At 46.2% G+C, this 57,671-nt stretch carries 53 protein-coding genes, 1 tRNA gene and 1 riboswitch (2 of these 55 running past the window's edge); of the genes, 32 read left to right on the top strand and 22 right to left on the bottom strand.

Translation table 11 applies throughout. The features are described from left to right. Positions 1 to 8, bottom strand: partial view of a TonB-dependent receptor gene (locus OI18_RS18885; RefSeq protein ID WP_039142632.1) — the beginning only. It extends 2,344 nt beyond the left edge of the window; the window shows 8 of its 2,352 coding nt (coding positions 1-8); the start codon lies at positions 6 to 8; its stop codon lies off the left edge, out of view. Between the two features lie 64 nt (positions 9 to 72). Beyond that, positions 73 to 188, bottom strand: a riboswitch (TPP riboswitch). 135 nt (positions 189 to 323) lie between these two features. Here OI18_RS18885 and OI18_RS18880 point away from each other — a divergent pair. From OI18_RS18880 to OI18_RS18870, 3 genes are all read left to right on the top strand, one after another. Next, positions 324 to 1,040 carry a head GIN domain-containing protein gene (locus OI18_RS18880; protein WP_039142630.1) on the top strand — a complete coding sequence of 239 codons (717 nt, stop codon included), beginning with the start codon at positions 324 to 326 and terminating at the stop codon, positions 1,038 to 1,040. A gap of 23 nt (positions 1,041 to 1,063) precedes the next feature. Further along, positions 1,064 to 1,783: a head GIN domain-containing protein gene (locus OI18_RS18875; RefSeq protein ID WP_160290261.1), complete on the top strand. Its 720-nt coding sequence runs from the start codon at positions 1,064 to 1,066 to the stop codon at positions 1,781 to 1,783. Positions 1,784 to 1,908: 125 nt separating this feature from the next. Then, positions 1,909 to 1,980 (top strand) — tRNA-Met (locus OI18_RS18870). A 44-nt stretch (positions 1,981 to 2,024) separates the two neighbouring features. Here the strand turns inward: OI18_RS18870 and OI18_RS23970 are convergent. Further along, on the bottom strand, positions 2,025 to 2,486 hold the full coding sequence (locus OI18_RS23970; RefSeq protein WP_052273384.1) for a cupin domain-containing protein: 462 nt from the start codon (positions 2,484 to 2,486) through the stop codon (positions 2,025 to 2,027). A 318-nt stretch (positions 2,487 to 2,804) separates the two neighbouring features. On the opposite strand from OI18_RS23970, the gene era reads away from it, so the two are divergent. The 4 genes from era (at position 2,805) to OI18_RS18845 (ending at position 7,558) form a co-directional block, all read left to right on the top strand. Beyond that, entirely contained in the window at positions 2,805 to 3,674 is an 870-nt protein-coding gene (gene era, locus OI18_RS18860; RefSeq protein ID WP_039142627.1) for a GTPase Era, read from the top strand. A gap of 38 nt (positions 3,675 to 3,712) precedes the next feature. Then, on the top strand, positions 3,713 to 5,026 hold the full coding sequence (gene der, locus OI18_RS18855) for a ribosome biogenesis GTPase Der (RefSeq protein ID WP_039142626.1): 1,314 nt from the start codon (positions 3,713 to 3,715) through the stop codon (positions 5,024 to 5,026). 88 nt (positions 5,027 to 5,114) lie between these two features. Continuing rightward, complete coding sequence (locus OI18_RS18850; RefSeq protein ID WP_152616883.1) at positions 5,115 to 5,318, top strand: hypothetical protein; 204 nt, start codon at positions 5,115 to 5,117, stop codon at positions 5,316 to 5,318. Between the two features lie 167 nt (positions 5,319 to 5,485). Further along, positions 5,486 to 7,558, top strand: a complete 2,073-nt coding sequence (locus OI18_RS18845; RefSeq protein ID WP_039142622.1) for a hypothetical protein — start codon at positions 5,486 to 5,488, stop codon at positions 7,556 to 7,558. On the opposite strand, the gene OI18_RS18840 is transcribed toward OI18_RS18845, so the two are convergent. From OI18_RS18840 to mgtE, 4 genes are read right to left on the bottom strand one after another with little or no spacing between them, the layout of a single operon-like run. Then, a complete protein-coding gene (locus OI18_RS18840) occupies positions 7,547 to 9,742 on the bottom strand; it encodes a DUF4954 family protein (protein ID WP_039142620.1) in 2,196 nt (731 codons plus the stop codon). The two genes, OI18_RS18845 and OI18_RS18840, sit on opposite strands and share 12 nt — an antisense overlap. 24 nt (positions 9,743 to 9,766) lie before the next feature. Beyond that, positions 9,767 to 11,602: a glutamine--fructose-6-phosphate transaminase (isomerizing) gene (glmS, locus tag OI18_RS18835; RefSeq protein WP_039142617.1), complete on the bottom strand. Its 1,836-nt coding sequence runs from the start codon at positions 11,600 to 11,602 to the stop codon at positions 9,767 to 9,769. 57 nt (positions 11,603 to 11,659) lie between these two features. Then, on the bottom strand, positions 11,660 to 14,032 hold the full coding sequence (locus OI18_RS18830) for a S9 family peptidase (protein WP_039142616.1): 2,373 nt from the start codon (positions 14,030 to 14,032) through the stop codon (positions 11,660 to 11,662). A 30-nt stretch (positions 14,033 to 14,062) separates the two neighbouring features. Then, positions 14,063 to 15,454: a magnesium transporter gene (mgtE, locus tag OI18_RS18825; protein ID WP_205410073.1), complete on the bottom strand. Its 1,392-nt coding sequence runs from the start codon at positions 15,452 to 15,454 to the stop codon at positions 14,063 to 14,065. A gap of 37 nt (positions 15,455 to 15,491) precedes the next feature. On the opposite strand from mgtE, the gene OI18_RS18820 reads away from it, so the two are divergent. Then, the gene (locus tag OI18_RS18820) at positions 15,492 to 15,875 is read left to right on the top strand and encodes an SET domain-containing protein (RefSeq protein ID WP_052273389.1); all 384 of its coding nucleotides are present in this window, start codon (positions 15,492 to 15,494) and stop codon (positions 15,873 to 15,875) included. Positions 15,876 to 15,877: 2 nt separating this feature from the next. Here the strand turns inward: OI18_RS18820 and OI18_RS18815 are convergent, their stop codons facing one another. From OI18_RS18815 to OI18_RS18800, 4 genes are read right to left on the bottom strand one after another with little or no spacing between them, the layout of a single operon-like run. Then, positions 15,878 to 17,290 (bottom strand): DUF4403 family protein, encoded by a 1,413-nt coding sequence (locus OI18_RS18815; protein WP_039142614.1) that lies wholly within the window; start codon positions 17,288 to 17,290, stop codon positions 15,878 to 15,880. Between the two features lie 10 nt (positions 17,291 to 17,300). Beyond that, a complete protein-coding gene (locus tag OI18_RS18810; protein ID WP_039142612.1) occupies positions 17,301 to 18,179 on the bottom strand; it encodes a bestrophin family protein in 879 nt (292 codons plus the stop codon). Continuing rightward, positions 18,176 to 19,126: a methionyl-tRNA formyltransferase gene (gene fmt, locus OI18_RS18805; protein WP_039142611.1), complete on the bottom strand. Its 951-nt coding sequence runs from the start codon at positions 19,124 to 19,126 to the stop codon at positions 18,176 to 18,178. Before fmt ends, OI18_RS18810 begins: the two co-directional genes overlap by 4 nt. A 19-nt stretch (positions 19,127 to 19,145) precedes the next feature. Continuing rightward, on the bottom strand, positions 19,146 to 20,363 hold the full coding sequence (locus OI18_RS18800; RefSeq protein ID WP_039142609.1) for an exo-beta-N-acetylmuramidase NamZ family protein: 1,218 nt from the start codon (positions 20,361 to 20,363) through the stop codon (positions 19,146 to 19,148). A gap of 88 nt (positions 20,364 to 20,451) precedes the next feature. Here OI18_RS18800 and OI18_RS18795 point away from each other — a divergent pair, with 88 nt between their 5' ends. Further along, complete coding sequence (locus OI18_RS18795) at positions 20,452 to 20,907, top strand: FKBP-type peptidyl-prolyl cis-trans isomerase (protein WP_039142607.1); 456 nt, start codon at positions 20,452 to 20,454, stop codon at positions 20,905 to 20,907. 105 nt (positions 20,908 to 21,012) lie between these two features. After that, on the top strand, positions 21,013 to 21,576 hold the full coding sequence (locus tag OI18_RS18790; protein ID WP_039142606.1) for a hypothetical protein: 564 nt from the start codon (positions 21,013 to 21,015) through the stop codon (positions 21,574 to 21,576). A gap of 5 nt (positions 21,577 to 21,581) precedes the next feature. Here OI18_RS18790 and OI18_RS23965 read toward each other — a convergent pair whose 3' ends face one another. Further along, positions 21,582 to 22,388 carry a CPBP family intramembrane glutamic endopeptidase gene (locus tag OI18_RS23965; RefSeq protein WP_052273383.1) on the bottom strand — a complete coding sequence of 269 codons (807 nt, stop codon included), beginning with the start codon at positions 22,386 to 22,388 and terminating at the stop codon, positions 21,582 to 21,584. A 34-nt stretch (positions 22,389 to 22,422) separates the two neighbouring features. Between OI18_RS23965 and pepT the strand changes: the two genes are divergently transcribed. From pepT to OI18_RS18765, 4 genes are all read left to right on the top strand, one after another. After that, on the top strand, positions 22,423 to 23,670 hold the full coding sequence (gene pepT / locus OI18_RS18780) for a peptidase T (RefSeq protein ID WP_039142604.1): 1,248 nt from the start codon (positions 22,423 to 22,425) through the stop codon (positions 23,668 to 23,670). Positions 23,671 to 23,721: 51 nt separating this feature from the next. Further along, positions 23,722 to 24,651 (top strand): SPFH domain-containing protein, encoded by a 930-nt coding sequence (locus tag OI18_RS18775; RefSeq protein ID WP_039142602.1) that lies wholly within the window; start codon positions 23,722 to 23,724, stop codon positions 24,649 to 24,651. Between the two features lie 105 nt (positions 24,652 to 24,756). Then, positions 24,757 to 25,464: a MotA/TolQ/ExbB proton channel family protein gene (locus OI18_RS18770; RefSeq protein WP_039142601.1), complete on the top strand. Its 708-nt coding sequence runs from the start codon at positions 24,757 to 24,759 to the stop codon at positions 25,462 to 25,464. A 55-nt stretch (positions 25,465 to 25,519) separates the two neighbouring features. Further along, positions 25,520 to 25,921 carry an ExbD/TolR family protein gene (locus OI18_RS18765; RefSeq protein ID WP_039142599.1) on the top strand — a complete coding sequence of 134 codons (402 nt, stop codon included), beginning with the start codon at positions 25,520 to 25,522 and terminating at the stop codon, positions 25,919 to 25,921. 2 nt (positions 25,922 to 25,923) lie between these two features. Here the strand turns inward: OI18_RS18765 and prmC are convergent, their stop codons facing one another. Continuing rightward, positions 25,924 to 26,778 carry a peptide chain release factor N(5)-glutamine methyltransferase gene (gene prmC / locus OI18_RS18760; protein ID WP_052273382.1) on the bottom strand — a complete coding sequence of 285 codons (855 nt, stop codon included), beginning with the start codon at positions 26,776 to 26,778 and terminating at the stop codon, positions 25,924 to 25,926. Between the two features lie 63 nt (positions 26,779 to 26,841). On the opposite strand from prmC, the gene OI18_RS18755 reads away from it, so the two are divergent. The 5 genes from OI18_RS18755 to OI18_RS18735 all read left to right on the top strand — a co-directional run bounded on the left by OI18_RS18755 (position 26,842) and on the right by OI18_RS18735 (position 32,547). Next, entirely contained in the window at positions 26,842 to 27,198 is a 357-nt protein-coding gene (locus tag OI18_RS18755) for a beta/gamma crystallin-related protein (RefSeq protein WP_160290260.1), read from the top strand. 51 nt (positions 27,199 to 27,249) lie between these two features. After that, positions 27,250 to 28,005 carry a Bax inhibitor-1/YccA family protein gene (locus OI18_RS18750; protein ID WP_039142595.1) on the top strand — a complete coding sequence of 252 codons (756 nt, stop codon included), beginning with the start codon at positions 27,250 to 27,252 and terminating at the stop codon, positions 28,003 to 28,005. Positions 28,006 to 28,102: 97 nt separating this feature from the next. Continuing rightward, positions 28,103 to 28,885, top strand: a complete 783-nt coding sequence (locus tag OI18_RS18745; RefSeq protein WP_039142593.1) for an RMD1 family protein — start codon at positions 28,103 to 28,105, stop codon at positions 28,883 to 28,885. Positions 28,886 to 28,981: 96 nt separating this feature from the next. Then, entirely contained in the window at positions 28,982 to 31,375 is a 2,394-nt protein-coding gene (locus tag OI18_RS18740; protein ID WP_039142591.1) for a TonB-dependent receptor, read from the top strand. Positions 31,376 to 31,404: 29 nt separating this feature from the next. Next, the gene (locus OI18_RS18735) at positions 31,405 to 32,547 is read left to right on the top strand and encodes a PepSY-associated TM helix domain-containing protein (protein WP_039142590.1); all 1,143 of its coding nucleotides are present in this window, start codon (positions 31,405 to 31,407) and stop codon (positions 32,545 to 32,547) included. Between the two features lie 7 nt (positions 32,548 to 32,554). Here the strand turns inward: OI18_RS18735 and OI18_RS18730 are convergent, their stop codons facing one another. The 3 genes from OI18_RS18730 to OI18_RS18720 are packed head-to-tail and all read right to left on the bottom strand — an operon-like array spanning position 32,555 to position 37,102. After that, positions 32,555 to 33,688 (bottom strand): acyloxyacyl hydrolase, encoded by a 1,134-nt coding sequence (locus tag OI18_RS18730; RefSeq protein ID WP_039142588.1) that lies wholly within the window; start codon positions 33,686 to 33,688, stop codon positions 32,555 to 32,557. Positions 33,689 to 33,711: 23 nt separating this feature from the next. Beyond that, positions 33,712 to 35,922 carry a B12-binding domain-containing radical SAM protein gene (locus OI18_RS18725; protein ID WP_039142587.1) on the bottom strand — a complete coding sequence of 737 codons (2,211 nt, stop codon included), beginning with the start codon at positions 35,920 to 35,922 and terminating at the stop codon, positions 33,712 to 33,714. 43 nt (positions 35,923 to 35,965) lie between these two features. After that, on the bottom strand, positions 35,966 to 37,102 hold the full coding sequence (locus tag OI18_RS18720) for a redoxin domain-containing protein (RefSeq protein WP_039142586.1): 1,137 nt from the start codon (positions 37,100 to 37,102) through the stop codon (positions 35,966 to 35,968). A gap of 109 nt (positions 37,103 to 37,211) precedes the next feature. Between OI18_RS18720 and OI18_RS18715 the strand changes: the two genes are divergently transcribed. The 3 genes from OI18_RS18715 to OI18_RS18705 are packed head-to-tail and all read left to right on the top strand — an operon-like array spanning position 37,212 to position 39,619. Beyond that, positions 37,212 to 37,931, top strand: coding sequence for an EcsC family protein (locus tag OI18_RS18715; RefSeq protein WP_039142584.1), 720 nt, complete (start codon positions 37,212 to 37,214; stop codon positions 37,929 to 37,931). A 20-nt stretch (positions 37,932 to 37,951) separates the two neighbouring features. Further along, the gene (ribD, locus tag OI18_RS18710; RefSeq protein ID WP_039142583.1) at positions 37,952 to 38,995 is read left to right on the top strand and encodes a bifunctional diaminohydroxyphosphoribosylaminopyrimidine deaminase/5-amino-6-(5-phosphoribosylamino)uracil reductase RibD; all 1,044 of its coding nucleotides are present in this window, start codon (positions 37,952 to 37,954) and stop codon (positions 38,993 to 38,995) included. An 18-nt stretch (positions 38,996 to 39,013) separates the two neighbouring features. Then, positions 39,014 to 39,619 carry an IMPACT family protein gene (locus OI18_RS18705; RefSeq protein ID WP_039142581.1) on the top strand — a complete coding sequence of 202 codons (606 nt, stop codon included), beginning with the start codon at positions 39,014 to 39,016 and terminating at the stop codon, positions 39,617 to 39,619. A gap of 351 nt (positions 39,620 to 39,970) precedes the next feature. Here OI18_RS18705 and OI18_RS23960 read toward each other — a convergent pair whose 3' ends face one another. Continuing rightward, the gene (locus tag OI18_RS23960; RefSeq protein ID WP_052273381.1) at positions 39,971 to 40,855 is read right to left on the bottom strand and encodes a YdcF family protein; all 885 of its coding nucleotides are present in this window, start codon (positions 40,853 to 40,855) and stop codon (positions 39,971 to 39,973) included. Positions 40,856 to 40,957: 102 nt separating this feature from the next. Here OI18_RS23960 and OI18_RS18695 point away from each other — a divergent pair, with 102 nt between their 5' ends. Genes OI18_RS18695 through OI18_RS18680 form a run of 4 tightly spaced genes read left to right on the top strand, consistent with a single transcriptional unit; the run spans position 40,958 to position 44,088 of the window. After that, positions 40,958 to 42,088 (top strand): hypothetical protein, encoded by a 1,131-nt coding sequence (locus tag OI18_RS18695; protein ID WP_039142579.1) that lies wholly within the window; start codon positions 40,958 to 40,960, stop codon positions 42,086 to 42,088. Positions 42,089 to 42,098: 10 nt separating this feature from the next. Then, on the top strand, positions 42,099 to 42,881 hold the full coding sequence (locus tag OI18_RS18690) for a hypothetical protein (protein WP_039142578.1): 783 nt from the start codon (positions 42,099 to 42,101) through the stop codon (positions 42,879 to 42,881). An 8-nt stretch (positions 42,882 to 42,889) separates the two neighbouring features. Then, positions 42,890 to 43,429, top strand: coding sequence for an RNA polymerase sigma factor (locus OI18_RS18685; RefSeq protein WP_240312797.1), 540 nt, complete (start codon positions 42,890 to 42,892; stop codon positions 43,427 to 43,429). Then, positions 43,426 to 44,088 (top strand): hypothetical protein, encoded by a 663-nt coding sequence (locus OI18_RS18680; RefSeq protein ID WP_039142575.1) that lies wholly within the window; start codon positions 43,426 to 43,428, stop codon positions 44,086 to 44,088. Before OI18_RS18685 ends, OI18_RS18680 begins: the two co-directional genes overlap by 4 nt. An 18-nt stretch (positions 44,089 to 44,106) precedes the next feature. Here the strand turns inward: OI18_RS18680 and OI18_RS18675 are convergent, their stop codons facing one another. The 5 genes from OI18_RS18675 to OI18_RS18655 all read right to left on the bottom strand — a co-directional run bounded on the left by OI18_RS18675 (position 44,107) and on the right by OI18_RS18655 (position 50,079). Beyond that, positions 44,107 to 44,871, bottom strand: coding sequence for a LytR/AlgR family response regulator transcription factor (locus OI18_RS18675; RefSeq protein ID WP_039142574.1), 765 nt, complete (start codon positions 44,869 to 44,871; stop codon positions 44,107 to 44,109). Then, a complete protein-coding gene (locus OI18_RS18670) occupies positions 44,868 to 47,897 on the bottom strand; it encodes a ligand-binding sensor domain-containing protein (protein ID WP_039142572.1) in 3,030 nt (1,009 codons plus the stop codon). The genes OI18_RS18675 and OI18_RS18670 overlap by 4 nt, the downstream gene beginning before the upstream one ends. Positions 47,898 to 47,920: 23 nt before the next feature. Further along, a complete protein-coding gene (locus OI18_RS18665) occupies positions 47,921 to 48,376 on the bottom strand; it encodes a globin domain-containing protein (protein WP_152616881.1) in 456 nt (151 codons plus the stop codon). Between the two features lie 136 nt (positions 48,377 to 48,512). Then, entirely contained in the window at positions 48,513 to 49,409 is an 897-nt protein-coding gene (locus tag OI18_RS18660; RefSeq protein WP_039142568.1) for a 3-hydroxyacyl-CoA dehydrogenase family protein, read from the bottom strand. A gap of 28 nt (positions 49,410 to 49,437) precedes the next feature. Beyond that, positions 49,438 to 50,079 carry a carboxypeptidase-like regulatory domain-containing protein gene (locus OI18_RS18655; RefSeq protein ID WP_039142566.1) on the bottom strand — a complete coding sequence of 214 codons (642 nt, stop codon included), beginning with the start codon at positions 50,077 to 50,079 and terminating at the stop codon, positions 49,438 to 49,440. A gap of 97 nt (positions 50,080 to 50,176) precedes the next feature. Here OI18_RS18655 and OI18_RS18650 point away from each other — a divergent pair, with 97 nt between their 5' ends. Further along, positions 50,177 to 51,271: an Mrp/NBP35 family ATP-binding protein gene (locus OI18_RS18650; RefSeq protein WP_039142565.1), complete on the top strand. Its 1,095-nt coding sequence runs from the start codon at positions 50,177 to 50,179 to the stop codon at positions 51,269 to 51,271. A gap of 3 nt (positions 51,272 to 51,274) precedes the next feature. On the opposite strand, the gene OI18_RS18645 is transcribed toward OI18_RS18650, so the two are convergent. Continuing rightward, entirely contained in the window at positions 51,275 to 53,266 is a 1,992-nt protein-coding gene (locus OI18_RS18645; protein ID WP_039142563.1) for an amidohydrolase family protein, read from the bottom strand. 59 nt (positions 53,267 to 53,325) lie between these two features. On the opposite strand from OI18_RS18645, the gene OI18_RS18640 reads away from it, so the two are divergent. The 5 genes in view from OI18_RS18640 to pyrF are tightly spaced (at most 32 nt apart) and all read left to right on the top strand, a layout consistent with a single transcriptional unit that may run on beyond the window. Further along, the gene (locus tag OI18_RS18640) at positions 53,326 to 53,976 is read left to right on the top strand and encodes an FMN-binding negative transcriptional regulator (RefSeq protein WP_039142561.1); all 651 of its coding nucleotides are present in this window, start codon (positions 53,326 to 53,328) and stop codon (positions 53,974 to 53,976) included. Between the two features lie 32 nt (positions 53,977 to 54,008). After that, positions 54,009 to 54,851, top strand: a complete 843-nt coding sequence (locus OI18_RS18635) for a glycerophosphodiester phosphodiesterase family protein (protein ID WP_052273380.1) — start codon at positions 54,009 to 54,011, stop codon at positions 54,849 to 54,851. A gap of 5 nt (positions 54,852 to 54,856) precedes the next feature. Further along, positions 54,857 to 55,642: an SDR family oxidoreductase gene (locus OI18_RS18630; RefSeq protein WP_039142559.1), complete on the top strand. Its 786-nt coding sequence runs from the start codon at positions 54,857 to 54,859 to the stop codon at positions 55,640 to 55,642. Positions 55,643 to 55,660: 18 nt separating this feature from the next. Next, on the top strand, positions 55,661 to 56,947 hold the full coding sequence (gene kynU / locus OI18_RS18625; RefSeq protein WP_039142558.1) for a kynureninase: 1,287 nt from the start codon (positions 55,661 to 55,663) through the stop codon (positions 56,945 to 56,947). Between the two features lie 16 nt (positions 56,948 to 56,963). Next, positions 56,964 to 57,671, top strand: the 5' portion of a protein-coding gene (gene pyrF / locus OI18_RS18620) for an orotidine-5'-phosphate decarboxylase (RefSeq protein ID WP_039142556.1). Its footprint extends 96 nt past the window's final position; only the first 708 of its 804 coding nucleotides appear in the window; the start codon lies at positions 56,964 to 56,966; its stop codon lies off the right edge, out of view.

Raw genomic sequence — 57,671 nt, 5'->3', positions numbered from 1 at the left:
TTTTTCATGATTTTTAATTGGTTTGAAAAAATGATTTGAGAGAAATGCTGCGAAAGCAAAAGGAGGAAATACAGAATTTAGAACCACCTTCCCTGCGCAGGCATTACCCTGTTCAGGTTCTACGGGTATTATCTCAGCATCCGGGTCGGTTTCGGAAAACCAGGCCGGGAGCACCCCGAGGAATCTGATTGATTACAGCCGTAATCGACTGCAAATGTAAATGCATTTTTTTTCAAAATGTTGTAACATTTCGATTTCGGTATCCGTCTCACCTAAAATCACTGGACCAGCATCAACCATAGCATTAACTGAAAACATTAATTATGAAACGAATCTTGTTTTTTCTATTCGCGCTGATCACATCAGCTGCTTTATTTGCCCAGACCACTGTTACTGACAATAACGCCCGCATAAGGCAGGTGGGTGCATTTACAGGTGTGAAAGTTTCATCCGGAATTGAGTTGCTCCTTCAACAGGGAGATAAAGATGCGGTTGCAGTGAGCAGCAGCAAGCCCGAGTACCAGGAGAGAATAAAGACGGAAGTGGATGGAGGTGTTCTCAAAATTTATATTGACAATGAGGGCATTAGCGGAAACTGGCGCAAGAACGTGAAATTCAAGGCTTATGTGTCTGTCCGGACACTTGAAAAACTTGCTGCTTCATCAGGGGCGATTGTAAAAACAGGTAATCTGATCACCGTGAATAACCTGGATCTCGATGCAAGCTCGGGAGCAATTATTGAAGCTGAATTCAAAGCCCAGAGCATCGTTTCTGATAACAGCAGTGGCTCCATTGCTAAAATAAAGGGAACAACCGGAAGCCTTACTGTAGAGGCAAGCAGCGGATCGGTGTTCAAGTCATATGATCTGTCCTGTACCAACGCATCTGCAGACGTAAGCAGTGGAGGCCAGATTGACATCACTGTAACAAAAGAACTCAACGCAGAAGCCAGTAGCGGTGGCGCCATCAACTATAAAGGGGGAGCCGTAATCCGCAACCTGCGTACAAGTAGTGGAGGTAGTGTACGGTCTAACAGCTGAAACAACATCAAAAAATGAAACTTATGAAAAGAATAGCAGTATTACTATTTATGTTGACAGCGGCTCTGGTTACGAAAGCCCAGAAATTCATCATCAATGATGCCAACGCTGTAATCCGGAATGTGCCGTCTTTTACCGGCGTGAAAGTGTCAAGCGCCATCGATCTGTATATTTCCCAGGGTGACCAGACAGGTGTGGCCGTAAGTGCAAGTGATGCGAAAGTGAAAGATCGCATTCGTACAGAAGTGAAAGATGGCATTTTGCATATCTGGTTCGATGGAAAAGGTTGGAATGACTGGCGTGGAAATAAACACATGAAAGCTTATGTATCAGTGAAGGAAGTAACGATGATCAAGGCTGATGGTGCGTGTGATGTGGAACTGATGGGTAGAATAAAGGCGGATAAACTGGCAATAGACCTGGGAGGCGCCAGTGATATTTCAGGTGAGCTGGAATGCAACACTCTTGATATGGACGTTTCAGGTGCAAGCGATACAAAGTTGAAAGGCAATGTCGGAAGCATTTCAGTAAAACTAAGCGGGGCAAGTTCAATTAAAGGATGGGACCTGGTGTCTGATTATGTCGATATCGATGCAAGCGGAGCTTCTTCTGCAAACGTAATAGTAAATAAAGAAATGAAAGTGAATGCGAGCGGTGCCAGTGATATTAATTATCGCGGTACCGGTGTTATCCGCGAAATGAAAACAAGTGGGGCAAGCAGCATCAGCAAAAAAGATGGGTAACAATCGAATGTATTTTATTTTTCTCCTGAAACCCGCTGCTGAAGCGGGTTTCATATTTTAACAGAAAGAATGTTGCATTTTTATTTGGTTCGGAAGGTGCTCACCGTTAATTTTGCACTCCACATCGCGAAGTAGAGCAGCGGTAGCTCGTCGGGCTCATAACCCGAAGGTCGGAGGTTCGATCCCTCCCTTCGCAACAAGAAACAGCAATCAGGTTACCTGGTTGCTGTTTTAGTTTGTATCAGATACATTGCAGTTCATAATTTTCTGTGACATCTATGAAATGCCTGACCTGCTCTTTGGTTGGGGGCACAAATTCGGGGATGTCGTATCCTTCATACGGAATGGAAAGTTCCCTGAAAAAATCCTCTGATTTTCCAGGCACCAGAATCAGGGTCCCTGTTACCTTATCAGAAGTAATCCTGAAATGGTGCGGCACATTAATGGGCAGATAAATTGTATCGCCCGGACCAGCTTCAATGATTTCATCGGCTACGAAAAAAGTGACAGTTCCTTCTTTGATCATAAACACCTCGTCTTCAACGGTATGAGTATGGCGTGGAGGTTCGAAACCGGGTATTGCCTCGAAATCAGCGACCACAATGGGATTCTCACTTTCGCGCGAGGAAACGCGAAAATTAAACATGCAGCCAGGGGAAGCTCGCCGGTTGCCCGCTTCCCGATGATCCACTTTCCTGTTCATATTAATAAGTTTTGTAATTGTCTGTTGACAAATGTGCGCCTGAAATGGGTTCCAGGGCAAGGCGCTAATGAATGAATTGTCGTTTTTTTACTTTCAATTGGGTGGTCCCTGAATAGGAGAACAAATGCCTGAAAAACAAGATTAATTTATAAACTGTTAATTTTAAACTTATTGTCGACTATATCCGGCATTGTTTTCGTGTTGTGGAGGTATTCAGTTACCTTTGTGCCCTTTTTTATTCTCATGCGGCAACATTACGCAGCAGAATCTGATTACCTCCTAGTTCTTCAGCGTTAATTGTTGCCTTAAAAGCTGAAGATGAAAGCAGGATTTGTAAATATTTTCGGGAAACCTAATGCCGGCAAAAGCACTTTGCTGAACGCCTTTATCGGCGAGAAACTGGCTATTGTTTCCCCAAAAGTTCAGACCACACGTCACCGCATCAAGGGCATTCTTACTGAACCAGGCTACCAGATTATTTTTTCGGATACCCCGGGCATTATCGAGCCGAAATATAGACTGCATGAAAAGATGATGCAGGCAGTAAAAAGTGCGCTTGAAGATGCAGACCTTGCTTTGCTGCTGGTTGACCTTCACGACGACTGGACTGAAAGCGATGCTATCTTCTCAGCCCTGAGGCTCAAAGTGCCTGCTTTGCTTGTGTTGAATAAAATGGACGGGATAACGTCGGAAAAGCTGGAGGAAGCCCGGAATTATTTCCTTGGCAAAAGTTACGTAAGGGAAGTGGCGACAGTCTCGGCGCTGACTCATACTGGTGTCAGTGAGCTGCTCCAGAAGATTCTTGAAATGCTGCCGGACGGTGAACCTTTCTTTGATGAGGATAACCTGACGGACATGCCCACCCGTTTTTTTGTGGGCGAACTTATACGCGAACAGGTATACCAATTGTACCAGGATGAAATTCCTTATCATACTGCGGTTCTCGTACAGGAGTTCAAGGAAAAGACCACACTGGTTAAGATCATGGCCGATGTGATTGTGCAGCGTGATACACAAAAAGGAATTGTGCTGGGGGAAAAAGGCCGGATGATCAGGGAACTGGGCACGCGTTCAAGGCAGGAGATCGAAAAATTCCTCGGCCGGAAAGTATTCCTGGAGTTGTTTGTGAAAGTGAGACCCAAGTGGCGGGATAATGACCTGCATCTCCGGGAATATGGATATAAATAACTGTTAACAACAAACGAAAACGTTCTAAAGATTTTTTTATGGCCGGATATACTGTTGCCATTGTTGGAAGGCCCAATGTTGGTAAAAGCACTTTTTTCAATCGCCTGTTGGAACAACGCAAGGCTATTGTTGATGACGTAAGCGGGGTAACCCGTGATCGTCAATATGGAATTGCCGAATGGAATGGAAAAACATTCAATGTAATAGACACAGGTGGATTTGTTCCGCGCAGCGATGATGTTTTTGAACAGGAAATCAAGAAGCAGGTGCTCATCGCACTCGATGAAGCCGACGCATTAGTGTTCATGACAGATACTGCAACCGGCATCACCGATTTGGATGAATCCATGGCCGATGTATTACGAAGAACGACAAAGCCCGTGTACCTGACGGTAAATAAGGTCGATAATCACGCACGCCTTCTTGAAGCAGCCGAATTTTATAGCCTTGGTTTCGATAATGTGTTCTTTGTATCAGCGATTTCCGGTAGTGGTACCGGAGAATTGCTTGATGCGGTAACAGAGAATATAACTGAAGACCGCGTTGCCGGCGAAGGTGATACAACTGTTCCTAAGTTTGCGATCATCGGACAGCCGAACGTGGGTAAGTCTTCGTTACTTAATGCGCTGGTAGGGCAGGAGCGTACGATCGTAAGTGATGTGGCTGGAACAACTCGCGATACCATTCACACTTATTATAACCTGTTTCAGAAAGAATTCATCCTGATTGATACGGCAGGAATCCGGCGCAAGCAGAAAGTGCATGAAGACCTGGAATTTTATTCCGTGATTCGTGCGATCAAAGCTATGGATGAAGCGGATGTATGTATGCTTGTTCTGGATGCAGAAAAGGGCATCACGGCGCAGGATCTGAGTATATTTAGTCTTGCAGCCAGAAAAGGGAAAGGGGTTGTTATTCTCGTTAACAAGTGGGATCTTGTTGAGAAAGCAACAAACACCGCCCGTGATTATGAAAAAACATTGAAGGAGCGCCTCGCACCTTTTACTGATGTGCCTGTCCTGTTCATTTCCGCGAAAGAAAAAACCAGGATTTTCAAAGCGATTGAAATCGGATTGGATGTAGTTGAAAACAGGCAACGTAAAATACCGACATCACAACTTAATGACACTATGCTGAAGGCAATTGCGTCTTACCATCCTCCCGTTGTAAGAGGAAATCCGGTAAGCATCAAGTATGTGACACAGTTGCCAACAGCAGTTCCTTCGTTTGCTTTTTTCTGTAATTATCCGGACGATATTAAGACACCATACCGCAACTACCTGGAGAACAAGCTGCGTGAATCATTTGACTTTAAAGGAGTTCCGGTTAGGATCTTTTTCAGAAAAAAATAAACAATTCAAAACCGCGCGAAAGTTGCGAATGTGAAGAATTTGTATAATTTTGCGCCTGTTTAAAAGAAAACACACTAAAAAACTCAAAATGAAAAAGGTATTTGCCGTACTCGCCATCGCTGCTGCTTTTGCTGCTTGTAACAATGCTGCTGAAACAACTGAAGCTACAACTGTAGCTGCTGATACTGCTGCTGCTAGCGCAATCGTTGACTCTGCAAACGTTGCAATCGATTCAACTGTTAAAGCTGCTACTGACTCTATCGGTGCAAAAGTTGATAGCGTAAAGAAATAATCTGACCTTATTTCAATATTGCTTCTGCAAAAAGAAAAGCCCCTTCCCAGGAAGGGGCTTTTCTTTTTGCACATATTTTGCATCACCACCCGTAAAAACACCTGATGTGCCTTGGACTCTTGCGGCTGGCTGTCACAGTTAGTACTTTGGTTCTCTAAATGAAGCGTATGGCGAAGTGTGTTTGGGTCCTGGGGCTGCTGTTTGCAGTGCTCGCAGCGAACGGGCAGAAAAGGTGGACTGGTATTGCAGGAAACGGATCATGGATAGATCCATTGAACTGGCAGGATGGCATTTTACCTGGCCCTGATGATGACGTTGCGCTCGATAATTTATATGTGCCGTTTAGCTATATCGTACGGTTGCCTGATTTTGCTGTGAAAGTACGGACACTGAGCTTGAACGCGATAGGCGTGAACACAATAACGCTTGAGCTGCCCATCAGCAATACAATATCAAGCCCTTCGTCAAGCTTGGTTGAACGTGGATTCACAACTATCGGTCCCGGATATTCGTTGTCAATAGGGAAAGGTGGCGTATTTGTAAACGCTTCCGGCAGCGGAAGTGGTTATTCTCTCCGGATCAATGACTCGATCCGGATTCTGAATGGCGGCAAATATGTACACCGCACGCGAACTGGTCACGCAGAAATTGTGCAACAACTCTCCAGGGCGGGTGGAACCGGAAGCGGTGTTTTCCGGTTCGAGAATACGGATGGCTCCTCAATAATTTCAATAAGCGGTCGCGTATTCGGAACGCTGGAGCTTTCAGCTGCAGGTAGTGCCTCCGGAGTTACTTCGTACATGGCTGCTGGCATTAACAAGGTGTCCATCAGGGGTGACTTTATAGTTGAGCCCGGAGTAAATTTTTCCCTGAATTTTTCCGATACCATAACTATTTCCGGTCACGTGAAGTTGACAAATGCGATAGTAAACCTCGCAAATGGAAACAGGTCTTCCTGCCTTTGGCTGGAAGGCAACCTGTACCAGCAGGGCGGGACTATCTTTGAGAGCAGTCAGCTTCAGATGACAGGCTCCCTTGTTGCGGGAGGAAGTGATGCACAGGTCATCAATTGTACTGGCAGGCTAGAAGACAGTGTTGTTTTAGTCATTAATAATGATTCGGGAGTGGAGTTTGGGAGCACAATTGATTTGCCGTATCAACTCCACCTGAAAAAAGGAAGAGTCGTTGCCCCTGCTGGGAGGCATGTTATAATAGGTAGAAACGCTGTTATTCGGGTTGATAGCTCCGACGATGCTTCTTATATTGATGGGAAGGTTACAAAACTCGGATTGCAATCATCGGATTTTCTGTTTCCGGTGGGTAAATCAGGTCGGCTAAGGTGGATGTCCCTGCATGGCATTACTGGAGATATCTCGGTTGAGTATTTCCGTGAAAGCGCATATACAGTAGGGGGTGTCATAGGCCAGGGACTTGATCATATATCTGCGACCGAATTCTGGAAAGTCGAAGGAGTGGGGGCAAGTAGTTTTTTGTCTGAGCTTTCTTTCGGTAATAGTGCCAGCGGCGGAGTTTCAGATCTTGCTACGCTGAGGGTTGCTGCTTTCAATGGGGCTCAATGGATGGATGCAGGGAACGATTTAACTTACGGTAATGTGAACAGAGGGTCAGTTCGAAGCACAGCTTTAGGCGGGATGTCCTTGAACCCCCTCTTCCTGACTATCGCAAGCTCAAGTGCACTGGCGAACCTGCTGCCTGTATTACTAGACAGGCAATGGATGACGGAAAGTGGTGGTCAATGGTTTCATAATTGGAAGAAGAGCGACGTCTTGAATATTAAGACCTTTTCCCTGGAATATGCAAAGGATGGAATATCGTATGAATCAATTGCAATATTGCCAGTTACACGAGACCAAACTCATTATAAACAAGCTCTTCCTGGTGCATACAAATCTGGTTTCTGCCGGATCAGGATCTGCTATGTCAATGGATATTGTGAAATAGCGCCTGAATTAAAATTTGGCAGGAATGAATCAGGCGACGATCTGGAGTTGAGGCATGTTCCAGGAGACAGATGGTTGACAATCCGCGCAGACAGAAACCAGGATATGATTTATAGGATTTCAGATTGTATGGGGGCAACAATTGAGCAACAAAGGATCAGGGTGAGCGCCGGACTTCACCGCTATCCATTGAGGTTATTACATGTCAGGCAGGGTATTTATTTTCTCTCCTTGTTTGATTTTAAGGGGCAACGGAAAATTTTGCCATTAGTCTTCTAGAAGAGCGGTAACCTGTTTTTGGTATTTACGGAATGCTTTCTGGTTTTCCTGGATAAAAGTATTCGAACGCAAATCGCCTACTACTTTAATTAGTTCATCATCACTTCCATAAACCATTGCCCTGAATGGATTCTGGTAGTCTTTGGCTCGTGATTCATGAATACGGTCTGCCAGTTCTTTTCTAAACGTCACGCTTTTTTCCAGTAATTGCCTGACAGCTTTTATATCTGAGGAGAGATTAACTCCGGATGTTGACTTATAGATCGAAAGCGCATGGGCCAGTTTTTGATCGGCATATAAACTACTCTGGCTTCGATATATGTTATGCAATTCTTTCCAGGACCTGAGTTGCCCTTTTTTTATTTGCTGCAGGATAGCCCTGACAGTATCTTTCTCCATTAACTGTCCGCCGATATTGTCCCATTCCCTTGGTTTGGCAGCCTCAGGAAGCTTCCTGGCAATTCTTGAAAGGTTAAGGTCCGGGAATCGCTCACAAAATGCAAGAATTTCGCGGGCTGCATAATACTCAAGCAGATCAACATACCACCTGTAGGCCATTGCCGCTTTTAAGACAACCACCGGGCGTTGACTGTTTTCAGCATTTTCAAGCCGGATCTCGAGGCCTTCAATAACCGGGTCCTGCTGGCGAAGCAAAACCTTCCCTTTTTTCCGTGCAACTGCTTCCGACACAGGCTTTCCTTCCTTGCGGTAAAATGCTTCACCGGTAATTTTTTCCAGTATAGCTATTCCCTTGAGGATTTCGTTTGCAGTATCCGGTGCGAGATATTCGTATTCAATCTGCTGTGCTTTATCTATCCGATTATCCCGGTCAACATATTTCCATGAATTACGGGCAAGCGCATACATATTATATTGGAACCAGTATGCAGGCATTACATGAAGCTCATCTTTTGAAACGTCATTGCTGACGAGTGAAAAGGGAAGTTCTATATTAAGTTCTGCGGGATAGTCACCTTTCGCAAGTATTGTGAATGAGGCAAACCTGGAGTTATGTTTCAAACTGACACATAATCCTGGCCAGAAGCCACGTCCGGCAATAAGTTCTCCATCAGCACTCCTGGAATTGTGATTTGATCCGATTGTTGCGCCCGCTGCCATATTGCTTTGCCCCATTACGAGGGCAGCGCAGAGAAATGAGTTGTTGTGATGTTGTTCATGTGCCGGATAGATAAGGGAATTCAATACTTCGCAGCACGAAATTGTCGCATTATTTCCCAGGTAGGAGTTAATGAGTCGTGCGCCATATTTCAATTGTGAATGTGAGGCCATGACGAACCTGACAGCCTTGACGCCATAGAAAATACGACAGCCAACTCCTATAATGCCATTAACAAGCTCACAACCTTCGCCCACCTGGGTGTGTGCATCCGATGAGGAGTTGATTGTGACATTCTTGATCTTATTTGCGCCTTTAATATAAGCATCCTCTCCGATTTGGACATCTTTTAAAATCCGGCTGTTCTTGATAACAGTGCGGTCTCCAATCATTCCATAATAACCTCGCAATTCATCATACCGGCGATCCGTAAATTCAACAAACTTCTTCTGGAGCGCAATATCGTCCCGGTAACGACTCCACAAATACGCATCACCTGGTAACATTCCGTCAAACGGCAAAATCCGCCTGCCGCCGTTCTCATTACAAACCTCCAGCCATATGCGCACTTTCTCGTCTTCCCCTTCTTTGATAATCCCGTTTCCGAATTTGGAATGGTTGGTCGTGGCCAGCTCATTGATATTAACCAGCATCACTTCATTGCCGATGATGTAATGAGACAGGTAGTTCACGTTATCTACCACCACATTGTTGCCAAAATCGGAACTTATTATTGTACTGTTGTATAATCCGACCGGCATTCGGAGGTTGTTGAATTCAAGGCAGTATGGTTCCAGTTTGCCAATCCTTACAAGTCCGAAGAACTTGCAATTTTTTACCAGTTCCGGATTGAATGCGTCGGACACGAGGAGTTTATTCCAGTCGTCACTCTGGTTTCTGTTGCGTACCAGAACTTCAATTTCATAGGCACTGAGATGCCGGTAAGTAATCCCACTTTTATTCTGCTGATCACGCAGGTAATATTCATTTTTGCCTGCAGGAAGGTTAGGCTCCGGGATAAAACCATATCCCAGGGCCTCTATAGGACTTTTCCTAATGAGATTCATAATCCGAAATTGGGTTGATGATCCTTATTCTACAGTTACGCTTTTCGCCAGGTTCCGCGGCTTGTCAACGTCATAACCTTTAGACACACCTATATAATAGGCAAGCAACTGCATAGGAATAACGTTGATCATGGGAGCAATGAGTTCGTCCGCGTAAGGAACCGTTATAGTGTCGTCCGCAAGCGCAGAGGCTGCATCATCACCTTCGCTCACTACGGCAATTACTTTTCCCTTTCTTGCCTTGATTTCCTGCATATTGCTCAGTACTTTCTCATGGAAACTATCTTTTGTCGCAACAAAAAATACAGGAAGTTTTTCATCCACCAGGGCGATCGGCCCATGCTTCATTTCAGCAGCAGGATATCCTTCTGCGTGTATGTAGGAGATCTCTTTTAGTTTAAGTGCACCTTCCAGGGCAACGGGGAAATTATACCCACGCCCAAGGTAAAGCGAATCCGAGGCATTCTTATATTTAGAAGCAATCTCCCGGATTTTATCTTTTTGCATCAGGGCTGTTGCCACTTTTTCCGGAACATCGTTAAGTTCATTCAGCAGGTGCATATAACGTTTCTCGGTCAGTGTACCCTTTATATAGCCGATCTTCAGCGCAATCATTGTAAGCACTGCAAGTTGAGCAGTAAATGCCTTGGTGCTGGCCACTCCAATCTCAGGGCCAGCATGCGTATATGCACCGCCGTGTGAAGCCCTTGCGATTGACGATCCAACTACGTTGACCACGCCAAGTATGATGGCGCCCTTTTCCTTGGCAGTTTCTATTGCAACCAGGGTGTCGGCCGTTTCCCCGCTTTGTGAAATAGCAATGATAACATCACCCTTGTTTATGATCGGGTTACGGTAGCGAAATTCCGACGCATATTCAACTTCAACCGGAATCCTTGTTACCTCCTCAAAGATGTACTCTGCCACCAGTCCGGCGTGCCAGCTGGTTCCGCAGGCAATCATGATGATGCGGTTGGCGGTTGTCAGCTGATCAGCGTATTTCTGTATACCGCTCATCGTGATAGTGCCACCTGTTGCATCAAGACGTCCACGCAGACAGTCAAAAATGGTATTGGGTTGTTCAAAGATTTCTTTCAGCATGAAATGATCATATCCGCCCTTTTCAATGGCGGCCATTTCCATGTCAAGCTTGGTAATAAAGGGACTTACTTTTTCATTACCGAGGTTCTTTAATATAAGTTCATCAGCTTTAATGATGGCCAGTTCATAGTCATTAACATAAACCACCTCCTTTGTATACTCGATAATTGGTGAAGCATCGCTGGCAAGAAAATGCTCACCCTTGCCTATTCCAATTACAAGAGGCGAGCCCTTGCGTGCTGCAATCAAAGTATCCGGATTGTCGGCGTCAAGCAGTACTATCACGTATGCGCCCACCACCCGTTTCAGTGCAATACGCACAGCTTCTTCCAATGCGCCACCATTGTTTGTATGAATGTCATCGATGAAGTTGAGTAAAACTTCTGTGTCTGTATCGCTGGTGAAATTGTACCCTTTTTTGATCAGTTCGCTTTTAATCTGGGCATAATTTTCAATAATACCATTGTGAATCATACTCAGCTTTCCATTCCGGGAAGTATGAGGGTGAGCATTGCGGTCGCAAGGTTCACCATGGGTGGCCCAACGCGTATGGCCGATTCCAATATTGGCATGAAGGTCTTTTCCTACGAGGGTGTCTTCCAGGTCCGCGACTTTCCCTTGTTTTTTATACACTTTAAGGCCGCTGTTCAGCAGGGCTACGCCCGCACTGTCATAACCACGGTATTCGAGTCGTTTCAGTCCCTTTAAGATGACAGGGTAGGCCTCCCTGTGGCCTATGTACGCTACAATTCCACACATAAGGTCAATGGTGCTTTTTGTTAGTTGTTAAGGTACTTTCAGTAACAATATTATGGATTATTGTTTTAATGTTTGCTCGAATAGTTTCAGGATACGCTTGTATTCGTCGGTCCAGCTGCTGGGTTCCACGAAGCCATGGTCTTCCACGGGATAAGACGCAATTTCCCAGTTTTCCTTTCCCAGTTCGATCAGTCGCTGTCCCAACCTTACCACGTCCTCATAGTGAACATTTACATCCACCATACCGTGGCAAATCAGCAGGTTGCCTTTAAAACCCTCTGCATGGTAAATGGGGGAACTCCGCCTGTAAGCAATACTGTCTGTTACGGGCTCATTCAGGATATTCGAGGTATAACCATGATTGTAATGTGCCCAGTCGGTAACTGGCCGCAAAGCCGCCCCCGAGGCAAAAACGCCAGGTGTTGTAAACATTGCCATAAGGGTTATGAAGCCACCATACGACCCACCATAAATTCCGATGTTTCGGGCATTCACCCCCTGGTTATTAACCAGCCAGCCTGCGCCGTCAATGTGATCAGTAAGGTCTTTCCCACCCATAAAACGATAGATTCCGGTCCGCCAGTCCCGGCCATATCCTGAACTTGCACGATAATCGATATCCAGAACCGTATAACCTTTGTCCGCCAGCAGGTTATGGAACATATATTCACGGAAATAGCTGCTCCACCATTTATGTACATTTTGCAGATACCCTGCGCCATGAACAAAGATCACCGCAGGGCGGGAGGGGTGTGGATTTGAAGGCTTATATAAACGTGCATACACAGTTGCACCGTCGCGGGCTTTGAATGTGACAAGCTCAGGATCGCGCCATGGGTAGCCGGCGAATGCTTCACTCACTGCTTTATTTGTTACCTGTACCGCTTTGCTTCCAGGCTTGTTGTCCTGCAGGTACAATTCCCATGGCTTATTGCTGTAAGAGTACAGGATGGCAACCTTTTTCTCATCAGGTGAAATCGTGACCTGGTTGGCTCCCGTCATTGAAGTGATCCTTTCCATAGTTCCGCCGTTTACTGGGAGGCGGTAAAAATGCTGTTCGCCCGGGTGCACTTCGTTACTCGTGAGATAGAAAAACTGCCGGTTCGCTGACAGCCGGGCATTCTGGATCTCAAATTTTCCGGATGTCAGTGGCCTGATCTCCGCCGTACTAACGGAAACCCGGTAAAGGTGACTAAAGCCGGTTTTTTCAGATTGAAACCAGAAATGTTCCGCGTCCAGCCAGCCGTAATTCCCCCCGCCATAAGAACCTCCGATCCCGGGTCCGCCGATCCAGGCAGAATCATGCTGGTGGTCGAGAACTGAATATTTACCGGTTAAGCCATTCACCAATACCAGCCAGCGGTCTTTGTTATCTGTAGAGCGAATGTCCGCAACAGCGCGGTAACCTGAGGGCGACCAGGTCAATGCGGTGAAATTTGAGGTTCGGGGTGCATTCTTCTTTTGCTGGTCAGCCTGCTGGCCCGGATAGTCTTTGAAGTATTCAGGTGCATTACGGATTCCCGGCAGGGAGTCAGTTGTGACCTGGAAAATAGTATCAAGCCTGGTATCAAAGATGAAGAGTTCCTGGCTTGTACTGGGAGCGCCGACCTTTGTCCGGGCGGGGATGTCTTCCGTGAAGCCACTTTCAGTTACATAATTCGGCACGATAGTGGAACGGGCGCTAACTGCCGGTTTTGTCAGCCGGTAACTTATAAACCGTCCATCCGCGCTTATTGACACCATACCAACATTCTTTTCTTCCAGGTAAATTGCCCGAAGAGGTTTGCCTGAAAATTGCTTTTGCAGTGAATCACCAACTTCCCTTTTGTTTTTTCGTAAGCGAAGGACTTCGAAATATTTAAGCTGATCATCTTTCAGCCATTTTTCCTGTATGCCGTCTTTTTTTGCATCCTTTGCAGGCGCAGCGCCTTTCTGGAAATTCGTCAACTGGACAGTTTCCCCTGTTTTCAAATCCCAGGAAAACAGGTTTTGGGAGCGGAGGAAAACCAGTTTCATATCATTGAAGGCAAAATGGCTCATGGTTTCCGGTTCCAAAGTCTGGGTCACTTTCAATTGGCGGAATGGTTTCAGTGTCACGTAAAAGACATCTCCGTTTTTCACATAGGTGTAAGCGTTACCCGCCTTATTGTATTCGCAATCGGCGTGATCAACAAGCGCCTGCCTGTCCGCCCAGCTTGCCTTTACAGGGCTTGCACCGGGCATAGCGAAATATAGAGAATCGCTGAGTGCCTTTTCTGGGTTCCAGCTGAAATACAACCTGCCTTCATTAGACCAGAAAGGATTCGAAGGAGATGTTCCGATCCATTTGGGGTCGCGCATGATCATGTCGACAGTTAATTCTGGTGCCGGCTGCTGAGTTTGTCCGGCTAAAGAAAACATCAACAGCAGGGGTAATACCATTCTTTTCATGTGAAAATTGATGCAGTTTTTCTAAATATATTAAAGCAACAGGCCTCTGAGAAAAAAATATGCCACAGAAAAATAAATGATCAGGCCCGTAACATCAACCATAGTTGCTACAAAAGGAGCGGAGGAAACGGCAGGGTCTGCTCCGGCGCGCTTGAGAACCAGCGGAAGCATGGAACCGCTTAATGTACCCCAAAGCACAACACCGACCAGGGAAACTCCCACCGCAATGGCGATGAATAAATAATAGGGACCATATACATCCGGAAAAAACTGTGACCATACCAGAACCCGCAGGAACCCGATAATACCCAGCACACTACCCAGCAACAGCCCGGAAAGCAATTCACGGCGAAGAACGCGCCACCAGTCACCAACGTGTATTTCGCCCACAGCCATTGCCTGGATAATAAGCGTGGAAGCCTGTGAACCGCTGTTTCCACCGCTTGAAATAATTAATGGCACAAACAGAGCCAGCACCACTGCCTTGGTGATCTCATCCTCAAAATATCCCATGGCGGTCGCAGTTAGCATTTCTCCGAGAAAAAGGACAACCAGCCAGACGATTCTTTTCTGGAATAGTTTCAGCAATGGCATTTCCAGGTATGGCTCGTCAAGGGCTTCTGTACCACCAATTTTCTGAATATCCTCACTGAATTCTTCATTCGCCACCCACAGCACGTCATCAATGGTTACAATTCCGAGGAGAATATGGTTCTCGTCGAGTACCGGCAAGGCCATCCGGTTATTCATTTTGAAAATCTGGTTGGCGACTTCCTGGTCGTCTGTAACTTTTAAAAACACATACCGGTTATCGATCAGGTCGCTGACGATTTTATCCGGACTGGCCAGGATCACTTCCCTGATCCGCATGTCATCAACGAATTGACCCATTTCATTCAATACATAGATCACGTCAATGGTTTCACTATCCTTCCCCACCGTCCGGATATGCTCGAGTACACGCGCCATTGTCCAGTTGTTCCGGACCGCAATGTAGTCCGGTGTCATCAACCTGCCCACGCTGCCCTCGGGGTAACCAAGCAGCGAAAGGGTTATTTTTCTTTCCTCGGGATTAAGTGTTTTGATGAGTTCTTTCACCACTTCACTGGGTAATTCCTCCAGGAAGCTGGTCCGGTCATCGGCAGCCAGTTCATTCAGCAGTTCGGCGGACTTATACGCAGGAAGCTCTTTGATGATTTGTTTCTGAAACGAAATGTCAAGAATCTTAAACACACTGACGGCACGATGCATGCTCATGTTGCTGATGATCTGGCTGGCAAATTCATCATATTCGCTAATCAGTACTGCAACGTCACTGATATTCTGATTATTCAGAAATTCCCTTATACGCAGCTTATCCTCCGTCTGAATGACCGACTCAAACTGTTCCTGTATAGATATTGCTTCCAGTTCTTCAGACATGCACCAAATTTACAAGCTTACGGCTTTATATTGCAGCATGATTTTGCCTTGCTTACTGGTAGCTCCAACCGATACAATGGGCCGGGGCGTTTTTACCAGTGAATCTATACCTGCCAATACTTTGGTGGAGATCAGTCCGGTGATCGTTTTATCCGACGGGGACCGGAAACTTCTTGACCAGACAAAACTTCACGATTATATTTTCGAATGGGGAGAAGACCTTCAGGACTGTTGCATGGCTCTTGGCTATATACCCCTTTATAACCATAGCTATTCCAGCAATTGCGAATATGAAATGGATTTTGATGCCCACCTTATCAGTGTAAAAACAGTTCGCGATATTGAAGCGGGCGAAGAACTGTTCATCAATTATAACGGCGATTGGGATAATAATGCCCCACTGTGGTTCGACGCACTTTAGACTTACGGGATATTTGAAATGACCAGGCCGGCGTTCCCCTTCAGGTTTGCCTGCACCTGAACATTGTCGCGATTGATGACCAATCCGGTCAATTTCAGTCCTTGTGTACTGCCCTGTAAAGTTACTCCGTCTGTAATGATGCGGTTGAACTGGCTGTCAATCCGGGATTTGTTCTTTGTGTACAGTTCTGTCACATTTATCCTTGCCTGGTTACGCAGGTTTTCGAGGATCTTTCGTGAAAAGAATGTTTTACCGAGCTGTAATGCAAGGCTCGACGAATTCAGGTCGTATTCAAGGTCGGGAACTGAAAGAACCTGCAGTGCAGTATCCAGCTCGGGTGTACCCTTCAGGAAGAGAGTACCCCTTTTTGTTCCGGTAAACTGGATCCGGAATTCCACCTTGTAGCCGTCAAGTCCACGCACGTTAACGGAAACTATCCTGATCTTCTCACCTTTAACTTCAAATTCCCGGTTCCGAAGCGTTTTGGTAAGCAGTGTGTCGATCGTGGTATAGTCATATTTTGCATTAGCCGTTAGATTGAAGCCATTACCTGAGGTAGTTCCGGTAAGTGGCGGCAGGTGGCGGGTAACAGAATAATTGATGCTGTCTGAACTGACTTCCGGATAACAGGAAACACCTGCCGTAAAGCGGAGTGTGTCACCCGAATAATTGACTGCACCCAGTCTGACGGCGCTGGCATTAAGTTTCATGTAACCATATGTGCTGAGAGGGATTTTCTTGCCAGCCTTTTCGGCTATTGGTTGCAGGTAGTTATCGAAATTGATGCCACTGACCATAGCATCGACAGATTTACCAAAAGCATTTATCGATGCCGCTATACTGTCGAGTACCTGTTGTGTTACATCTGTCTTAAACAACGTAACCAGGCAGCGGTCTACGGCTTGCACTTTCTCCGCCCGTGTAACAGTCCGCAGCCGGTAATCTGGAGTGAATTGAAGATCGGACCGCAGCGTAATATTGACCTTTCGCATTGGTTCATTACCAAATCCACAGCTGCCGCCTACCCAGGGATACACTGGCTGCCCCATTGCGCACACCGTTTTGCTGCCGGCTATCTGGTAAACACCACTCATGTTTACCTGGACCCTGTTATTTACGCAGGTAAACTGGAATGCAGATCGGATGAACCGGTATTTGTACCTGAAGTCGCAGCCGGTCTGGAAATATTCCGGCCAGCCCGTGGAGGTGAGTTCCCTGGGAGCCAGGCTTTCTGCATGCTTCAGAAATGGCTTTATTACCACCTTAACCGGCAGGTAAAGTTCCGACTCAGGCAGCGTCGGAAGAACGCGAACAGGCGCTGCCGCAGAAGGTGAAGCTTTTTTCTTTGATGCCGAACAGCTGCTGAGGCTGCAGGCGACCAGAAAGGCCAGGACAAAATAAATTCGGTTGTTCATTTGAGTCATGTCAGTGGATGATCTCATTTACATGGATCCTGATATTGGCAGCGATTTTTTCAGTAGGGACATCGTTCGCATCGCCCCCAAAAGGGTCTTCGATTTCTTCGGCAATAAGTTCAAGGCTGGCCAGCACATAAAAAATGAATGCAACTACCGGTATCACCAGGTAGCCAAGGTTGAATACAAATCCAAGTGGCAGCGTAATAATATATAGAAAGATGAATTTTTTTATGAACACACTGTAGGAATATGGTATCGGTGTGTTTTTGATCCGTTCACATGCCCCGCAAATGTCAGTGTATGACAACAGTTCGGCGTTCAGGGTAATGAGCTGGTCGCCTGTGATCACCATGTTCCTGTAAAGCTCCTGAACACGCCTGTTCATGAGCAGCGCTACCTGGTTAGGCAGGTGCCGGTTATGATCGAAATCAAGTTCGGGGTGGTCCACCTCATCAAGAGCGAGCCGGGTGGTCTCTGTCCTGAGATGATCCCTGAGCATTGCCGCGTATAATGGAATGGTCTTGCGAAAAAACGCGCGGTTTACTTTGTCATCAACCGGCAGCATAGCCTCAATTTTCATTGCCAGGTTTCGACTGTTGTTGGTAAGCGCGCCCCAAAGTTTGCGACCTTCCCACCACCTGTCATAGGCCGTATTCGTGCGGAATACAAGCAACATGGAAATTGCAAAGCCGAGAAGGTTATGCATCACTGATATGTTCTTCAGGAAGCGGTTATCAGAAATTTTAAGTACTTCAACCTCCACGTATGCGACCAGGCCGGAATATGCGGAAATAATTAAAATTAACGGAAACAGCTTTCTTACCGTATCCGTTTTATGAAGGCGGAAAAGGACAGTAAGCCAGTCCTTCGGATTATAACTGATCATTTATTTTGGGTGTTTTGACCGAAACGATAGCCACGTAAGAAGTCAGCCACTGTCATTTTCTTCTTCCCTTCCAATTGGATTTCGGAGAGAAGGAGGTAACCGTCAGCCGCAGCGAATTTGATATACGATTTTTGATCGGTATGCATGGTACCTGGCGGTTCCGATGGGCTTGTATGTTCTTTTTCTGAACTGAACACCTTCAATTTTTTCCCCTCCAGTTCCGTAAATGCGGCTGGATAAGGTGAAAGTCCGCGCACCAAATTATATATCTGGTCAATCGGTGAATTCCAGTTTATGCGACATGTTTCTGTAAAGATTTTGGGCGCATGCTGCAATGAAGCCGGATCTGCATTGTCCTGCGGAACCTCTTTCAGGGTGCCCGTTGCAAGACCCTTGACTGTGTTTACCAGCAAGTCTGCACCGAGTTCTTTCATCCTGTCATGTACAGACCCTGCCGTTTCATCGGATGCGATTGGTAATGAGGCCCTCATTAATATATTACCGGTATCGATTTCATGCTGGAGTTTGAAGGTCGTTACTCCGGTTTCCTTTTCGCCATTAATAACGGCCCAGTTGATTGGAGCTGCGCCACGATATTTGGGTAGCAGGGAACCATGTACATTGATCGTCCCCATTTGAGGCATATTCCAAACGACCTCTGGCAACATGCGGAATGCCACCACTACCTGCAGGTCAGGGTTTAGTTCACGGAGTTCTTTGTGAAAGTCCGCGTCTTTCAACCTGGCAGGCTGTAATACTCGAATGCCGTTTTCAACTGCGTATTGTTTTACTGCACTTTGCTGAAGTTGCATACCTCTGCCTGCTGGTTTATCCGGTGCTGTTACAGTAGCAATAACATTGCAACCAGCCTTTATCAGTGCGTCAAGTGATGCAACAGCAAATTCCGGTGTGCCCATAAAAATTATCCTGATCTTTTGATAGTCCATCTGCAAGTTTGTTTAAACCTTATTCAAAGTCTTCATACATCAGGTACTTCTTCCTGATGGTCTTGAACCTGTTAATTCCCGGTTGCCACGACTTACGGATGGCAGACTCGGTCTGCTGCGACCTGATCTGCGCCATTAACTCGGCGTTTCCCGCCAGCTTGTTGAAAAAATATGCAGTTGGCGCAGCGTTTGGTTTTCCAAGGAAGAAACTGTCTTTCTGGGGAAAAAGCCGGTAAGCATCCTGAAGGAACTTTAACTGCAACATGCCATTAACTTTTTTCAGCACCTGCTCAGGTGCTTCTGCAACCGTCCACCCATAGCAGACTTTGTCTTTCAACTTTGGTTCTTTGGCTCCTTCCCGCGAAACCGGCGTGAACTTGTACAGGTTTTTGGGCAGATCAGGATGGCCGAATATCTGAAAAGGATGTTCTGTTCCCCGTCCTTCGCTCAATACCGTTCCCTCAAAAAAACAGGTGGAAGGATACCAGTAAATGGCAGCCATATCAGGCAGGTTCGGGGAGGGATTGACCGGCAGGGAGTAAAGGCTTTTGTGGGTGTAATTATCGCACGGGATGACAGTCATCTTAAACGCTGCCAGCTTGCTGTGAAGAGAGCTGTCGATCCATTTTTCACCCACCAGCATTTTCGCATACTCGCCGATTGTCATGCCATACACTACCGGAACCGGCTGCATACCGACAAAAGACCGGAAAGGCTTTTCCAGTACCGGACCATCAATATAAAACCCATTAGGATTCGGCCGGTCAAGTACGATCAATGGTTTGCCTGCAGCAACAGCTGATTCTATATATTCTTCGAGCGAAGAAATATAAGTGTAGAACCGCGTACCCACGTCCTGGATATCAAATACCAAAACATCTACATCCTGAAGATCTTCTGATGCTGGCTTCCTTTTTTTACCGTATAGTGAAATTATTTTGACACCTGTGGAAGGATCAATGGAGTTGTCCACTTTTTCGCCTGCATCTGCCTTGCCTCTGAAGCCATGTTCAGGTGCAAAAATCTTTGAGATGAGAACACCCTTTTTTTTGAGTACATCCACCAGATGGATGCTATCATTTACGACCGTAGTGTGGTTGGCAAAAATGGCAATACGCTTGTTCTGAAGCAATGGCAGGTACTGGTCAAATCGCTCTGCCGCGGGGCGTATGCGCTGGGCATGTAGCGGATGCAAAAAAAGCAGACCAAATAAAAGACAGAGAAGAAGCTGTTTCATTCGTCAAATATAACCCATCAGCGGTCAGGAGCTATCTGGCAAGTTTATCTTACCTTTCCGGCCGATTAACAAATAAAATAAAATTATTATGCAACAAGTACAATCCGGCGACACTGTAAGAGTGCATTATCATGGCCGCCTTACCGACGGAACTACTTTCGACAGTTCTGAAGGACGAGACCCCCTGGAATTCCAGGTAGGAAGCGGAATGGTTATCGCCGGTTTCGATAATGGTGTGATGGGGATGTCTGTAGGTGATAAAAAAACTGTGAATATTGGAGTTGAAGATGCTTATGGTCCGAAGAACCCTGAAATGATTATTGAATTTCCACGGGACCAGGTTCCGGAAGGAATGCCTCTTGAAAAGGGAATGCGTCTCAATCTTAATAATAGTGCTGGACAGGTGGTACCGGTTGTAATTACCGAAGTTCGTGATGAAGCGATCATGCTTGATGCAAATCACCCGCTCGCAGGTGAAGACCTGGTTTTCGACATTGAATTGGTGGAAATCGTAGGTGCACCTTCCCGGATCATAATGCCTTAATATTCCCCAGGTTATTAACACCGGAGACAACCTTCGGGAAAAAAAATGCCCATTGCCACAATAAGCAATGGGCATTTTACCTTATTAAAGGGTAATTATATTACCATGAGATTGTTTCCGACCCTGACCCTGGCTGTTACACTGCTTACGGGTTCAACCGGGTGGACATTTGCACAACGTTCATCCGCAGATTCCGCTTTCCAGCGGAATAGTGCTTTCCTATATGCCGACAGTATGACGAAAGCATACCAGAATAGTCAATGGGAGAATTATTGCCGCTTTTCCCATGAGGGTATAATCAGGTATATGGGAGGACAGCCCAGGTATATCAGTTATAGCCAAAGGGCCGGTGATTATCCACCAAACGAAAGAGCTATGGGTGTCAACGTTGTTCAGTTGGTAAACGAATCCAACAGTTGGCAGGCTGTTGTCGAGCGGATATGCGATATAGTTATAGATGGGAAAAGAGCAAGAGTAACCGCCTACATGATCGGACTTAGCGATGAAGGCGGTGAAACATGGAAGTTTTTCGAAGTATTTGAAGGAGTGCTCGAAAACGCCCGGCGTATTGTACCCGAAATTTCCGACAAGATCAGGATACCTCAACGCAGGATCATCTACCTGGATGATCCCGAACCATTAATGGAGCCCGTTGTTGGGAAAAATTAATCAGGTTAATTTCTAGCGACCTTATACCTGAAATAGAAGACTACTATTAAAATGACCGCGAGAATTGAATAGATAAGCGATCCTTCAAAGCCAAACTCACCCCCGGTAACCATCGTATTGCCCGAGATGTTTTGTATGAGTACTGAAGGAAGTTTCAAGCCACTCACGGCAAATCCCAGAACCGGTCCCTGGAAAAAGTTCCATGCAAAATGCAATGCAATTCCGAACCATAGGTTTCCTGTAAAGACATAATTGATACCGAGTAAAATTCCGGCAATAAAAATGTTTATCAGTGCCAACCAACTGGTACCCGGATTTGCACCATGAAATATTGCAAACAACGCTGCCGAAACCAATAGTGCGATGTGCGGCTTCATGTTCTGAAGAAGGTTGTTCATTACATACCCACGGAAAACGAGTTCCTCAGTGAAAGCAACCATCAGCATCAGCACCAGTGACATAAAGAATGCATTTGCATCGAACTGGTAATTTATCCATTCCAATACTCCCGCTGCGGCGAGTATGCATGTGCCGGTGCCGAGAAGGGCTACCGCAGCCAGGAATCCGGTCAGCGCATAGCCCCGGGATCCTTTCCAGGATAGGCCCAGACTAAGAAAGTCTGAACCGTCGACAAATTTTCGGAACAACCATACCAATGCAGCTCCTGACATTAACAAAAATGTAAACTTCGTATAGATCTCCAGCGACAGACGGGAAATTCCCGCCATCATCAGCAGGTATAAAGCGAGAAAGATAAGTACACGCAGCCAGCCGTATGTGCGGATAGGGGAAGGGGAGGGTTGCTTTGGCATCAAAAACATTAATTTGCTCTAAATTATCTTTTTCATGTCCAATTCGTATCAGTATACCGTTACCGGTCGATTTTTAAGGTATGTACAGGTTGATACACAGAGTGATCCCCACAGCGACAGTTTTCCCTCTACGGAAAAACAAAAAGACCTGGGCCGGATCCTGGTGCAGGAGCTGACAGCAATGGGACTTACCGATGCGCGAATGGACGACAACGCCTATGTACATGCGACCATTCCGTCAAATTCTGACAGGAAGGTGCCTGTGGTCTGCTTCTGTTCCCATATGGATACAGCCCCCGACTGTAGTGGAACGGGGGTGAAACCAATAATCCATCGGAATTATGACGGAACTGATATCGTCCTTCCCGACGACCCTTCGCAGGTTATCAGGGCTGCCGACCACCCCTACCTGTTAAAAAAGATTGGTGATGATATAATAACGGCGTCAGGTACTACCTTACTCGGTGCTGATGACAAAGCCGGCGTCGCTATCATCATGGACCTCGCGAATTTCCTGCAGTTACACCCGGAAGTAAAACATGGAGAGATCAAAATACTGTTTACCCCCGATGAAGAAGTTGGACGCGGCGTTGAAAAACTGGATGTGGAACAATTGGGCGCGGAGGTTGGCTATACACTCGATGCCGGAGAGGCGGGCAGCCTCGAAGATGAAAATTTTTCTGCGGATGGGATGACCATCATTTTTCATGGTGTAAGCGCCCATCCCGGTAGTGCAAAGGGGAAGCTGGTAAACGCTTTGAAGGTTGCAGCAGCTTTTGTCGGAGCGCTGCCGCACGAAAGCCTTTCCCCGGAGGTCACCAGCGGACGCGAGGGTTTCATCCACCCTGTTCATATCAGCGGCACAGCAGAAAAGGCATCAGTACAATTTATCATCCGGGATTTCAATACGGCAAAACTGGGTGAATATGAATATATGTTGCAGCACCTGGCAGATGAGACGATCAAGCGGTTTCCTGGTTCAGGAACGGAATTCGTGGTGAAGGAACAGTACCGGAATATGAAAGAAGTGCTGTCGCAATACCCAAAAATCGTGCAATATGCTGAAGAAGCTATCCGGCGTACGGGGCTGCCCGTTATAAAGGAACCTATTCGTGGCGGTACAGACGGTGCACGGCTTTCCTATATGGGTTTACCCTGCCCAAATCTCTTCACCGGCGAAATGGCCCTTCACAGTAAACATGAATATGTAAGCGTCCAGGACATGGAAATGAGTGTGAACATGCTCGTGAACCTCGTTTCGGTCTGGGAAGAAAACGCCTGAATGTTTGCCCCAAATTTTTATTTTTGATTTTTTACATTTTTAAATCTTTTTATGCCTGAAACCCTGTTGTCTTTCTGGTGGATAATTATCCTGGTATTGCTTCTGTTACTCGGATTGAAAACTGTAAACCAGGGAACCGTCGGAGTGGTTACCATGTTTGGGAAATACAGGCGTGTCCTCCATCCCGGATTGAATTTCATAATCCCTTTTATCGAGCAGGTCTCCAAAAGGGTTTCCGTACAGAACAGGTCTGTTGAAATGGAGTTCCAGGCGGTTACGGCTGACCAGGCAAATGTGTATTTCAAAAGCATGTTATTGTATGCCGTACAGAACGAGTCAGAGGAAACGATAAAAAAAGTTGCATTTAAGTTCATCAGCGAGCGAGATCTGATGCAGGCCTTGTCACGAACAATTGAAGGGACCATCCGGTCATTCGTTGCGACAAAGCGACAGGCTGAGATCCTGGCATTACGTAAGGAAATTGTTGAATATGTAAAAGAGCAAATAGATCAGCTGCTGGAAGATTGGGGATACCACCTGCTTGATCTCCAGATCAATGACATCACATTTGACAAGGCGATCATGGACAGTATGAGCAAGGTTGTAGCGTCCAATAACCTTAAGGCGGCAGCTGAAAATGAAGGCCAGGCACTGCTGATCACCAAAACTAAGAATGCCGAAGCCGAAGGAAATGCGATTAAAATTGCGGCCGAGGCAGAAAGAGAAGCCGCCAGGCTGCGTGGGCAGGGCGTTGCGCTCTTCAGGGAGGAAGTAGCCCGGGGGATGTCAGAAGCAGCTGACAGGATGCGCCAGGCGAACCTCGATACCAATGTCATTCTCTTCAGTATGTGGACGGAAGCAGTGAAGAATTTTGCCGAGTATGGAAAAGGAAATGTCATCTTCCTGGATGGAAGTGCCGATGGTATGGAAAAGACAATGAAACAGATCCAGGCGTTGATGGTAAAGCAAAGCGGAACCTGATCTTTCTATACAAATTGTTAATAGCATCTTATAAACAGCCGGGGATAGAAATAATCTTTTTATTTAGACGTTGGCTTTACATTTGATATAAACACTGAAAACGACATGAATTTGTTCCTCTTACAGATTGCGGATACGGCAAGAAGGCTTGCGGACAGCACCCAGGCGGCTTTGAACGGGAGTGGTACAGCAAAAGAACTGAACCTGATCGACCTGCTGATGCAGGGTGGTGTACTAATGATTCCGCTGTTGCTCCTGCTCGTGCTGGCGATTTACTTTTTCTTTGAAAGATATATTGCCATCAAAAAAGCCAGCAAGATCGACGACAATTTCATGAGTATTATCCGTGATCATATCCTCAGTGGAAATGTGGCTGCAGCAAGATCCCTGACCAAGAATACCAATCACCCTGTAGCCCGCATCATTGACAAGGGAATTCAAAGGATAGGCAAACCAATTGATGCCATCGAACGGAGTATGGAGAATGTGGGGAAACTGGAGATGTATAAAATGGAAAGGAACCTTAGTGTGCTGTCGCTGATTTCCGGTATCGCGCCGATGTTCGGGTTCCTCGGAACGATTGTGGGTATGGTGCAATTGTTTTACGGGATCAGTTCAACCGGTGAATATACATTGAGCACAATCGCCAGTGGAATTTATGTCAAAATGATCACGTCAGCGACCGGTCTCATCATTGGACTTCTTGCATATGTTGGTTACAGTTTTCTCAACGCGCAGATCGATAAGACAGTGAACAAAATGGAAGTCGCCAGCGCAGATTTCCTTGACACCCTGCAGGAACCCACAAGGTAAACCTCATGACGTTCCCGGTTTTTTAATTTTTACTTTTCACTTTTTACTTTGAATAATGAACATCAAAAGAAGATTAAGAGGACACGCTGAAGTGCATACGGGCGCTTTGAATGACATCCTGTTCATTCTTCTGTTATTCTTCCTGATCGTATCCACACTCGCTAATCCGAATGTTATCAAACTTTCGCAGCCAAAAGCAAAGAGTGATACCAAGGCTAAGCAGACGGTTGTGGTGTCTATTGATGCCAATAACCAGTTTTATGTTGGTACGTCGAAGGTGAGCATGGAAGAACTGAAGCTGAAACTGCAACCAATTCTTGCCAAAGAAACTGATCAACCATCGGTGGTAATAAATGCTGACAAGTCGGTGCCTGTGGAAAATGTCGTGGCTGTGATGCGGGTAGCAAGGGAACTGGGTGCCAGGTCTGTACTGGCAGTTGACAAAAGTGGCCAATAATATTACGCCTTCACTGCGCGAATCATACGTTCTTTGCCCTGCATATCAAGTCTTACCTGGATCTCAGTAAGGCCGGAAGCAGCGAACACTGCCTGAACTTCTGACGCGAGACCTTCATGGATCTCCACATAAATTGCAGCACCTGCTTTCGCCCTGATGTTGACAAATGCAGCGATGGCTTCATAAAATATAAGCGCATTATTATCCGGAACGAACAATGCGATGCCCGGTTCGAAATCCACAACATGTTTATCCATGCCGCTTTTGCCGCTTTGAGGAATATATGGGGGGTTGCTCACTATTACCTCAGCTGCCGGTAAATTATCCCACATGCTGCTATCAAGGAAATCTGCCTGGTGCCATTGCACTTTTGCCCCAAGCTCATGTGCATTCCTGTTCGAGACTTCAAGTGCCCCACTGCTGACATCACAACTGTGAACGATGCAACAGGGTAATTTTTTTGCCAGGCTGATGGGAATGCAGCCCGACCCGCTGCCGATATCTAAAAGCGTGAAAGGCTCCTCACTGGTCCGGAAATCAGTAACGATCCATTCAACAAGCTCCTCTGTCTCAGGCCTCGGGATCAGGACTTGTTCATCTACATAAAAGCGCATATCCTGGAACCAGGCTTCGTGCAATACGTACTGAACAGGCCGGTATTCAAGTAACTGTTGCCGATATTTTTCCAGGTCATTCTGCTGGCCAGGACTTAAGACAATTTGCTCAAGCCGGCGTGTGATCCGTCTCTCACCTGTTATTTTTTCGAACACCATTCCGGCTATCACTGCCGCTTCATTTTCGTTGTATAGGGGGGTGAGTTCAGTTACTAATTGCTGGTAAGCGGATATTATGGTCATGCGTAAAATTAGGCAGAATAACAGGCAAATTGACTACATTGGTATATGTGTAATGTTGGCAATATGAAACTGATCCTGTTAAACATCTTAATGTTTGTTGCTACTGGATTTGACACTGAAGCTCAGGTAGTGCTTTACACAAAATGTAATTACAAAGGTGAAACATCTGTGCTCCGGCCTGGAAACTATTCGGATCCGTCTCAATTCCGGTTGTCTAATAAGAGCATTGCGTCCCTGATGGTGCCTGCGGGGTTCGTGGTAGAGCTTTATACGGATACTGCCCTGATCGGTCAGCCTTTCATCGTAAGTGCAAGCGTCAGTTGTTTTCCGCCACAATGGGAAAACCTGGTTAAATCCATCAAGGTGATTTACCAGCCCGGCAAACCTGTTGCCTATTATAGGCGCCCTGCAGCAAATTAACTTGCATAATTTCCGGATTATGCTAATTTGGTCCCATTAAAATGAATATTCATGGCAATTTTTAAATCCGGAAATCCTACCCTTGGTTCAAACAGGTTTGAAGCAACACTGGCGGGGGATCGCAGCACGGTAATGACCGAGCGTGGTACACTGAACAAGTTTTTCTTCCTCTTCTTCATGGTGATGGCCTCAGCCGTTTTTACATGGGGTGCATTTTACCAGGGCGTTAATGTTATGGCATGGATGATGGGGGCAGCAATAGGCGGGTTAATCCTTGCGCTTGTAATATCCTTCAAACCGAACCTCGCACCTTATCTTGCGCCACCTTATGGCCTTTTACAGGGAGTGTTTGTTGGTGGTATTTCCGCCTACTTTAACTATTCCTTCGCTGAAACTGCACCAGGCATTGTAATGCAGGCGGTAGCCCTTACATTCGGCACCGTTATAGCAATGTATGCACTTTACAGAACCGGTGTAATTAAAGCAACACAGCGCTTTAAATCCGTAATGTTTGTAGCAATAGCAGGAATTGGCATTTTTTACCTGATTGCTATGGTTTGCCGTATGTTCGGGATCGATATTGCTTTCCTTCATGAAGGCAGCCTGCTCGGAATAGGATTCTCTCTGGTTGTTGTGGTGGTTGCCGCACTCAGCCTCATTCTCGATTTCGATATGATCGAAAATGGAGTAGCAATGGGTGCACCGAAATACATGGAATGGTATGGCGCCTTCGGGTTGCTGGTTACTATTGTTTGGCTGTACATCGAAATACTGAAATTGTTGAGCAAGATCTCAAGCAGGGATTAACCTGTATAATAACAATATGATAGAGGTCCGCATGGTATTATTACCTGCGGGCCTTTTTTGTTAGATTTGTGAACAAGAGGGACATCATCAGGGAAATATGTTCAAAGTACATGCATACCAACTGGCCGACAGCATAGACATCCGACAATTCCGAACGGCGTTTACTGCAGAGCTTTTCCATTCAGATGCCGATGAGCTTTTTTTCAAGATCGATACAGATAAGTTCATTTATGTATTTAAATACGGAGTAGTTAGCTTTCTGAACCATTCCGAAATAGAAATGTCAGCTTTTATCCAGCTGATTTCACCTTTCTGCCGTCACATTCTGCCTGTAAGGCTGTCTGATGAATTCGATATCGATACTAACGCCGGCCGCCTGCATTTTGGGTTTGATAAAGTGAGCATCCCAAAAAGGGATGTGGAAATGCTCCGGCTGATCATGTTGCACGTGTCACAGTCTGTTGCGCTTGATCATTTCGAAAGTCTGACAGGACTTCTTATGGAAGAGGCTAACCGTCATACACAGTCGCTGGAAGTCAGGGGACGGCTTGAACTTTCGGGAATCCGCATCAAAAGATATATCGGGAAAGCACTGAACCTCAAAAACCGGATAGCCGAGAACCTCTATATCTTCGATTCGCCTGAAGAAACATGGGTAGACGAAGAGTTAAACACGCTTGACCTGGGCCTAAAGCGGACATTTGACCTCCAGTCCCGGTTCAGGACAATTGAGAAGAGGTTAGGAATACTCAAGGAAAACCTTGATCTCTTTAAGGATCTGCTTCAATACCGCAACAGTGTTGTACTTGAGTGGATTATCATACTTCTCATCTTTGTAGAAGTGATCAACCTGTTTGTTGAAAAGATCATGGCCAGGTGATTGTCCCTTTTTCCTGATCGCGTAACTGCAATTCCCGATTCTGTAAACACAAACAATATGCGCAAAGCAATTTTGCGGCAGAAAATGTAATTGTTTATGGAAAGGAAATCATCAATATATCAATGTCTCCAGTTCTTTACATGTATGATCCTTGTAATCCTGTTACCTGCTGCTGTACTTGCATCTGGTAATGGGCCCGAAGATGGGCTTTCTGTGATTAAGGGAAATATAACTACATCAGATGGCAGTCCGGCTGCGGATGTTACGGTTCAATTACGCGGCACAAGCCGGATAACTACAACCGCCGAGGATGGCTCCTTCATTTTCCGGAATCTGCGTCCGGCAACATATACGCTGGAAGTGTCGTTAGTCGGATATGATAATTTCGAACAGGCAATAACTACGGCATCCGATAAAACTTCGACAGTGCAGATCCGCCTCGAAGTATCCGGAAAGCAGCTTGAAGAAGTTGTGGTGAAGGTCGGCCGGAGGAACTACAAAACTTCATCGCTTTCGTCGGGACTCAGACTGCAGACGCCGATTAAAGATCTGCCACAGAACATCCAGGTAGTAACCGGGAAGGTAATTTCAGATCAGCAGATCTTCGATATGCTCGAAGGTGTAACGCGTAACGTAAGTGGAGCACATAAAGTCGAGCATTGGGACAACTATGCACGTATCAACATGCGAGGTTCTCAAATCGCTGCGTTCCGGAATGGGATGAATGTACAGATGCCCTGGGGCCCCCTGACCGAAGATATGAGCATGGTAGATCGGATCGAATTTGTGAAGGGGCCGGCCGGTTTCATGATGGCAAATGGTGAACCAAGCGGCTTCTATAATGTGGTAACAAAAAAGCCAACCGGGCAGGACAAAGGCGAAGTAACACTTTCACTTGGCAGTTACGAAAATTACAGGGCGACTCTTGATCTTGACGGAAAACTTAGCAAAGATGGTAAGTTGTTGTATCGCATAAATTTAATGGGGCAACTCAAAGGTTCACACCGGGACTTCGAATACAATAACCGCTACTCCATTGTGCCGGTACTGCAGTATAATTTTAACGATAAAACGTCATTGACGCTTGAGTATACACACCAGTTTTCTGAAATGAGCGTTATTGGTTCCAACTACTCTTTTTCGCCAAATAAATACGCTGATCTTCCTGTAAGCTTTACCACGTCAGAGGATAACCTGGATCCGGCTAAAATCAATGATCGTAACATCCTGGCTGTACTGAAACACCAGATAAATTCAAACTGGAACTTCACAGGTCAATTGGCATACTTCAAATATGACCTGAAAGGTCAGTCCATCTGGCCATGGAGTGTTGAGCCAAACGGCGATATGCAACGTGGAATATCTATCTGGGATGCACTGGGGACTAATAAGATCGGGCAACTGTTTGTGACTGGCAAAGAAGTGACCGGAAATGTTACCCATAAGATCCTGGCAGGTATAGATATGGGGCATATGGACTATTATGCAGATTTTGGCCAGTTTGCCGCATTAGGGACACCGGATTTCAATATTTATTCACCAAAATATGGGCTTATTCCGGCAACTGAAATCCCGACCTGGGATCGCTCCAGGTCAATCCGTGAAAGGGGCGTGCATTATGCGAACAGCAATACTGGTTTTTATGTACAGGATGAGTTGGGATTGCTGGATGGAAAGCTCAGGCTGACCCTTGCCGGCAGATACACCAAAGCGGAAACAAGGGACCCTTATGAAGCAGGCCAAAACACCTCCGATGATAAATTGACACCCCGCATTGGGCTGAGCTATTCGATTGACAAGCAGACTTCAGCCTATGCTGTATATGACCAGGCCTTTGTTCCTAATTTCGGGACCGACTATACTGGCAAGCCATTCGGAGCCCTGACCGGATCAAATATAGAAGCCGGGATAAAACGCGATTGGTTCGATGGAAGATGGAATACAACACTGAGTGTGTTCAAAATTGAAAAAGATAATGCATTGATTAACGATACAATTGTGGGCGCAACTACCTTCAACCGGGCGGTAGGGCAGGAAGTGAAGGGGATAGAGTTTGATCTGCGTGGAATGATCCTTAACAACCTTCAACTGGTGTTTAACTATGCATTCAATGAATCGAAAACTTCAGAAGATCCGAAAAGCCTGACTATCGGCGAGCAGGTTCCCGGAACGGCAAGACACATAAGCAATGCCTGGCTCACATACCGCGTTGGTGCCGGCGCATTCAAAGGCATTGGACTCTCGCTGGGTTACCAGTGGCTGGTTGATCGTTCCTCCTGGTATGTGTTCGATGGAACTAGTGCATCGTTGCCTGATTATTTCCGCATGGACGGAGGGCTGTCATGGCAAGGCAACCAGTTCAGCATAGCACTCAATGCAAACAACCTGTTGAACAGCTACCTGTATTCTGGTTCACCGTATGGTTCATATTACTATTGGCAATCAGAGCCTGAAAGGAATTACCGTGTGACAGTAGGCTATCGTTTCTAATAACTTAATCTGCATTTAAACAGCAACTCTTGAGTTTTCGAAAAACAATAGGTAAGATTCATCTCTGGCTGGGACTGGCGTCAGGACTGATTGTCGTGTTCCTTGGAATCACCGGATGCATGCTTGCCTTTCAGAAAGAAATAGAATCGCTCCAGTCTTACAGGCACGTAACTACGCAGTCGAATCCGTTCCTTCCACCGTCTGCAATGCTTGACATTGCGGCGGCGGAAGTGCCCGGCAAACATGCACACAGCGTAAGCTACCAGGGGCCCGGTAAGGCGGCCCAGGTTTCTTTTTACAACTTTGAGCCGGAGAATTACTACTACATAGTGTTTATTGATCCATATAGCGGTGAAGTACTGAAGGTTAAAGACATGAACCGGGACTTTTTCCGCGTGCTTGTGATGGGGCATTTTTACTTATGGCTTCCGCCTGCAATAGGGCAGCCAATAGTTGCCAGCGCTACACTGATATTCCTGGTCATGATGATCACAGGCATAATCCTCTGGTGGCCACGAAACAAAGCAGCAGCCAGGCAGCGGTTTTCAATTAAGTGGAATGCCAAGTGGAAACGGAAAAATTATGACCTGCATAATGTCCTCGGTTTTTACATGACCTGGATAGCCATTTTCATCGCATTTACCGGGTTGATCTGGGGATTCCAATGGTTTGCCGGCTCGGTTTACTGGTTGACTTCAGGCGGGAAAAAGCTCAATGTGTTTGAAGAAACTTATTCTTCAAAACCGGTTAGTGGGCTCAAAGCCGGTGTGCCTGCAGAAGACCTTATCTGGCATAACATGAAGATTGAACACCCTGAAGCCGAAATTATGGAAGTTCATTACCCGACGCATGATTCTGCTTCAATTGAGGTCGCTATAAACCCGGATGCGGGCACGTACTGGAAGGCGGATTACCGGTACTTCGACCGGTATACACTGAAAGAAATTCCGGTGACGCATCTTTATGGCAGATTCAAAGATGCAGGTGCAGCAGAAAAGCTGATGCGGATGAATTATGATGTTCATGTGGGGCAGATTCTTGGCCTGCGTGGGAAGATCCTCGCATTTTTTGGTAGCCTCATCGCAGCAAGCCTTCCCGTAACAGGTTTTGTAATCTGGTGGGGAAGAAGAAGGAAAAGAGGATATGTGCGGCTGCAAACTCAAATAGTTTGAGGCAACATTAATATATGAATTTCATCGAGGACCGGTTATTGAGCACATAGGAGAATCGCAAATCAACAAATTCTGCCACCTGCCTGTGTGCTTTCATGTTAAAACCAATTCCAAACCTGTTTCTGAAATTATATTGAATTCCCCACCTGTGATACAATTGGTCAAAATAGGGTGTCTGGTCAAAATAATATAATCCAAGCCGCTGGCTGAAAAGAAAACGCCCAAGAATGAATTCATGACCGATCATTAAACCCGCCTTTGTTGCACTGGCATCCACGCTGTCTGCCTTTAACAATAAACGAAGTTTTTCATCATAATATATTTCCGTACTGAGTGTCAGGGCATTTATCCGGCCAACCTGTTTTCCGGCAAGAAGCATCATGCCAATCAACGGAAAGCGGCTGCTGCTGCCGCTTTCAAGCGCACGTCTCGCCATTCCGAAAATTGCCAGCTCCCAGCGCACAGGGTATTTAAGCCAGTATTTTTCCTTGGTGAAATGTCCACGGTAAAACGGCCTGGGATCAAGCATATAATTCACCAGCAGTCCCCCGGTTGGCCAGTTGATTCCTTTGTTCGGTTGCTTCATACCACCATTTGATTCATGGTTATAGTTCATTGAAGCATTGATCCACCATCTGTCACTGAGTTTTAACCACAGGCCGATTCCTACCTGTAAATAAGCACTCAGGTTCGTGCTGTAAGATTTATTGGTTGGATTTGAAATACTGTCAAATGGATTGGTCAGGTATGAAAGTCCTGCTGAACCTTTGAAACTAAAATAAGAGTTGCGGGATAACCTGTAGGTTGGTTCAAGGAAATAAGCAGCAGTAACACTTTTACCTAGTATCGCATTGTCATAGTCGAAGTATGAAAGTAAAATGCCTTTTCGCGGTAAACAATTGCAGATTGACCAGACTGCTGCATCACTTCGTTGCCAGCTGACTATCAACTCGGCGCCAGTCGGGTGACTGCCTTTCGTGTTCTGCACTTCCTTAGAGTGCGCGAAAATAAATCCGTGCTGGATACCGCTTCCAATAGAATGAATGTTGGGTTGTTTCCCGTCAACACGAAGCAGGCTGTCGCTTTGGCCAAAAGCAAAAGCATTGGTAAGAATTTTGAAAACAAGAAAAATGTGTTTCATAATTCCTGTTTGTTGTTCAACTGTTAAACCTGGAGCAACCCTGCCTTATATAGTGTATTCATTGGTTTATTGTCCCAGAACAACTCGAAATCCGGTAATCCCGCTGATTCATAACTTTCTTTTACTTCTTTTCGTGTCCATATCTTTTGGTTGTGTACGGACAACTCCGGGAGAAGTTTCGCCAGCCATTGACCTTCTTCTACCGGCACCCGGATCGCATGTGAGGCTTTTTTTGTTTCGAAAGTAAGTTCCGCCATTTCCCAGTGCTGGCCCTTTTTTGATTTAGACACTACTGTAAGTTCAGGTTGCTTCCCCAGCCAGGTGATCCTTGTAGTTGGTTTCATTATGGCTCCATCATCAACTTCAAGTGATTTCACAATATAGTCCGGCGCAATTGTGGTCTTTGGAGTTTTAAAATCGAACCACCGGTGAAGCGGATAGTCTATGCATGATCCATGCATGAAATTCAGTAATGATTTTTTTAGTCCATACGCGAAGGCCGGATGCTCGGCTCCGGTCGGATCAATGTGGTCAACGTCGTTATTGGCAAAGGTTCCAACCTGTTCTGATTGCCTCCTGACTTTGAATTTTTCCGGTTCCAGGCCAACGGGGCTGTGTGCTGTCATGGTGAACTGGTGCCAGAATGCAGATTGCAGAATACCTGCTTCAAACATCTGGCGCACCATTTCCAGCGAGTCGATTGTTTCCTGGGCGGTCTGGGTCGGGAAACCGTACATCAGGTATGCATGCACCATTATCCCCGCTTCTGTGAAATGTTTGTTTACGCGCGCCACCTGCGAAACTGTAATACCTTTTTGTATTAATTGAAGCAGCCGGTCGGATGCTACTTCCAATCCGCCCGAAACACCGATACATCCTGATGCTTTCAATAAAAGGCAGAGGTCACGTGTAAAGCTTTTTTCAAACCGGATATTCGTCCACCAACTCACAACCAGTTTCCTCCTGATAATTTCCAGTGCCAGGGCCCTCATCAACGCAGGAGGTGCGGCTTCGTCAACAAAGTGAAAACCGTTCTGCCCGGTTTGTGCAATCTGTTCTTCCATCCTGTCACACAACAAAGACGCAGTAACAGGTTCGTATAAGCGGATGTAATCAAGTGAAGTGTCGCAAAAAGTGCACTTGCCCCAGTAACAACCATGTGCCATCGTAAGCTTATTCCATCTGCCGTCACTCCACAGGCTATGCATAGGATTTACGATCTCGATTGCGGAAATGTATTTATCCAGTACGAAGTCGCCATAGTCTGGTGTACCTACCTGTCCCTGCTTGTAATCAGCACAGGAATTATTATTGATATAGGTTACAACACCCTCCCTGAGCATGAAAGTGCGCTTCAGTTCAGTTACTTCCTTTTTTCCTTCCAGGAAATGCACCAGGTTTTCGATCGGTGTCTCCCCGTCATCAAGCGTTATGAAATCAACAAATTCGAATACTCTTGGATCTGTAAGTGATCGCAGTTCAGTATTTGGAAAGCCTCCACCCATGGCAACTTTAACTGATGGGTAATGCTGCTTAATCCATTGTCCGCATCGCAGGGCAGTGTAAAGGTTGCCTGGAAAGGGAACGGATAAGGCGACCAGCGTGGGGGCAAGTGTATTCATCCTTTCTTCCAGTATTGCCACTAAAATTTCATCTATGTAGGTATATTCCTGGTGAAGCGTATCATACAGTGTGTCGAAACTGTTTGCAGACCGGGCGAGTTTTTCTGCATACCTGCTGAAACCAAAATGTTCATCAACACATTCCTTGATCAGGTCCGATAAATCTTCAAGGTATAAAGTTGCGAGATGTTTGGCTTTATCCTGCGTTCCCATACTGCCGAACGCCCACACCAGGTCATCCAACTGCTCAAAACGACTGGCTTCCGGAAGAAAGTCGCGTTTACAGATAAGGTGGGCCAGCGTTGGATTTTTTCCCTGGAGGAACAGGATCACATCGTCGATTGATTGTAAATAGTCGTCCTTTAAAGTAATGATTCGTCGTGCATTGAGCGACAGTGTTTCCTTTGAATCGCTTTGTCCGGAATCGATGGTGTCAAAAAGTTTTGTAAGGCCCTTCCGTGAAAAAATCGCGAGGGTTGCTTCTATACCAAGGTCTGACTGAAAGGAACTGATCCCCCGGGTGTTCAGGAAACCCTTAAGGTATGCGGTTGCCGGATACGGTGTATTCAGCTGTGTGAATGGAGGTGTGACCAGATATACAGAGATAGGCAAAACGGATAAATTTATCCGCAAAATTATCCTTAAATGGCCGGTTTCAGAAATAGCGTCCAATCATCGGGTGATCAACAATCAGTTTTTTCATAGCCGAAAGGTTAATAGGGCCCTGCCTGGCATACACAATCTTTCCGCCGGGTTCAACCAGGATCGTATAAGGAAGTGCGCCCTGCCAATTCGGGTCGATCGCTTCAATCAGGCTGTATTTGTCTTCCCCATTAAAATGGTAATTGAGGTTTGAAGCCTGCTGTTTTTGAAGGAACTCAAGCACTTTTTCGTTTTTTGATGGATCATCGGCACTTATGGTTACAAGCTCAAAATCACGGCTCCTGTACATCCGGTTAATGGTAATAAAGTCAGGGAGTTCAGTCACGCAAGGACCGCACCAGGTTGCCCATACATTGACTAGCCGGAGTTTTTTGGTCGTATTTTTCAAGAGTGCTCGAATTCCTGCCTCATCAATCGGTTCTACTTTTACCGGCTCCCTTGCCCAGGTTTCCCTGGCCTTAATGATCCAGTCTTCTTTCGAGGCCCATTTGATCGAACACCCAAAGACTTTAGTTGACTTTACTGGTACTTCCTGTCCCGCAAGCAACGCATCAATCGCCGCCCTGGTATCTGTTTGAGTCGGTGTTTTTGATGGTTTTTCTACATTGTCGATCCTCCCCTGGTATCGTAGTTTCCGATTCTTATCGAAAATAAAAACATGTGGCGTTGCTACTGGACCGTATTTCCTTGCAACCTGCTGGGTTTCACCATCATACAGGTAGGGGAAGTTGAATTTCTTTTCACTGGCCCTGATCTTCATCTCCTCAAAACTATCGCTCAGGTCAGTATAGTCAAGTTCACTTAAAGTGATGGCTTTAGGGTCATTTGGAGAGATGGCAACAACAGCTACGCCACGGGATTTATATTCATCTGTCAGCCGGATCAAACGGTCTTCATATGCCTGTGCGGTAGGACAGTGGTTGCAGGTAAATACCAGGACAAGCAATTGCGAATTTTTAAATGAACTGAGAGACCAGTTCTTTCCATCTACTCCAGGCAAATTGAATTCAGGCGCCTCCGACCCGATGGTAAGAGTTGGTGGATCCTGTCGGGGGCTTGCATATGGCTTAATAGCGGGGAACGAAATCGCAAGAAGGAAGGCTAACCAGCAAAAAACAGTACTTTTCATGCTGACAGATTTATTAAAAGATAGCTAAAAAAGTGATTCCGCTCTGGCACAGGAATTTATTTCATTGACTGTGGGCTGATAAGCGAGCCCAGACTCAAAAACTATGGTTATGCATACTGACTTGTATGTAAAGAGAGCGGAATTGGAACTGCGTCATTGGCAGCGGCAAATGCAACGGCAGCCATCTTTACTGAATAATCTTTCAAAACAGTTGCAGCGGCGTGTCAACAGGTTGATTCCTGAAAAAGTGCACCAGGCCATCACCACCACCATCAAGCAAATGATCAGGGGCGTGCTATTCGGAGCAAAATACACTACGGCGGCTCCATCGACAGAACAATCACTGGTGGCAAGGGAAATGGCCGTGTTGAACCGAATAGATATTTATCGTAAAACTGCTGCGGTAGAGGGTGGCGTGACCGGGGCCGGCGGCTTGTTGCTTGGCCTCGCTGATTTTCCGATCCTGCTGGGTATCAAACTAAAACTGCTGTATGACATCGCATCCCTTTATGGATTTGATGTCAGCGATTACCGTGAAAGGGTATACCTCCTTCATATTTTTGAGCTGGCCTTCAGCAGCCATGAACACCGGCGGAATGTGTACCTGAAAATGACGGACTGGAAAATGAAGAGCCTGACGCTTCCTGAAGACATTAACCAGTTTGACTGGCGCAGTTTTCAACAGGAATACAGGGATTATCTTGATATCGCAAAAATTGCCCAGCTTATGCCGGTAATTGGAGCACCTGTTGGTGTGATTGTAAACTACCGGCTGGTAAAAAAACTGGGCATAACTGCAATGAACGCCTACCGGATGCGGATTTTGTAGCCGTATATTTGTGCCCGCTTATGGATCCTGATGACAAATACATGTACCGCTGCCTTCAGCTGGCGCGTAAAGGCGCTGGCCATGTTGCCCCAAACCCCATGGTGGGGGCAGTTTTGGTTTATAATGAGAGGATCATCGGTGAAGGCTATCACCAGGTATATGGACAGGCTCATGCAGAAGTAAACTGCATTAACAGTGTTTTACCGGAAGACGTCCCCCTGATACAGGAAAGTACACTTTACGTATCGCTTGAGCCATGCGCTCATTTTGGGAAAACACCACCCTGTGCTGATCTGATCATCAGAAAACAGATCAGGAAAGTGGTAGTCGGTTGCCGGGATCCTTTTAAAGAAGTGGATGGTAAGGGAATTGAAAAGATGAAGGCTGCAGGTATTGAAGTCATTTCAAATGTGCTTGAAGAAGCGTGCACTGATCTGAATAAAAGATTTTTCACTTTTCATCTTCTCAGTCGCCCGTATGTAATCCTGAAGTGGGCACAATCTTCAAACTGTAAAATCAGCGGTGGTGGAAGTGGGAGAGTCTTTATAAGTAACGCATGGACGAACACCCTGGTCCATAAATGGCGAAGTGAGGAGGCTGCAATTGCTATTGGAACCAATACCGCATTACTCGACAACCCTTTTCTTACCACCAGGCTTTGGCCGGGAAGAAACCCAGTACGCATTGTCCTGGACAAAAAGCTTTCGATACCACGCTCGCAAAACATCTATTCTTCCGATGCGCGAACGGTTGTATTTAATGAAGTTAAAGAGGGTGACGATCAGCATATCAGGTATCTTTTAATGAAACCCGGCGAACCGCTGGCCGAACAGATGCTGGCTGGTCTGTATAAACTGGGCATCCAATCTGTAATAATCGAAGGGGGAACACGATTCCTGCAAACTTTTATCCACGAAAACCTCTGGGATGAGGCACGTGTGATCACAAATAACGAAATGCTGATCGATGATGGCAGTGATGCACCAATCTTTTCAAAAGGCGATTTAATACATTCAGAAACTTACCTTTCCGATTCCATAAAAATTTATCAAAACAGGTATTGAGCATTCCTGTGCAACGAAATGGAGAACAGAAATTATTATAACACAATTGAACGGCCAGGTGAAGCGACATTCAGGGACAGGGGTAGTAAGTTTATAGGTTATGCATTTCCATTGCCGAACGCTGAATCACTCAAGGAAGCGTTAAACAACATCAAAAAGGAACATCCCAAAGCCAGTCATTATTGCTTTGCTTACCGGATCGGGCTCGATGGCAACAAATTCCGGGTCAATGATGACGGCGAACCTTCCGGGTCGGCCGGGAAGCCTATTCTTGGCCAGATAGACAGTAAGGAACTAACGAATGTTTGCGTAGTGGTAGTCAGGTATTTTGGTGGCACTTTACTCGGTGTGCCCGGACTTATAAACGCTTACAAGACAACAGCTTCTCTGGTTCTGCAAACGATACCATTTGTACAAAAGGCAGTTGAAATCCAGTACAGGCTGCAGTTTGACTACACCACGATGAATGAGGTGATGATGATTATCCGGCATTATAATTGCACAGTAGTAAGCCAGGATATTCAGTTGTTCTGCCTCTTCACCATCGGGGTGCCGGTCAATAGGGAAGAAGAAGTACTATATCGTCTTAAAGACCTGCGCACGGTGGAAACGGTTAAATGTTGAACGATTCATTCTAAGAAAATGACCATTCATTCATTTCAGTTTGGTTGAACAGCTCCGTTTTTTGAATTTTTGCATCGTGTAAAACCTTATCTGTATGACCAATTTCCAAATGCAGCTTGTTCGACAAAGCTGGCAGAAAGCCGGAGAAGAGCCGCTCAGGCTGGCAATTCTGTTTTATGACCGGCTCTTCGAAACCGCCCCCGAACTCAGGGCATATTTCCGCACACCGATGTCTATGCAGACTGGCATGTTGATGAAGATGTTCGGCTATTATATTAATAAAATGAACAAGCCGGCATGCCCTGTATCAATGGTGCAGGATTTCGGATTTTCAACAGAACTCGGCCCTGATCAGCTTTCCTGTATTACCGAAACACTTTTGCTTACCGTCAAGAATATACTTTCTCCAGAATGGGATGAATCTTTACAGGATGCCTGGCTGGCTTTCTGCTCGGGCATAATTCGTTCCGACCTTGCAGCTGACCTCGCAGCCTGACGGTTCCTGCTCACACAGTATCCAAGTACTTCTTTTAACAACCGGCCCCATTTTTCCGGAATGGATAGGTCTGGCCAGAAGAATTCCAGGAAATTGAGATCTGACCTGATCACTTCGAAATTGCTGGGGTAAATAACTGTTCTGATCCCGGCATTACTGAATTCCTGCGCACACCTGCGCATATGCATTGCCGATGTTACAAGCACGAACGGTGGCGTAAGGCCGGCACTGTCTAGTAATTGTTTGGTGAACAACGCATTTTGTTCGGTATTCCTGCTTTTGTTTTCGATCAGGATATCCCGTGCAGGTACACCCTGGCGGATCAACTGCTGATACAGGAAATCAGCTTCCGGGAGTAGGTTCCTGTTGAGCAGTCCATTACCCCCTGTAACGATGATCTTGTCTGCATATCCCTGCCTGTATATCGCAACAGTCTGGATAAACCGGTCAGCGGCAAGACCAAAATAGCCTTCCCCGTTTTTGTCGTATCCAGCCAGGCCACCTGGCAGGATAACTGCTCCAAATTTTCCGTTTAATGTAGTTCTGTCGGGCTGCCAGCTGAGACAGGCCGTCCTGAACAGCCAGGGGTTGGTAAAGAGCAGGCCGATCGAAAGGGTAGCTATGCCGGTTATTTTTTTCCATCGTTTTGAACGGATTGCCAGGAAGAGTATGAGTCCGCAAATGATCCAGTTTGCCGGGGCAATAAGGAAAATGACAAGCTTGGAAAAGAAGAATTGCATAGCGGTAAAGGTAAGCTACTTGTTAAAGTATTGTGAATGGCATGAAATCTACCCAACCCTTTTTCTTTCGGCAGGGGTATAGTTGGTATAAAATGCTTTTACATGAAAAAAACAATGAACCTTATCTGTCTTTTAGCTTTCGTTCTTTTCTCCTGCTCAAAAGAAACGGAAATTCCCCGGCCGGGCAATAAACCCGTACCCGGAAACCCGGACGTTCCTGTCCCACCCACCCAACCTGCAGCTGACTCAGTCAGCATTTTTATCAAAGCCGTAATCAAGGTTGGACTTGCAACGTACGACAGTATCCCGGCGGATCTCGTTATCGCCAGTACGCTGGAGAATGGACAGGTGTCTACCACAAACAAGCGCTTGCTTCCCGGTTCCAATAACTTGAAGCTGCCTAAATCGGCTGTTAGTCACCGGATCCGGCTTAGTCAATGGAATATCACTGATGAGCAATCCATCAGCAGCCAGGAACTGAAGGAAGGTATGCTGGTGGAAATGGGCGGTACGAAAGGTCTTAAAAAACTTAAGATGGAAATGGAATACCTGGAAGTACAAGGTAATTTTCAACCCAAAGCCAAACGCTTGTATACTTATAATACTTCGGGTAATCTCGCGCAGGTCGACTACTTCCGTAAGCTTCCCGAGTACAGTGATCTCAGGCTTACCCTTACTGATAAAGGTGTGTATACCAACGGGACCTTGTCAGGAGTAGACCGGTATAACGAAAAAGATATCAGGGTTGCCCAGACAGGTTTTGAATATTCTGCGTCGGGACAGATCGTAAACGTAAGCCAGGACAGTTATGGCCAGAAAACGTATAATACAATTGAGTACGGTGTGGTACCTGGTGGTAAAACTGCAGACATTTACCTGTTATTCGACAATGGTCAGAACATGCACTACAATATGAAGTTCGTGGGGGGAAACAAGGTTGAAGACCGTGCTGCAAGTTCAACAGGTGCATCTGAAGGCGGTAAATACAATTATGATTCCTATATCAATCCGTATCACCAGGTATTGTTCCCTGACCTTTACCTGGCAAACAGTTCAAAAAATAATCTTATCACACAACAGAAAGGTTACGGTGGTGTGATTCCAGTAGCCGTTCTTGACAAACAGGAATATACCTATGACGCCGACGGTTACCCGGTAGTCCTCATCAAATATTTCAAGTCGGGTCAGACAAACCAGGCCCTGTATAGATCAAAAATCGTCTTCACTTATTAAATTTACCAACATGAAATATTTATCAATATTGCTGATTTTCCTGGTTTCCTGTACCGCCGCCAAAGTATCGGTGCCCGACAAATTCCAGGCAGCATCCACATCAATGAAAGTAAGCGGACTGAACGGCTGGATGATAAATCAGCAGTTACAGTTCGGCGAGTATAGTACAACCAGCGTAAAAAGGGGCTGGGACTTCAGCTCAATGATGCAGCATAGCAGGATCAGTTTCCGATTGGAAGACCAGCTGGTGAAAGTGTTCAATGTCGGAATGGATGACCGTTCCATTTCCGAAAAAAATAAGATGCAATACAGCATCAGTCATGGAAATATGCAGGCAGGGGTTTTTGCAATGGAAAAATTCAGTGAGAAGCAGATTGTATACAAAGCGCCCGATCCTCGCTGGGGAGAACTTACCCATTCCAAAGGTTATCAATACGCATTTTCAGCGGCGATCGTTCTGATGGCGGACCAGCAGCCCGAACCCTGGCAGCTTGTACTTGTAAACAGGAATGATGAAGAGGAAGGTTATGCAAGTAATGGTGATCTTACAATCGGGATCAAGTCACTTCGTATTGGTAATTATACCAATCCCAAGGGGAAAGAAGTGAAGATCGTAGGAGGGCCAATGTTTGCAGGTTATGAACTGACTATTGACAAAGGGGTGATTGGTGTAGTGGATATGCTCGACAACAGGGTAATCATGATAAATGATATGGATCCTGCATACAAATTGGTGACTGCTGCCGTATCTTCGGCACTTATGTTGAAACGAAAGCAGGATCCGGGCAATTGACAAAACAATTGCCCATACAGGTTATAATTGAAAGCTGCATTGCAAACAATCGCAAGGCGCAGGAATTACTGTACAGGCAATTCTATGAATTTGCAATGGTCATAGCCTTGCGTTACTCAAGGGATGATGCGGATGCTGCGGATATCGTTAGTCAATCGTTTTTGAAAGTATTCCGGAGCATCCGCAGCTTCGACCAGACCAAAGGAAGTTTTAAGACCTGGCTTAAAAGAATAATAATAAACGAAGGTCTTGATCACATCAAATCAAGAAGCAAATTCGGGGAAGAAATGGAGCTTGAACTGGAAACAGTTGCTGCTCCCAATATCAATAACGCGGCAATCGAGCAGTTGAATGCCAAGGAGCTCATGACCATGATCCAGCAACTGCCGCCCGCCACGCACGCGGTGTTTGTGTTGTATGCAGTCGATGGCTATAACCATCGCGAGATCGCTGAAAAGTTAAACATCAGCGAAGGCACAAGTAAATGGCATCTTAGTGAAGCAAGAAAACAATTACAAAAGCAAATTCTTCATGTTGAATTTAGATGAGTCAGGTTCTACCATATGAACAATTGATCGCTGCAAAGCTGGAACAACTTCCGCCACTGCCTGCATTGGCGGACGACATCTGGCTGCGCATCGAAAAAGAACTTGATGAAGATCCGCCAACCGGTGAGGATGGTGAGGACAATGATCCTTCCGGTCCGGTACCGGCAGGTGGAAGCGGACAGGGGTGGTCCGGCTGGTCATTCCTGATCTTTTTAGGAGCAGCGTCGTTATTGCTGTTCCGTGAAACCGGTAACATCCGGTTGAATGATTTTAGGCTAAATGAACCGACGCAAACTTACAGGATGATCGGGCCTTCGGTAGCTCCGAAGCCGGTATTACAACAACCCGATCATAAAGATTCTGCAATTTCACTACCGCCGGTGGAACCTGCAGAAAGACTACCGGCAAATTCAAAGGTGATAACAGGAGTGGATTCCCTTGATGTGAAACCCGCAGTTGGAAATCAAAGCGGTATAAAGGTCCCTGATGAACCGGTAACAAGGCAGGATAGTAATAACCTACTTGTCCCGTTGTCCGTTTCAGGCGCCCGTGAAAAGAAGCCGGATTCTGTTTCGGGGGGACGCAAAAAACCGTCAGGAATTCCGATCAGCCAGGATGAATACAGGGTTGTACCGAAAAAAGACAGCGGCGGTCCCTAGTTTGTCGATATCGAATGACTATCGGTCCAGCCACTTTCGGAATGCAGGTGCTTTATCGCGGCTGATATCTATTGCCTCCTGGTAAACTTCCCCGAGATAAATACTCAGTTTCCCATTCTCGTTTGGTACTACCCTTTGAATGGCGTGTATATTAACGAGGCATTGCCTGTTCGCCCTAAAGAAAAGATTGGGATCCAGTATTTGCTCCACTTCTTCCAGGCTCTCATATTCGATAGGATATTTCTCGCCTTTATCGGTAATGAGATAATAGAGATTGTCGCGCGTAAAACATACGATCTGGTCAACATTAATGGGGACAAGACCGTTCCTGAAATGTACAATGAATTTTTCCTTGTACGTACCTGTTGGCTCCTTGCTGCTGATAATATCAAGTAACTTTTTGAGATCAGGTACTGCTGCAGTTTTGCCTAAATATTGTCTGCATTTATTGATCGCAACTGTCAGTTCATCCAGGTCAACAGGTTTAAGCAGGTAGTCTATGCCATTATTCCTGAATGCCTTCACGGCAAACTCGTCATAAGCCGTTGTGAAAATTACCGGGCAGTCCAGGCTGAACTCCTCTAACAGATCAAAACTCACTCCATCGCTTAGCTGTATATCCATAAACAGCAGATCCGGTTGCGGGTTCTGCATAAACCATTTCCTGCTTGTTTTAAGACTGGGTAAAATTTCCAGGATCTCAACATCCGGGGCAGCCATTTCAATTTTATATTTCAGCTCCCTGGCGATCAGCAACTCATCCTCAATGATCAGGGCTTTCATATCAATGGAATTTTAACTGTAAAATGTTGTGAAGTTCTTTCAATAGTCATGGGCTTTTCTGTAAGGTAACGGTAGAGGGAAAGCAGATTATTCAGCCCCTGTTTGTTACTGGTTTCTACCAGCTTTTTGAGTTGCAGGTTGTTTCGGACAACGAGATAGCCATCGTCCGTGAAAACGTCCAGTGTCAGTGGTGTATCCCCGGCGATAATATTGTGCTTGATGGCGTTATCGATCATGTTCTGCAGAATAACAGGAACCACTTTATACTTCATTGCTTCCTGACTAATATCAATATTTATTTGCAATCCTTCATTAAAACGTGTTTCCAGTAAACTGAAATATGAAGCGGCAAACCGGATTTCTTCTTCAAGAGATATGAGGTCCAGGTCTCTGCTTTGCAGGATGTAGCGGTAAGTCTTACTGAGCTTTTCCAGGAAAGAAATAGCCAGCGCCTGGTTCATACGTATAAGACTTCCGAGAGATGACAACGAGTTAAATAAAAAATGCGGGTTCAGCTGTTGTTTCAATCCTTCGAACTTCACCAATGCTTTTTCTTTTTCGAGTAGCTGGGCCTTGCTTTGCAAAGAATAGATTTTTTTCTGCTGGTTAATCCTGGCCAGGTACCACATGTACATCAGCGATATAACAGCTACAGCGATTAACAGGATGAACCACCAGGTTTTATAAAATACTGTTCCAATGAATACTTCCAGATGCTTTTCCGGAACATTCCATTGTTCCGGATCCAGGCTTGTTTTGTAACGGAATTTATACTTGCCGCCAGGTACGTTCGTATAATTAACGAGTCCGTTTTTTGAGATGATCCAGTCCTTGTCAAAGCCTTCCAGCATGTACGCGTACCACGTTCTTACCGGGTTTGTGTAGTTGATAGCAACGAGTTGAAAGGAGAAGAAGTTCTGGTTGTGTCCCAGGTCGAGTTTGGGAATAGATTCGGTATTTGTATTGCCTTTGTACACTTTGTCAAACACGCGTATGCTTGAGATGTATAATGGCAATGGGTTATAACGGGAAGAATGGTTCAGTGGATTAAACTGCACATATCCCAACATTGTTGGGAATAGAAAATCTCCGTTTCGCAGTTTTGTAGCAGGCATGTCTGAAAATTCCAGTGTCGGCAATCCATCTTCCACTGTGAAAGTCGTAAAATGTTTCCGTGCAGGGTCAAGCATCGCCAGGCCGGAAGTGGTTCCCACCCACAACCTGTTAAGTGAATCAACCATCAGGCCGGAACATTTGAGGGAAGGAAGCTGTTGCGCATGCGTATACTGGTGAAAAACATCCTCTTCTACATCATATCCTACAAGTCCATTGAATGAGCTCAGCCATATGACCCCCGATTTATCCTGGTGAATTGCTGTTATTGTGTTGCCAAGTAAAGTGCTGTCGTTCTGTTGTGTCCTGCTCCATTTTTTTACAAGATTTTTTGCAGGGTCGTACATCACAAGGCCAGTGCCGTTAAGGCCAAACCACAGGCGTTTCCGGTTATCTTCATAGATCGCTCTCACGCCTGTGTCAATAACCGTGGCCAATAAAGGATGGCTTGCCGAACTGTAATGTTTTCCATCCTGTGCATTTTTATAAAACAGGTTTTCGCCGGTTCCTGCCCAGATGTTTTTTTGGCTGTCTTCCACCAGTGACCAATAGAATCCTGATTCAGGCATTGAATCCCGGATGGTCAGAAACTCAATTTTACCCGTTGCTTTTTCCAGCCTGTTCAGGCCCTTAGCGGTACCTATCCAGATAAATCCTTTTGAATCGGCAAGAAGTGCGCGAACCGACATGCTATAAAGTACCATCTGGTCACTGTAAAAATTTTCCCAGTGCGTGTATTTTTTTTGCTTTATGTCCAGACGTGTCAGTCCTCCTACCCACGACATCCAGATGTCTCCACCAATATCTTCAACCGCAGCCCTTGCCCACGTCGCATTCCTTGGCACAACCGGGTCTTCGTATGAGGAGATAACTTTGAACATACTTTTGTCCGGATCGAAATAGTCGACCCCATAGCCTTCTGTGCCCAACCATATAGTGCCTTCACGGCTTTCAAAAAGATCATAGGCATGCGTGGGTGACAGCGTGTTTGGCTTTACTTCCTGGTATTTGTACCAGGTAAATGCCTTCGTTTGATTATTGTAGTTAGCGACTCCCCGGTTGCTGTTCAGGAACCAGATCTTTCCTTTTTTATCAACCGAAATGTTTCTTACGAAATTATTATGGCTCCTCGCATCTACCTCATCCAACAGTGGCATCAGTTCCGAACTTTTCAGGGAAGGATGAATCTTCCGTACAAGATGACTGTTCCCTCCGAATGACAGCCAGATATTACCCTCGTGATCTACAGCCAGGTGTTGGAGATCTTTCTCCGGGATGAGTGCCGTGTCAAGCCGGTGAATATCTTTACTTCCCCTGGCGAGTTGACGCAGGTTCTTGTTTGTTGCAATGTATAACCTTGAATTTTTGAAGGCAATATCCATGTATTTGTTCTCAACACCTTCCCTCAAATCAAGATCACCATTTTTATCGATCCACATGAACTCTTTTTGATTCATGTGGTATTGAGCAATACCATTGTCACTTAACAGGTGAAGAACTGCTGCCGCTGTATCTTCAACGATCTTTGTAATAGAATACGATTCCGAGCCATTTACGAGGATAAATTTGTCTGTTTCATGCTCAAACCTGTAGAGTCCATTGTTGAATCCAATCCAGAGATTTCCTTTCGAATCGCTGTAAATATTCCGTGGAACGCTTGGGGGCGGACTGCCCGGTTGCCTCGGATCGCTCTGGTATCGCACAAGGTTTGTGCCGTCAAACCTGTTCAACCCGCTTACTGTACCAATCCAGATATAGCCAAAACGATCCTGGCCAATTGCACGCACTACTCCATCTGCCAGGCCTTCCCTTGTTGTGATATGACGGACATTGACCATGTGTGACTGGCCCATGGCGTTTAAGGATATCAGGAAGACAATAAAAATGACGGGAAACCTGGAAAACTGGGACATGGCCGCAAAATACAACACAGGGGTTAATGATCTATTGCTTCTGCAATTCCATGCTGGAGGTTATGGATCTGGTCTACGAGATATTTATAATATGAGATCCAGGATTGCTCTGTTTCCATATTCCAGTCAGCTCCGGCGCCTTGCCTGAGGGTCCAGATTAGTGCATGTCCGTACCATTCATAAAACTTTTCGTTCATGCCAAGGGCTGCGTTATTCCGGGCGATCCGGCTGCATGTTATAAGCAATTGGTCCGGACGGTCAATCCGTGAAACCAGCTGGCTCAGCATTTCATGAAGAAAAGAAAAGTGTTCGGCCAGGTTATCGCCGAACACTTTTTTCGCCGCCGGATGATCGGCGAATAACTTTGCATAGAATGGTTCAGAAAAAAAAGCGGGATCCAGGTCCCTGAAATTGCGCCAGGAATTCCTGACGCATTGCATTTGCCGTGGAGTCATTTCCATGGTTGGGACGAAGGACATAGTTTAAGGTTTAATGATCAAAGGGGCTAGCCTTAATCCGCTGTAAAAATGTCCTAATCATCTGACCCGGAAAATTTTATTCCACTGAGTCGTAGAAATTCGACCATGAACCGTCGGTTTTGGGGGCCGAACCGTTTTACTGCCTGGAAAATCGGTTACTCACCTGCAGTTCTTTACTTCCGCTTGCATAGGTGTAAAAGCCTTCACCGGTTTTAACGCCCAGTTTTCGGGCAGTAACCATATTGGTTAGCAGTGGGCAGGGGGCATATTTCGGATTGCCGAATCCCTCATGAAGTACCTGCAGGATGCTGTGGCAAACGTCCAGGCCGATAAAATCTGCGAGTTGCAGCGGTCCCATCGGGTGGGCCATGCCCAGCTTCATCACCGTATCTATTTCGTTTACCCCTGCCACACCTTCATACAGGCTGTATATGGCTTCATTTATCATTGGCATCAATATACGGTTGGCAATGAAACCGGGGTAATCATTTACTACACAGGGGATTTTCTGGATGCTTTTTGAAAGCGTTGTTATCGATTCTGTTACCTCACTTTCCGTCGCATAGCCATTGATGATTTCCACCAGTTTCATGACCGGTACCGGGTTCATAAAGTGCATACCGATCACTTTACCCGGCCTGTTCGTGACCGCGGCAATTCGTGTGATGGAAATAGATGAGGTGTTTGTTGCCAGTATGGCTTCCTGCGGGGCGTGTTTATCAAGCGCTTTGAATACCTCCAGCTTGATATTGATGCTTTCACTGGCTGCTTCAACAACCAGCTGCACGTCTTTTACGCCCTCTTCAATAGCATTAAAAGTGCTGATGCGTTCATATGCGGCTGACCGGTCTTCTTCAGACAGTAGTCCTTTTGATACCTGGCGCTCCAGGTTCCTGCTAATGGTCTGCAGCGCCTTGTCCAGCTGCTCATTATTTAAGTCTATCAGGTTTACCTTATATCCGAACTGCGCAAATACATGTGCAATACCGTTACCCATGGTGCCGGCACCAATGACAGCAATCGTTTGAAACATACATTTTATTTAGGCAGCAAAAATAAGGCTACTTCTTGCTTTTGAAGTCGCCACGCTTCCAGGCCTTGATAAATTCAGCCCAGGCCATCGGATTCATGAGGTTGATGGGAGGAGTCGTACCAGTGTAAGAATATTTCTGAGCCTGGCGACGAAGTGTATAATTGGCTGCTTCCTTTCCGTCGGCAGGAAGTACTGCCAACAGCGCCCTGCGGGTTTGTTCATCGGTGTTTTTACGGGCAATTTCCAGGTCATCGTCAGGCACCTGGGTATTCACAAAATCCCTTTCAAACTGTTCCCTTGTCGGCCTGGGTCTGATGATCGTTACAGGCAGGTACTGCGTATCCACAACCATCAGCTGAACAACACTGAACTGGTTTCCTTCCAGGTTACGGGGGATCTCCACCAGCTTCGGCTTGTATCCCACACTGCTGAATTCTATTTTGTCGCCCTTTAGCGCAACAATTGAAAAAACGCCCTGCTCGTTCGTAAAGGTTCCCCTTCTTCCCCCTTTTATGGTAACACTGACAGAGGGAATTCCCACCAGGCTGTCAGCGGTCATCACTACCCCATATAATTGAACCACCGAATCTTTAATCTGTTCAAACTGTGCCTGTGCACGTTGGCAGATAGTAAAAAAAATAATTATAAGTATAGGTAGAATTCGCTTCATTAAGCCAAATATATAGACTTCGTCTGTTCAGCCTAAACATTTTACGGCCCTCATTGGTTAATTTTGCACTAAAATTCCACTACCAACACAGCTAATAATGACGCAAGAGCAAATATTACAGGCACTTAGCAACGTTCAGGAACCTGACCTCGGAAAAGACATTGTTACTCTTAATATGGTGAAGGACATTTCAGTTTCAGGGAATGATGTGGCATTCACAATTGTTCTCACGACACCGGCATGTCCAATGAAAGACATGATGAAGAACGCATCTGTCAATGCCATCCGTTTACTGGTAAATAAGGAAGCTAATGTTCAGGTGAACTTTACGGCCAACACCAGCACAGTACGAAAAGATACCGGCGCAGTTCTGCCGAAAGTAAAAAATATCATCGCCGTAGTGAGCGGAAAAGGCGGAGTAGGCAAAAGTACGGTTGCTGCAAACCTGGCACTTGCTTTATCACAGGGAGGAGCAAGCGTCGGCCTTATGGATGCGGATATCTATGGCCCGAGTGTTCCTATAATGTTCGGAGTGAGAGGGGAGAGGCCGAAAATGATCAATGCAGGCGAAAAAGGGATGATCGTACCACTGGAGCGATACGGTATCAAGTTGATGAGTATCGGCCTACTTGTAGATGAAAAAAATGCCGTTGTATGGCGCGGTCCGATGGCCAGCAGCGCGATCAGGCAATTCGTAACCGATGTATTCTGGGACGAACTGGATTACCTGGTTATTGATATGCCACCAGGCACAGGTGATATTCACCTCACTTTGTTGCAAACCGTGCCGGTAACCGGCGTTGTGGTAGTAACAACTCCACAGGATGTTGCACTTGCGGATGCCAAAAAAGGGATAGCTATGTTTGGCCAGGCCCAGATCAATGTACCCATTATCGGTATTGTTGAAAACATGAGCTATTTCACCCCGGCTGAACTTCCTGAAAACAAATATTACATTTTCGGAAAGGAGGGCGGGAAGAAGCTTGCAGAAGAATATGAGATCCCGTTCCTTGGTCAAATTCCTCTTGTCCAAAGCATCCGCGAAGGTGGTGATAAAGGTGTTCCCATCATGATGAGCGACGATGCAGTTTCCAGGAAGGCGTTTGAGTCGTTTGCAGGCATCGCAGCAAGAAGTATTGCAATGCGGAATGCGCATCTTGAAGCAACGCGTGTGGTTGAAGTTGTTGCATAACGATCAGTAATACCCCCATCCATAGGCCGCGTAAATGGATTTGGGATCGTAGATCCTTCCGCGCTTAAACGTCAGGTCTACTTTACGGATATCTTTCATCTGAAGCAGGGGATTGCCATCGATCAGGATCATATTGGCAGTCTTCCCTGCTTCAATAGTTCCTGACCTATCCAGGTTGCCGGTAACCTGTGCCGGCCAGTAGGTCGCACTGCGGAGCACATCTGAATTAGCAATCCCGCACTCACTGTAGATCTCCAGTTCATGCTGGAGTATTCCACCGTCAGTGCCCGCAATTATTATATTTCCGTTGTCATAAATTGCCTTGAGTATTCTTTTCATGTGGGCATATGACTGTTGGTATTGCTTTGAAAGCGAATCAGTATCTATGTACCCGCCCGTAATTACTTCCCGTTTTATATCCGGGGGCAGGAAGGAGGCCAGTGGCTGGTATGCAGCGTTTATTTTACCCGGTTTGTACGTATACATTCTTTCCAGCAGGCTCATCGTCGGATCAATTACTGTTTCCCTGTCCTTCAACAATTTCATGAAAGCAAGGAACACATTTCCTTTCATATCTATTGTATGTCCGTACCTGCCTGGAATGAAGAACTTGTTCATGCTGCGGGTGTCCACAGTGTCAGTCAGGAAATTCAGGGCAATCATGTTCAGCTGACTGATTTCGTCATAACCCAGGTATAAGGCTTGCCGTGCCACCGTTCTCGCCGGGATCTGGCCGCATACCCTCATCCCCAGTTCATGAGCTTTGTCGGCAAGCGGTGTTACCCAGTCACGATAAATGGAACCATGCAACACGATCTGTTTGCAGCTGTCTTTGTGATACTGCTCGATCTGGGCAAGACCTTGTTCCAGAGTCTCGATTATACCAACGGTTGGGACGGTCTGTTCATTAGCGAGGTCCAGTATACCGGAAAATACGCTGATATCCGGGCCGGGGAGGCTATCTGCTGCCATCATGCGCTGTGCCTTTCGTAGTGCCACATTGTTATTTCCCATGTCCCTGAAGTTGGTAACTCCCTGCGCCAGCATGAATGGTCCGTCTTCCGGTAAAAAATGCCCGTGGGACTCCCATAATCCTGGCATGAGGAATTTGCCTGTACCATCGATCACGGTATAATTCGACGGAATGATGACTGTTCCTGCCGGACCCACTTTTTCGATTGTATCACCCCTGACCAACACTGTTCTGTTCGTTGCTGTTCTACCTGAATCGGCCTCAAACAGTGTGACATTTTTGATAGCGAAACCTGAGGGCGGACGTTTCATGCTTTCAACTGCCACTTTATTCAGGAAGGCGAATGTAAATTGGTTCTGAATGGACAACAATGTATCCACAAGCTCTTCGTGATCCGCCTCAATAATCGATACCCCGTCGCTCACAGCGGCGAAGAGCCGGTTATCCTGGTGAACCCAACGATAAATGGGAGCGTGTCCACCGCCTGCAACTGAAATCAGGTCAAGTTGCGTGACCCGGTTTGTTGTTCCCCTCATCTGGTAACTGACAAGCTTCTTCACTTCGCGGGTTCCTGCCGGTAAAATTGTCGTTTGTTTCCTGCCCGTATAGCGTAGTACATTCAACAGCAATTCAATTTCACCTGGAAGTGAATTCAAGCCTGAATATATTTCATTGCTGAAAGTTGCTGACCCCTTCTCGATCCCGTTTTTCCAGTAAGCTTTGCCATCCTTTACTTCGAAGCTTTCATTCACTGGTGCTTTATAATAATCGAAACCTGTAATATACTGAGTGCTCAGCAGGCCCAGTGAATTGACGGTTATTTTGCTGAGTATGGAAGGACCTTTTCCGGCATCGTTGTATTCAAGGAAATAGCCATATTCTGTGGGACTGTCTTTCCAGCGGAGATGTCTGCCGGTGAATTGACCATGTTGAACTACACTATAATAGACCGTGTCAGCAGCCATGGATCCGGTAGACACCATCATCACGATAACAAGGCACGCAACCAGGCTTTTATACATAAACAGGATTGAATTTCAACGATAGAATTTACAAAAAATATTTTAGATACCTTCATGCTATGTATGATCTCCCTCATTTCAAGGCGGTTGATAATGCGGAAGTTCTTGCTTTCATGAAAGCACATCCCTTTATCATACTGTGCGGTATAAGCGCTGCCGGACAACCAGTAGCGTCGCATATTCCTGTACTGATCGAAGAAAGGGACGGCCACCTGTACCTGCTCGGCCATACCATGAAAAAACAGGACCATACCAGAGCTTTTCAAAACAACCCATCCGTACTGGCAATATTTTCCGGAGCTCACAGTTATGTCAGTGCCAGTTGGTATACTGATCCAAAAACCGCGAGTACCTGGAACTACCAGGCCGTTCATGCACACGGCTCCCTGCGTTTCCTGGATGATGACGGGTTATTTGATTTTCTTTCCCGTCTCACCCGGCATTTTGAGGCCAGAGAAGATTCTCCCTCCCTTGTGCATCAACTGGATGAAACTTATGTCAGGAACATGATGAAGGCGATCACTGCTTTCGAGATTGAAGTTACGGAGATTAAGCATGTCTTTAAAATGAGCCAGAACCGAAACGAGGCCGGTTATGATAACATCATCAGCCACCTGCAGAAGGGAAGTGCAGAAGACATGCGCGTGGCGGAGATAATGAGCAAAAGGAAAGAAAAGGTATTTCCCAACGGTGATGCAGAACCGATATGATCAGTTGTATAATTGTATTGTCAATACTTATCATGATACCAGGTGTTCAGCCTGAATTCGACCTGCAGGGACACAGGGGATGCCGTGGCCTGCTTCCGGAAAATACCATACCTGCGATGAAAATGGCGTTGGATCTTGGCGTTACCACGCTCGAGATGGATGCGGTGGTTACAGGCGATAATAAAGTGTTAATATCGCATGAACCATGGTTTAACAGCAAAATAAGCACTGATCCTGACGGTCGGCCGGTTGATCCCGGTACAGAACAGCAGACGAATATTTTTCGAATGACCTATTCCGTTACGCAATTATATGATGTAGGAAGAAGAGGTCACCCTGATTTTCCACAGCAAAAGAAAATTGGGGCTGTAAAACCGTTGCTGGCTGATGTTATTGATGCGGCCGAAATGCATGCAGACAGTACAGGAAGACCGAAACCGTATTACAACATCGAAACAAAATGCAGTCCGCAGGGCGACAATGTGTTTCATCCTGCTCCGGAACAATTTGCATCACTGGTGGCAGGTATTGTATTGAGCAAAAAGGTAGAGTCAAGGACCTGTATCCAGTCATTTGATTTCAGGACACTGAAATATATTCATGCAGAGTTCCCTGCGCTGCGAACAGCCATGCTTATCGAAGGGCATGACAAGCGTTCCCTGGCAGAACAGCTGAATGAACTCGGGTATGTTCCGGATATTTATAGCCCGAATAGTTCACTTGTCACCCGCGAACTTGTTGCCAGTTGTCATGAAAAGGGGATGAAACTGATTCCGTGGACCGTGAACCGGATCGAAGAAATGAAACAGTTAAAAGCATTGGGGGTTGATGGATTGATTTCTGATTATCCTGACCTCTATCGTCAACTTAAATAACACTGATGGAACTTTCATTATACGGTAAAACAGCAGTGATATGCGGAAGCACCCAGGGTATCGGTCTTGCAGTGGCTCAGGAGCTTGCATTGCTCGGCGCAAATTGTATCCTGATCGCGAGAAATGAAGCCTCCCTGGAAAAAGCGGTGTCTTCGCTCGGGAGAACAGCGGCCCAATTGCACAAATATGCTGTTGCCGATTTTACGGCACCTGAGCAGGTGCAGGCAGCTATTGAAAAGTTAACCGGCGAGCAGCCGATTCACATCCTGGTTAATAACACGGGCGGCCCGGCGGCTGGCCCTATCCTGAATGCAAAACGTGACGATTTTGAAGCTGCCTTTCGACAACATATTGTGATAAATCACGGACTTGTTCAGGCAGTGGTACCAGGTATGAAAAGTGAAGAGTACGGCCGTATCATAAACATCATTTCCACGTCTGTCAAAATCCCGCTGCATAACCTGGGCGTTTCCAATACCATTCGCGGTGCTGTTGCTTCATGGGCAAAAACATTAGCCAATGAGCTTGCAGAGTTTGGTATCACGGTTAATAATGTTCTACCCGGTTTTACAAGTACGGCAAGGCTCGATAGCCTGACTGCTACGCTGGCAGGGAAAAAAGGCATTTCACAGGAGGAGCAGGCTGCTGCTATGGCTGCGGAGGTTCCGGCCAAACGGTTTGGAACTGCCAGTGAGATAGCTGCGGTGGCAGCATTCCTCGCAACACCGGCAGCGTCATATGTAAATGGCACAAGTATTCCCGTTGATGGTGGTCGCACCGGAAGTATTTAATTATTTTTTGTTGACAATATGAATAACAGTCAGGCATACGCGAAGCAACTGGATGCGCAGGATCCACTACGGTCCTTTCGTGAAGAATTTATCATTCCAACGGTAAATGATACTGAACAGGTTTACTTTCTTGGGAATTCGTTGGGCCTGCAACCTAAACGAACCGCCGGGTATGTCGACCGCGTTCTGAAGCAATGGGCGCGTTACGGTGTGGAAGCTTTTTTTATGGGTGATGATCCCTGGCTCGACTATCATGATCATCTGATCCTCCCTTTGTCAGGTATTGTTGGCGCATTGCCGTCGGAGCTGACAGTAATGAACCAACTGACAGTAAACCTGCACCTGATGATGGTGAGTTTTTACAGGCCATCGGGCAGGAGAAAAAAGATCATTTGCGAAGCAAAGGCATTTCCCAGCGATCAGTACATGCTTGAAACGCACGTGAAGCACCTGGGGTTGAGCCCGGAGGATATTATCATCGAAGTTTCCCCGCATGAAGGGGAATACCTGATCAGGCATGATGATATTATTTCCGCCATCGAAAGCTGCGGTGATGAACTTGCTCTCGTTTTATGGGGCGGAGTTAATTATTATACAGGCCAGGTCTTTGATATGGCGGCAATCACCAGGGCGGCTCATGGCGTTGGTGCCCTTGCGGGGTTTGACCTTGCCCATGCCGCCGGAAACATCGAGCTGCGGCTGCACACATGGAACGTGGATTTTGCCTGTTGGTGCAGCTATAAATACCTGAACAGTGGCCCCGGTGCCATGGGTGCAGCCTATATTCATGAGCGTTATCACAAGAACCCTTCAATTCCCAGGCTGGCAGGGTGGTGGGGATATGAAAAATCCACTCGCTTCAAAATGGAAAAGGGCTTTATTCCTGCCGGATCTGCAGAAGGCTGGCAGCTGAGTACACCTTCCCCCATCCTGTACGCCGCTCACCGTGCATCGCTTGAGATTTTTGCAGAAGCGGGCTTTGAGCGGCTGATTCAGAAAGGCCAGCAGATGAGCAGCTACCTGCTCTTCCTGCTCCATCAGCTTCAATCCAGGCCTGGAACCCGCAGGATAGAGATCCTTACGCCAGGAAATACACCGGAAAAAGGTTGCCAGGTGTCACTGTTGATTCCTGTGCATGGAAAGAGAGTCTTTGAGCAGCTGACAGAAGCAGGTTTTTTTGCGGACTGGCGTGAACCAGACGTCATTCGCGTCGCTCCTGTTCCTTTATATAACCGTTATGAAGAGATCTGGAAGTTTGTGTCAGTGATTGAAACAGCGCTGGCAGCCCTTCCCGACAGCCAGTAATGACTATCTTCGCAGAATGAACAGAACTGAGTTAATCGGCCAGATCAGGAATAAGCGGTCATACCTCTGTGTGGGACTTGATACTGATTTTGACCGAATCCCAAAATTCCTTCAGTCGCGTCCCGACGCTATAGTTGCATTTAATAAGGCGATCATTGATGCCACCAAAGACTATTGCGTGAGTTATAAGATCAATACGGCATTTTATGAAGCAATGGGACTTAAAGGCTGGGCGGCAATGGAGGAAACAGTGAATTATATCCCTTCAACACATCTTAAAATTGCTGATGCCAAGCGCGGTGATATCGGGAATACAAGTGCCCAGTATGCAAAAGCATTTTTCGAAACCCTGGCGTTTGACGCCATCACTGTAGCACCCTATATGGGCGCGGATAGTGTTCAGCCATTCCTGGAATATAAAGACAAATGGACAATTGTACTGGGACTGACATCCAACAAAGGCGCAAAGGATTTTGAACTGCAAAAGACAGACGGTCAGTACCTGTATGAAAAAGTGCTGAAGACGGTGTCATCATGGGGTACCCCGGAAAATCTGATGTTTGTAATTGGTGCTACTCAGGCTGAAGAATTTACCAATATCAGGAAAATCTTACCTGATCATTTTTTCCTGGTTCCCGGTGTGGGTGCCCAGGGAGGCAGTCTCAGTGAAATTTCAGACAAGGCAATGAACAGCGACTGCGGCCTGTTGGTGAATGCAAGCCGT

Origin of the sequence: Flavihumibacter solisilvae (assembly GCF_000814475.1) — a bacterium.
Lineage (GTDB): Bacteria > Bacteroidota > Bacteroidia > Chitinophagales > Chitinophagaceae > Flavihumibacter > Flavihumibacter solisilvae.
This window is presented reverse-complemented; position numbering and strand designations above follow the sequence as displayed.

Bases quoted from the DNA above. Each gene is read 5' to 3' on its own strand.
- kynU (WP_039142558.1), top strand. From the start codon at position 55,661: ATGAATAACAGTCAGGCATACGCGAAGCAACTGGATGCGCAGGATCCA.
- OI18_RS18695 (WP_039142579.1), top strand. From the start codon at position 40,958: ATGAAAAAAACAATGAACCTTATCTGTCTTTTAGCTTTCGTTCTTTTC.
- OI18_RS18745 (WP_039142593.1), top strand. From the start codon at position 28,103: ATGTTCAAAGTACATGCATACCAACTGGCCGACAGCATAGACATCCGA.
- OI18_RS18670 (WP_039142572.1), bottom strand. From the start codon at position 47,897: ATGTCCCAGTTTTCCAGGTTTCCCGTCATTTTTATTGTCTTCCTGATA.
- OI18_RS18660 (WP_039142568.1), bottom strand. From the start codon at position 49,409: ATGTTTCAAACGATTGCTGTCATTGGTGCCGGCACCATGGGTAACGGT.
- OI18_RS18655 (WP_039142566.1), bottom strand. From the start codon at position 50,079: ATGAAGCGAATTCTACCTATACTTATAATTATTTTTTTTACTATCTGC.
- OI18_RS18720 (WP_039142586.1), bottom strand. From the start codon at position 37,102: ATGAAAAGTACTGTTTTTTGCTGGTTAGCCTTCCTTCTTGCGATTTCG.
- OI18_RS18705 (WP_039142581.1), top strand. From the start codon at position 39,014: ATGGAGAACAGAAATTATTATAACACAATTGAACGGCCAGGTGAAGCG.
- glmS (WP_039142617.1), bottom strand. From the start codon at position 11,602: ATGTGTGGAATTGTAGCGTACATAGGCCACAGGGAGGCCTACCCTGTC.
- pepT (WP_039142604.1), top strand. From the start codon at position 22,423: ATGTCCAATTCGTATCAGTATACCGTTACCGGTCGATTTTTAAGGTAT.
- OI18_RS18630 (WP_039142559.1), top strand. From the start codon at position 54,857: ATGGAACTTTCATTATACGGTAAAACAGCAGTGATATGCGGAAGCACC.
- OI18_RS18770 (WP_039142601.1), top strand. From the start codon at position 24,757: ATGAATTTGTTCCTCTTACAGATTGCGGATACGGCAAGAAGGCTTGCG.
- OI18_RS18640 (WP_039142561.1), top strand. From the start codon at position 53,326: ATGTATGATCTCCCTCATTTCAAGGCGGTTGATAATGCGGAAGTTCTT.
- OI18_RS18755 (WP_160290260.1), top strand. From the start codon at position 26,842: ATGAAACTGATCCTGTTAAACATCTTAATGTTTGTTGCTACTGGATTT.
- fmt (WP_039142611.1), bottom strand. From the start codon at position 19,126: ATGGACTATCAAAAGATCAGGATAATTTTTATGGGCACACCGGAATTT.
- OI18_RS18740 (WP_039142591.1), top strand. From the start codon at position 28,982: ATGGAAAGGAAATCATCAATATATCAATGTCTCCAGTTCTTTACATGT.
- OI18_RS18650 (WP_039142565.1), top strand. From the start codon at position 50,177: ATGACGCAAGAGCAAATATTACAGGCACTTAGCAACGTTCAGGAACCT.
- OI18_RS18635 (WP_052273380.1), top strand. From the start codon at position 54,009: ATGATACCAGGTGTTCAGCCTGAATTCGACCTGCAGGGACACAGGGGA.
- OI18_RS18715 (WP_039142584.1), top strand. From the start codon at position 37,212: ATGCATACTGACTTGTATGTAAAGAGAGCGGAATTGGAACTGCGTCAT.
- OI18_RS18730 (WP_039142588.1), bottom strand. From the start codon at position 33,688: ATGAAACACATTTTTCTTGTTTTCAAAATTCTTACCAATGCTTTTGCT.
- OI18_RS18875 (WP_160290261.1), top strand. From the start codon at position 1,064: ATGAAAAGAATAGCAGTATTACTATTTATGTTGACAGCGGCTCTGGTT.
- OI18_RS18830 (WP_039142616.1), bottom strand. From the start codon at position 14,032: ATGAAAAGAATGGTATTACCCCTGCTGTTGATGTTTTCTTTAGCCGGA.
- OI18_RS23965 (WP_052273383.1), bottom strand. From the start codon at position 22,388: ATGCCAAAGCAACCCTCCCCTTCCCCTATCCGCACATACGGCTGGCTG.
- OI18_RS18800 (WP_039142609.1), bottom strand. From the start codon at position 20,363: ATGAAACAGCTTCTTCTCTGTCTTTTATTTGGTCTGCTTTTTTTGCAT.
- OI18_RS18845 (WP_039142622.1), top strand. From the start codon at position 5,486: ATGGCGAAGTGTGTTTGGGTCCTGGGGCTGCTGTTTGCAGTGCTCGCA.
- OI18_RS18795 (WP_039142607.1), top strand. From the start codon at position 20,452: ATGCAACAAGTACAATCCGGCGACACTGTAAGAGTGCATTATCATGGC.
- OI18_RS23960 (WP_052273381.1), bottom strand. From the start codon at position 40,855: ATGCAATTCTTCTTTTCCAAGCTTGTCATTTTCCTTATTGCCCCGGCA.
- OI18_RS18880 (WP_039142630.1), top strand. From the start codon at position 324: ATGAAACGAATCTTGTTTTTTCTATTCGCGCTGATCACATCAGCTGCT.
- mgtE (WP_205410073.1), bottom strand. From the start codon at position 15,454: ATGTCTGAAGAACTGGAAGCAATATCTATACAGGAACAGTTTGAGTCG.
- era (WP_039142627.1), top strand. From the start codon at position 2,805: ATGAAAGCAGGATTTGTAAATATTTTCGGGAAACCTAATGCCGGCAAA.
- OI18_RS18690 (WP_039142578.1), top strand. From the start codon at position 42,099: ATGAAATATTTATCAATATTGCTGATTTTCCTGGTTTCCTGTACCGCC.
- OI18_RS18665 (WP_152616881.1), bottom strand. From the start codon at position 48,376: ATGTCCTTCGTCCCAACCATGGAAATGACTCCACGGCAAATGCAATGC.
- OI18_RS18790 (WP_039142606.1), top strand. From the start codon at position 21,013: ATGAGATTGTTTCCGACCCTGACCCTGGCTGTTACACTGCTTACGGGT.
- OI18_RS23970 (WP_052273384.1), bottom strand. From the start codon at position 2,486: ATGAACAGGAAAGTGGATCATCGGGAAGCGGGCAACCGGCGAGCTTCC.
- OI18_RS18850 (WP_152616883.1), top strand. From the start codon at position 5,115: ATGAAAAAGGTATTTGCCGTACTCGCCATCGCTGCTGCTTTTGCTGCT.
- der (WP_039142626.1), top strand. From the start codon at position 3,713: ATGGCCGGATATACTGTTGCCATTGTTGGAAGGCCCAATGTTGGTAAA.
- OI18_RS18815 (WP_039142614.1), bottom strand. From the start codon at position 17,290: ATGAACAACCGAATTTATTTTGTCCTGGCCTTTCTGGTCGCCTGCAGC.
- OI18_RS18840 (WP_039142620.1), bottom strand. From the start codon at position 9,742: ATGAATCTCATTAGGAAAAGTCCTATAGAGGCCCTGGGATATGGTTTT.
- OI18_RS18680 (WP_039142575.1), top strand. From the start codon at position 43,426: ATGAGTCAGGTTCTACCATATGAACAATTGATCGCTGCAAAGCTGGAA.
- OI18_RS18750 (WP_039142595.1), top strand. From the start codon at position 27,250: ATGGCAATTTTTAAATCCGGAAATCCTACCCTTGGTTCAAACAGGTTT.
- OI18_RS18820 (WP_052273389.1), top strand. From the start codon at position 15,492: ATGATTTTGCCTTGCTTACTGGTAGCTCCAACCGATACAATGGGCCGG.
- OI18_RS18765 (WP_039142599.1), top strand. From the start codon at position 25,520: ATGAACATCAAAAGAAGATTAAGAGGACACGCTGAAGTGCATACGGGC.
- OI18_RS18675 (WP_039142574.1), bottom strand. From the start codon at position 44,871: ATGAAAGCCCTGATCATTGAGGATGAGTTGCTGATCGCCAGGGAGCTG.
- OI18_RS18645 (WP_039142563.1), bottom strand. From the start codon at position 53,266: ATGTATAAAAGCCTGGTTGCGTGCCTTGTTATCGTGATGATGGTGTCT.
- ribD (WP_039142583.1), top strand. From the start codon at position 37,952: ATGGATCCTGATGACAAATACATGTACCGCTGCCTTCAGCTGGCGCGT.
- OI18_RS18775 (WP_039142602.1), top strand. From the start codon at position 23,722: ATGCCTGAAACCCTGTTGTCTTTCTGGTGGATAATTATCCTGGTATTG.
- prmC (WP_052273382.1), bottom strand. From the start codon at position 26,778: ATGACCATAATATCCGCTTACCAGCAATTAGTAACTGAACTCACCCCC.
- OI18_RS18810 (WP_039142612.1), bottom strand. From the start codon at position 18,179: ATGATCAGTTATAATCCGAAGGACTGGCTTACTGTCCTTTTCCGCCTT.